The organism is Chitinophaga sp. GbtcB8 (genome assembly GCF_019091455.1).
GTDB lineage: Bacteria > Bacteroidota > Bacteroidia > Chitinophagales > Chitinophagaceae > Chitinophaga.
On sequence record NZ_JAGXJN010000030.1, the window covers coordinates 1 to 57,671 of the forward strand.

The following is a 57,671-nucleotide window of genomic DNA, read 5'->3' on the forward strand; positions in this document are numbered from 1 at the left end:
CAGGAACAGGAATACCACCAAACCCACCTGTATGAAGGGTTCGACCAGGGTATGAATTACTTTTTCAATAGAGGCATCCAGGAATTTGGATACATCATAGCTGATCTCATAATCCATTCCCTTGGGAAAGGAGCTGGCTTTGATCTCTTTCAGCTTGGCCTTCACATCCTTGATCACCTGGCTGGCATTACTTCCGTACGATTGCTTTAACACAATTGCTGCTGAAGATCTGCCATTCAGGTTGGAATAAATATCGTACATGGAGCTTCCGAACTCTACGCTCGCCACATCTTTCAGGCGAAGGATCTCACCATCCGGGCTGGATCTTAAGATCACATTTTCATATCCTTCCTTGGTGCTGAAACGGCCGGGATATTTCAATACATATTCAAAGGTCTGGGATCTTTTACCGGAGCTTTCACCTGTTTTACCGGGAGAGGCTTCCAGGCTTTGCTCGTCCAGCGCTTTCATCACCTCATCCGCTGATATCTTGTAGGCCAGCATACGGTCGGGTTTCAGCCAGATCCTCATGGCATATTCCCGGTTACCGAGAATATCTGCAAATCCAACACCATCCACCCTCTTCAGCTCTGATAATATGTTGATGTCTGCGAAATTGAAAAGGAATTTCTGATCCATGTTTGGATCGGTGCTGTAAAGGTTCACGTACATGAGCATGTTAGATTCCTCACGGGTGATCTTTACACCTTCACGTACTACCAGCGGTGGCAGCTTATTCACTACAGATGCCACCCTGTTCTGCACATTTAACGAAGCCTGGTTAGGATCGGTACCCAGGTTAAATACTACCTGTATAGAAGCCTCCCCATCATTACCTGCATCAGAGGCTATGTATTTCATGCCCGGAACGCCGTTGATGGCCCTTTCCAGGGGAATGATCACAGATTTGATCATTAGTTCACCATTTGCCCCGGGATATTCTGCCGTGACATTCACCTTTGGCGGTGATATGGAAGGAAATTGTGTTACTGGTAAATTGGTAATGGCCAGTACCCCCAGGAAAACGATTATAAGCGAAATAACTATCGACAGAACCGGCCTTTGTATAAACTTATTGAACATTGAACTACGCTATTAGATAATGAACTACTATTCCGCTTTTAACCGCAGGTGGGAAATAACTTCCCCTGGCGCCTGGTATTCAAAGTTGATCTTATCATCATCTTTTACCTTCTGCACACCTTCGAGCAGTATCTTGTCAGTTTCAGAAATGCCACTTTCAATTACAAACAGGTCCGGCATGCGGCCGGTGATGGCAATATTCTTTGATCTTACCACATGGTTTTTGTCTACCACAAAAACATACATCTTATCCTGAATTTCGTAAGTGGCTTTCTGCGGAATAACCAATGCATTTCTCAGCGGTACTGTCATCAGCACCTTACCTGTTTCACCATGTTTTAACAGCTTGTCGGGATTCGGGAATTTTGCCCTGAAGGCAATATTTCCTGTTTCATGATCAAACTCGCTCTCAATGGTTTCCACATCCCCTTTATAGGGCAGGGGACTGTTATTGGCCAGCAGCAGGCTTACCTTGTTGTTACCGCGGCCTTTGGCGTTTGTTTCGTAGTCCAGGTATTCCGGCTCAGATACATTAAAGTAGGCGAACATCTGGCTGTTATCTGAAAGGCTGGTCATTAATTCGCCTTCATCCACCAGGCTTCCCAATTTCAATGGGATGCGGTCAATGACCCCGTCAAACGGCGCCCGGATCTCAGTGGCCGACACATGGAACCTTGCAAGTGACATTTCTGCCTTTGCCTGATCCAGCTTGGCCTGGGCCACTGCCTGCTCATTTTTTGAGACTACATTTTTATCGGCCAGGGTTTTTGTATTCTGTAATTCTATTTCTGCAGCTTTGGCTTCCGCTTCAGCTTTCAGCAATTCAGCTTCATACATTTTCGGCATGATCCTGAACAACAGCTGACCGGCTTTTACAGACTGGCCTTCATCAACATAAATGTTTTGCAGGAAGCCCTTTTCCAGTGCCCTGATCTCGATGTTCCTGACAGACTTTATCTGCGAAACATATTCCTTGGTAAAGGAGGTATCCACCCTTAAAGGACTGGTAACGATATACTTGCTGGCTTCTTCTTTTTCTTCGCTTTTAGCAGAGGTGCAGCTTGTTTGGTACAGCATGGCAGCTATGCCTGCGAGCATGACAATTTTCTTCATGATTGTAATGGATTGAACGGTTGGTGCTTAAGTCAGAGGATCCCTCTGAATATGAGAAGGCATCAGCTGTGAGGGTTAGACCTAAATTGGCATACAGGGGAAGTAATAGACATTCCACCGGGTTTCATGATCATACCTTTGATAACTGATGGTGTGTTAATGATCAGATCCTTAAAGTTCTTTGGGTAATGTATTTACAGGATAAATGGCTGTAAAAAACAGGACGGTCTTTAAAGCCGCCGTAGAAATGATTTAAGCCGGGTGAGCCGGAGGGTATTAAATAACACCTGGTTAACAATTTATATTTCCTGGCAAAGTAATTATTTGCATCCTCATCTTCTACATTGTCACTGATCAGGAATTCTTCTTCTTCATTTGGGTGAATATCCTGGATAAAGGTGTAGGCCTGATCTGTATTTATGGGAGCATTTACCTGCTGTTTTTTTTCACTATCCTGTGCCTGGGAGTAGCACATGGTGCGGTGCAGGGTACCGGTAGTATGAAAATAATCATACCCCAGCGACATCAGGCTACACAGATATATGAAAAAAATAAATACTCTCATTTGGGGCTCAAAATTAATAAAACTTTGAGAAGCCCTTATTAAAAATTGATTAAATTTTGATGGTTTGGCGGGTAAAATGAATATAAATGAATTTTAATGTAATTTTAACAGAAGTTGTTTGGTTGGTAAAAAATGGGGGGAAGGTTCCGGGTTGGCGGGTAACTTCCGGTTAGTGTAAAGATCCCTATTCCGGATCTATCTGCGCCTGAAAGGGTGGGTGATCCGCCACCACCAGGTTCGTTTACGCGTTTCTTCTTTGACTGATGTAGCCTCCAGTGGACTAACAATGGAAACTGTCCCTGTTATTACTACCAACCCGGTTTTAGTCCCGTATCCTATCACTGCTATCTCCGGCAGATCGATGTTTGACTGTTTAAGCTCAATGGTTGTTGACAAAAGCTGCTGATCCATATCAAATGGAACCACCCTTGAGGTGTAACCGATATAGCTGATATTAACAGTAAGTATCTGCTGCTTAAGCCTGGCGGGAATCTTCAGATCAAATTTGCCTTCCCCATCGGTGATGGCGCCGGATCCTTCTACGCCCTTATGTTTTAATGAGATGGTAACACCGGCTAATCCTTTACCGGTAAGCGAATCAATGATCTGCCCTTTAAAAACAGCGGTAGCCCTGCTTTTAGTGGGAACTACTTTAGTGGGTATGGATTGAACTGTAGCATCCGCCGGGGTTTGCGCCTTACTGCCTTCCGGTACCAGGGCCGCTATTAAAGACGCGAATACTGCTGCAGGAAAAAAGGAGCGTTTCGGTGGTAACGGCTCATGCAGGCTGCGGTTGAGTTGTGCAGATTGAAAACGCCCGCAAAGGTTTTTATTGCGGCTACTGATAACCGCAAGTATTTCTTTGTCAGTCATTAATGAAAAATCTATCACTTCATGCTGACAACGGGTACAAAACCGGCCGCCTTCGGCAGGCGTCATATCACTCCAGGCTTGTGTACAGATCCGGGATGCTGACCTGAAACTTATCTTTTGACATTGTATATAAATATAATAAATATTCCAACAGGGTGCTCCCGGTATCTTCTTACCTTTAATGGCTAACATAACGCCACAGTGAAAAAAGTAATCCTTGTAACAGGCGCTTCTTCCGGTATTGGCCTGGCCTGTGCTAACGCACTGCAGGAGAAAGGCCATATTGTTTATGGATCCACCCGGAACCTGCAACGTATGAAAACGGTACCCTTCAGGCCCATTGAGCTGGATGTAACGGATGATACTTCCGTACGTGCTGCTGTGGAACAGATCCTGAAGGCGGAAGGCCGGATAGATGTGCTGGTTAACAATGCCGGCAATTGTGTTGTAGGGCCGGCTTATGCCATGCCTGTTGAAATGGCGCAAAAACAATTCGAGGTGAATTTTTTCGGGATTGTTCGTATGTGCAACACCATATTACCGGGCATGATCGAAAATAAAAAAGGGTTAATTGTAAATATGGGCTCCCTGGCCGGCCTTATGGGGCTCCCTTACCAGAGCATGTATGTGGCTTCCAAATACGCGCTGGAAGGTTATACGCAAAGCTTACGGATGGAATTACGGAGCACAGGTGTTAAAGTGGTGATCCTTAATCCCGGTGATTTTAATACGCCCATCACGCAAAACCGTGAGAAGGCTCCTTTTACAATGCAACATCCCGCTTTAGAAAAAGCTTACTATGCTGTTATTGCAAATATTGAAAAGAATGAAGGCACTGCCGCGTCCCCGGCTGCTATTGGCGCCAGGCTTTGTAAAATTGTAGCTGCTAAACATCCTGCTTACCGTTATCTTATAGGCCCAACCGGGCAAACCATTGTTCCCATGCTTAAGCAAATATTACCGGGACGGTGGTTTGATAAATTGATGAATGATTATTACGGGGTAGAGTAAGATCCCTATGGCAGCAACAGCACCGCTATCCGCTTCAAAAGTTCCAAAGGCTACATACAGCTCATGTCCTTCTATTACCCGTTCCAGATCCTGTGTGTGGTAAAAGCAATACCCGCGGGTGGTAATGCCTTCTGCTTTTAATTCGCTGTAAATATGGCCGCAATCACTTTCACCATCCTGCCGGGTATAACCGGCATTGTGCAGGGCAATAATGCCGGAGCTGTTCCATGTATCTGCCATTTAGCGCAAAGTAAAAATCGCAAATTTCCGGGTCAAATTCAAAGCGCTACAGATCAGGATATTGTTATGTCTGCTTAAAAATATTGGATCAGTCTTATGCCGGGTGTTACCCCTTTAAAGAAATCATTAAAATAGAGCACCGGTTCCAGCTTTGTTTTGCCTTCAAACAGTGATAAGCGGCCTGCACCCAGCCGGAAGGTATTTTTCTCAATATAATCGCCCTCCCGGTGGATGAGATAACTCAGCGAAAAGGCCATCTGCACCTTAGGTTCCTCGCCTGATTCCCTGATAAGCCTTTTTCCGTACGTCACCGTTAAAAAATCATTACGGTAAGTTGCCAGCTTTCCATCGCTATTCCTGCCAAAGAAAAAATTAGGCTCCCAGTACACTCCAAGCTCATGCCTTACAGCTGTATTGCGGAAAATGGAGCTCATTATCACAGCTCCCCCCAGGGTAAAACCGGGTACAAAATAATTCTTATAGTTCTGGATATTTGCTGCTACATTCAGCTCCAGCTGGTCACCCCCTGGAGATAAATATCCCCGGTTCTGCTTAGCAGAGATCAGATAATCTTTTGTAAGATGCATCCGTCCATCTTCTCCTCTCTTCCAGTCAGTATTATACTTCGTTCCAAGGGTATGCAGCTTATCATTCAAACGGCCATCTGCATAGGTACCCAGCTCATTCCAGTTATTCACAAAAAAGCTCAGCCGGTAGGGATGCCCGTTATTTACCCTACCCAAAAGATGTATGGTATCCTGCTCAAGCTTTAAAGCAGCCACCTCTCCCTGTTGAATAAGGTAGCTGCTGCTGTTAGACTGGCCTTTGTAAATGCGGATCTTCTTTGCCTTTGCATCTATTACATAGTCGATCCGCTTATAGCACAGCTCATCAGACAACGAATCCTTTAATGGCGAAAGGTCCTGCAGGAACATCCTTACCAGGGAATCCACGTTCCCAATCTGTTCCAGGTCATCAATATTTACCAGCTCTACCTGCATTTTATTGCCCTTATTCAGCTCAATCCAGAAGCGCCGGGTTATTTTATTTGCAGGCAGCTCAAAGGTCTTATCCTCATTGGTTACGGCTTTTTTCTCCTGCGCACATACCACTCCCGTGATGCTGCTGATCAGCATCCATAAACAAATCGTTTTTTTCATTTAGCTAATTTTTTGGAGAGAGATGAATGTTAAGTGTACTATTTGCAATTGTTTGATCACCTAAACCTGCCGGGCTATTAACCCTTATGGTAAACGGCTTATACTCCGGGTATACTACTTCCCTAACCGTTGCCTCACCCAGCTCGTTAATATGTACTACCCGCATTTTCTTTGGTGCAGTGGCTGCGGGAACAGCCGCCAGCATGGTATCGGTTATTTGTAAGGTATCTTTCTTTAAAGTGGCGGCAATGCTGGTGGGGTTAACCGGATGAACAAGGGCCGGCAATATTGCTGCAACCTCCTGCTGTGCTGCAACCGGTTTATTCATTTCCTTCATCACATTAACAGGAGCTTCCTTTTTTGAAATAACTAAAGTTGCAGGTGTATCCAAATGGCGGTAAGTTACGGCAGGCGCAATGTGTACCCCGGTATACTTTTGTTTATGTACCAGCAAGGCCGGTATTAAGCAGGCGGCCAGTACACAAGCCGCTGCAGCCCAATACCACAAGGCTTTGTTGCTGCGTTGTTTGGATTGTATGCGGGTATGCAGCCTGTCCCACGCGGCGTTCTTATCCAGGCCTGCTTCGCCTGCTGCATGGTCTAAGCCATCCAGCCTGCTTACCCAATCCTTATTGTGTGCTTCGTTTGACATACGTAATGTTTTTTTGCAGCAACATTTTCTGTAACAATGATCTTGCTTTGCTTAGCTGCGATTTGGAAGTACCTTCAGAAATACCAAGCAGGGAAGCAATCTCCCCATGATTCATACCTTCAATAACATGCAGGTTAAAAACGGTGCGGTACCCTGCCGGCAGCTGCACGATCAGGTTAAAAATATCTGTGGCTGATAAATTATTCAATGCTTCCTCTTCCAGCGGGATGGTTTCTGCTACGGTTTCCGACACAATTACAAAGGCCTGTTTCTTCCGCAGGAACATCAGGCATTCATTGATCATGATGCGCTTCAGCCAGGTGTATAAAGCGGCTTCGCCCTGGTAATTAAAAGCAGGCAAGCCTTTAAAGAATTTGTAAAAGCCATCCAGCAGCAGCTCTTCCGCATCCTCCGGGTTCTTCACATACCGGCGGCAAACCATTAACATTTTGTCCGCCAGCTGATCAAAAATGCATTTCTGAGCAGCGGCGCTGCCTTGTTTTGCTTCCTTGATGAGTACCGGTAGATCCATTCCTTTTGGTAAAGTGGTTATACAAGTATAAATGCAGATTATAAACAAAGGGTTGCCTGCTCAAAATAAAATTTCTACCAGCGGGGTATAGTTATTAAGGTCAGGCAAAGAAGCCTATCTCTATCACGGTTTCATTGGCTTCTATACAAAACGGCAGCGCCTCCAGGCCAGGTACAAAATTAAATACCCGCTCTTCTGTCATGGGTAACAACATCATTTTTTTATCCGCAGTAATACGCACGCTTCCCTCCTGTTTATGGATCTCCGCAGTATGCGCTAATTTAATTTCATAGTTTTCTGACGATGGGGAAATAACCGGCACTATTATCTTTACCGGTCTTCCTTCTTTTGCATTATGCTTAAAATGCAGGGTTACTTTGTCTTTGCTGAACCGGTAGATCACTTCACAATTCACGCCGCCTGCTGCAGGCTGCTGCTGATCTTTATTTACCAGCTTAGAGCGGGTATGTATAACGATGGTATCCTGCTCCTGTGTAGTTTTCATGCTTGCAGTAAGGTCGTGGATGTTCAGGTAAGCAGCCCCGCCTTCCTGTAATTCAATACGTGGCGTTAAAGGCATGGATAAAGGATCCTTATTCACCTGCATATTACCTGCTTCATACAGCTGGTACTCATTCATGCTGGCAGTGAAGATCAACCCGGCTTTTTCATGCCACAGCATGGTAAGTGCGCCGCCGGAAGCATGCCCGCCTTTAAAATCTTTATAGTTGCGGTCATAGGCTGTAACAGTAGCCCTGAACGCACCGTGGGAGATGAGGGTGGTTTGTATATCGCTGAAAAAACGGCTGCCGTATGCCTGCTCCCGCGGCAGGATTACCTTTGCAAAAGTAACCGGTGGTTTTGGCACGCCATGATCCAGTATAGTTACCAGTGCTTTAATATGGCAAAAGGTGTGGTGCAGGCTGGCGCTTACACCATGGCTCAGGTAATGCGGGCCGCCGTACAAAACACCATCATGCGTATTGGCTTTTAACAGCTGTGTATTCAGCAATGCTACTTTGTAAAAGGCCGGATTGCGGTTAGCCATCAGCGCATAGGCCGGCTGGCAGCCATCGGAGGTACGGCTGCCCCAATAGGTCCATTTGTAATTGCGGGTGCCCCAGCTGTTATCCCAGCCACCATCCGGTAACATGAACTGCATGTGCGTTTCCAGGGCGCGGCTTACCACATCCAGCACTTCATTATCTTTTGTGAGCAGCCCATACAGCACCAGCGAGGGCAGGGATTCTTCCACATTATATCCTAAGTCTACCGACAAACATCCTTTAGCGCTGCGCTTATAATAAGGCCCGCCTTCGCCGGTAAGGAAACCATCTTTTGCAGTTATAAACCGCAAAACTTTATGCGCCAGCTCGCGGCCACGGCGGCTGAAACGGGGCTCGTCCAGTATTTCACCTAACAGGGATAAACCATAGGTGGCAGAGATAGGATAATTAATATTACCGTAGTCAATGTTAAAGGTCTTGTAGATGAAATCACCGCTCTTTTTCAAACGGGCGGTTAATTCATTTTTGAAATTATTATCCAGCAAAGTACCGTGCTGCTTTAAGGCTTCGCCCAGGGCGATGGCGGAAAATACAGTGGTGCCTTTCCAGGCGCCTTTTACCGGTTCATTTAACCAGGAGCCATCCTCCTGGCTCACGGTACTTTCCATCCAGCGGTACAGGAGTATGGCTGCATCTGCATAATCGCTGTTATTGGTTACATGGGCCAGGTGCAGAAAGGGATAGATGGTATCGCCCATGCGGCCATGCACCGCATTTTCCGGCGGATAGATGATGGTGCCATAATTTTTATCGGCCTTGTCTTTTACCTGCATATTCAGCAGCGTGCTGCCCCAGGTATCCGTAAGCTGCCGGCAAAGCACAGATAGCTCATCTTCATTCATAGATGAAGGCAGCGCCCAGGCTAAACTATTACCTGCATACAATGCGCCTAATAAACCTGTGCCTTGTTTTAAAAAATGTCTGCGGGATAACAATGTGAAATTTATTTAATGATAACAGCTATGAAAAAACGCCCATGAATTAATTCATGAGCGTTTGTATGGTGTAAGTATTTTACTCTACTCCTTTCACACGCATCTGCAGCGTGTAAATAGCTTCTGATGCGGTGATGAATAATGTTTTCCGGTCTTTGCCGCCAAAACAAACGTTGCCTGTCCAGTGGGCGGGGATGGGAATGTTGCCCAGCTTTTTCCCGGTGTTATCATAGATGGTTACGCCCTGTCCTGTAATGTATAAATTCCCTTCACTATCCAGCGTCATACCATCAGAGCCCTGGGATACAAATAACTGTTTAGCTGTTAAAGAGCCATCCGGGTTAATGTTGTACCTATAAGTTTTGCCTGCTTCAAGATCTGCTACGTATAAATATTTGCCGTCCGGCGTGCCTACAATACCATTAGGTTTCACAAGGCCGTCAGCTGCCACCACAGCGGCTTTCTTTCCTTTAGGCAAATAATATACTTTCTGTTCTTTTATGTCCGGTGTTTTGCGGGTCCAGTAATCGCGGGGGTAAAAAGGATCGGTGAAGTAGATACCGCCTTTGGGATCGATCCACAGGTCGTTGGGGCCGTTCAACATTTTTCCTTCATAATCGCTGAGCAGCACGGTTACTTTTTTAGATGGGCTAATAGACCACAGCTCATCTTTTTCATCTGCACAGGAAATGATGTTGCCTTTTTTATCAATGTACAATCCATTGGAGCGGCCTGTTTTGTCCATGAACAAAGACAGCTTTCCATTTACATCATACTTCCAGATCTTATCATTCGGCTGATCGGTAAAATAAATGTCGCCTTGTTTATTTACCGCGGGGCCTTCGGTAAAAGCAAATTGTTTTGCTATTTCCTTTACAGTGGCGCCGGGCGCCACCACCGGTATATCCTGGGCTAAAGTGGAACTGCCCGCAGCTAACAATAATAATAGCAGGGCATAATAACGTGTAACCATGCCCTAAGTTAGCTAAAAAGTACAAAAATGTTATTTCAGCGGAATGTTGGGCATTTTATAATTCAGGGCATTGGTGGTGCCGCAGGTAATATCAATAGTAACACCGGTAATGGAGCCGGCCAGGTCGGAGGCCAGGAATACGGCGGTATTGGCAATATCCGCCATTGGAGGTAACTTTTTAAGCATGGTGTCTGCCCTCATTTTTACTAAAAATTCCGGCGCTGCCGGTGAGCTGGCAATGGCTTCTGCGCGGCCGCCTGCCGTGCGATCTCCTCTGCCGGCTGCTGTACATTTTCCAGGTGCAGGCCGGTTATTTACCCAGCGCTTCCCGCACAGCCGGGGCTATTTTTTTCCCAAACAGCTCAATGGCATGTAATACTTTATCATGCGTAATGTAACCTTTTACCAGCTGCGCCAGGAAACGGGTATTATTGAACAGCTGATGCTGGTACAACAGCTTCTCAATGATCTCCTGCACACTGCCTACAAACAAGGGGCCTTCCGGCATACGCAGGTATTCAAATTGCTCCCGTGTAAGGGGCGGCCAGCCGCGCTCTTTACCCACGCGGTTCATGAGCACCTGGTAAGATGGGAAAAACTCATCTGCCGCCTGGTCTGAGCTGTCGGCCACATAAAACTGGGAATTGATGGCCAGCGGCAGCTGTGCTGGATCATGGCCTGCGGTTTGGGCCGACTGCCGGTATAAATTGATCAATTGTACATACTGGCTGGGGCGGCCTCCCAGAATGGCCAGCGTTAAAGGCAAATTGAGCTTACCTGCCCGTACTGCAGATGCCGGTGTACCGCCTATGGCCAGCCAAATGGGCAAAGCTGCCTGGTAGGGCCTTGGATAAACACCGCGGTTGCTGACAGGCGCCCGGAACTTTCCTTTCCAGGTGAGAGTTTCATGCTGGTTGATCTGTAACAGCATGTTCAGCTTTTCCTCAAACAAAGCATCGTAATCTGCCAGGTTGTAACCGAACAGGGGATAGGATTCTGTGAAGGAGCCACGGCCGGCCAGGATCTCCACCCGTCCGCCGGATAACAGGTCAACGGTGGCAAACTGCTGAAAAGTACGTACGGGATCAGCGGAGCTGAGCACAATAACGGAGCTGGTTAAACGAATATTCTTTGTAACAGCGGCAATAGCCCCCAGCACTACTTCCGGGGCGGATATAACAAAATCAGGCCGGTGATGCTCTCCTACTGCAAACACATCCAGCCCAACAGCATCGGCCAGCTTGGCTTCTTCAATAATTTCCTGCATACGCAGGAAGGATTGAGCTGCATTACCTGTTACGCCTTCCGGCTGTACTTCTCCAAATGTGCTGATCCCCAGTTCCATAAAGTAAACGGTTTTTTATCCGCCTACAATTTAAGGCAATACAGCGAGATACCGGCACTCCACGGCGGCGTAGCAAACGCGGCGCGGGGCTGCGTCATTAGGCTTGTTCCCACTCAGAATACCGGGTTTCTTCCGGCACATCTGTGCTGCTTTCAAAATTCAGGGCATACCCATCCGGATCATACAGGTTAATGACCCACATATTATTTCCTACAAACGGCTCTGTAGTGCTGATACCATTGGCAATAAACTCGTGGTACAGGGCCAGCGCATCTTCACAAATAAAACAGATGGATACGCCCACACCTACTTTGCCTTCGGGCGTCCAGGCATCAGGCCCTTCCGCATGGTACTCCTGTAACATGATTGCGGCGCCTTCCCGCTGTACGCAGCACCATTCTATTTTTCCGCGGGGCTCCCATCTGGCAATGATCTCAAAGCCAAGGCCCTCTACATAAAAGCGGATGGAGGCCTCCATATCTGCTACTGCAAAAAAGGGAACGGCCTGCTGAATATTTTTGGGTGGTAGATATTCCTGCATTGTTTAAAACATTTGGGAGTTATACCATTTTTGATGTTGCATGGCAGGTTAAATCTTTTTGAATGGTTAATAAGGCTGCAGGTCTAAGAACAGGCTAATGGGCTTAACTGAAAATCGTATTATCACTGTTAATTTACTAAATAGGCCGGCCATTTCAATGCATCCGGCCATAAAAAGAGCGCATCATCAAAAAAATTAATCTGGAACCGCTTTCCCCATTTTTATCATGACCGGGGATACTACTATAAAAAAGCCCCCCGGAGCTATTCCGGGAGGCTTGCAGGTTCCTGCGCCAACAGGTTACTATGGTATTTTTACAAACCGTTTTGTGATCTTTTGCGTTTTTTGAGTGAATAGCAATGTATACACGCCCGGAGGTAAAGCAGCAATGTTCACTGTACGCGCAGCCGCATTGGTGCGCATTACAATGTTACCACTGCTGTTCAGGATGTATATTATACCGCCCGACAGATCATATTTAGATTGTAGCTTCAGCTCACTCACGGCGGGGTTCGGATATACTTCCAGGGTGATGGCCTCCGTGGCAGGCAACAGCTTTTGCCCGTTATTGGGGTTACTAATGGACAAGGCCGGCGTGCTGCCGCTACGGGCCAATGCGTTGGCAGGTACCTGTTCCAGCTGCCATTGGGCGCTTTGCCAAACAGGATACATCATACCATGCTGCGCATAACCTTTCAGGTTCTCTATATGAATATAATCGTTTGAGGGACCTGCATTGCGGATACGTACGTAACCATCGCCGGTGTTTTCCATGGCCCAGCGGGAGCTGAGCGTACCGGCGCTGCGGGTGCTAACTTCCACATAATCCAGCGCATGCTCAATGTTTATATACTCGCCGGTAGCGCGGTTCTTAATTTCCACATATCCGCCGCTTACATTTTCCAGCGACCACTGGTAGCTGTTATCTGTGGCTGCAGGGGAAGCAGCGTAATTTGCCTGCGCGCCGCCATCATTCAGATAAGTGTTCTGCCAGCGGTTCTTAATACGGTAATAAATAGTGCTGCCCTGCGTAACAGTTACCGCGCAGGTGGCTGTTTTTCCCTGGTCGGCCGTAGTAACGGTAATTACCGTTGAACCTACAGCTACTGCGGTTACCAGCCCTGCTGCATTAACGGTAGCAATGCTGGTATTGCCTGAGCTCCAGCTTACATTGGTATTGGAGGCGTTGGCCGGCAGTACGCTGGCTACCAGCTGCTGCGTAGCGCCTGTGCTAATGCTTGCAGTGGCAGGTGATACGCTTACACCCGTTACCGGTACATTGGTAGCACTACAGTTTGTTAAATATACGGTGCCGAATACACGCGGATCCTGGAAGGCCGTGGTGGTAGTGGCAAAGGTTGCCAGCTGCGCATCGCGGGTGCCGCCATTATCATCATTATCCAGCTGCACATCCAGGCCAATGGGTTTGCCCAGGGCCGCGGTGGTGCCAATGGTGCTCCAGGGAATGGCTGCTTCCACATTGTAGCCGGTAGCAGTCGCATACTGGCTAAAAGTAATGCCCGTGGTGCGGGTTACAGAATTGCCACCTACATGCAGGGTGTTGTCATTGTAACGGAAGCCCAGCTGAAAATCATTAGCGCCGTCGTAAGTGGCGGTTTTGCTGTTATCGCCATCAATAAAAATTTCCACCACATCATCTTCCCACCAGCTGCCACCGGAATCATTGATCTTAGCGGCATCATTTACCTGCACCAATATATACAGGTTGGTGTTATCGTACATGGCGCGCCACTGCCCGCCGTAACCAGCCGGTACACCGCCCAGCACCACATTGCCAATACTCTTAACAGGTGCTGCAGACCAGGCGCCGTCAATGGTTTGATCAATAACCGGTGCGGTACCTGTAACCCGCGCAACGGTAGGTGCAGTACAGGGTGGCAGGTCATTATCCGTAATGGTGATCAGGGCGGTGGTATCATTACCTAACTGGTAACCGGTACCTGTTTTGAGTGTTAAGCGCAAGGTTTCCGGTCCTTCAAAACTATTATCATCCACGGGCGTAATGGTAATAGTTTGCGCCAGTGTGGTGGGTGATAACGTTACCGATCCTGTTAAAGCCGGACTGGCCGTGTAATCAGCAGCAGCAGCCGTACCGCTGATAATATAATTTACCGTTACTGTTTGGGTGATGGCGGAGGCGCTGATGCGGAAAGTACCGGTATTATTGCCTTCCCCGGCATCTGCATCTGTAGCCGTAATATTTACAGCAGGCGTTACCGTTACCTTGCGGGTAGCGGTAAAATTGCCGCTTTGTGTAGTTACCGTAATGGTTGCAGCGCCCAAACCTACGGCTGTTACCTTACCATTGGCATCCACCGTTACAGCGGCTGTGTTGGAGGAGGTCCAGCTGAGATTTTTATTGGTAGCATCTACCGGTATAATATTCGCCTTCAGCTGAAAGCTGCTGCCGGTAGCTATGGTAGTATCTGTAGCCGTCACCAGCACTACACCGGTTACGGGAATATTTACATCCCGTATAATGAGCTTAAAATTTGTATTGCGGTTCAGGGAAGTGCCGGATTCCGCGTTCCTTACGGTAAGATTGTTGAACACCGCAGAATCTGAATTGGCCTGCGCATAAATACCAAAACCGCCGTAAACATCAGAAGGCACATCGCGCACCACAGGATCCAAACCAGTGCCGTCTATCAGCGTGTTATTGAAAATAAGGTGATGATAATTATTGCCATATAGCTGCACTGCATCGCGCTGCGAGTTCAGGATGTTGGTGTTATCAAACTGTATGTTAAATACACCGGTTTGCGCATAGAGCTCAATGGCGCCTCTTTTCTGGTTCCAGAGATCGTTGCTGGTGCCGCAGCCGATGATGGTATTTTCCGCTACCTTAATTACATCACCGGGATACTTAAAAGTAAAACCGGCAAAGTCGTTGGTGAAACGGATACCAGAGCCGCCTACCCCATCTTTAATGAGGTTGTGATTTATATCGTGCCCCGTGCCGCCGAAAATAGCAATGCTGCCGGCCCGCCAGTTATTTTCAATGGTGTTGTTACGGAAAGTATTGTTCACGCCCATCACGTTGTTAGACGCATCTGTGGAAGGCCATACGGCCAAACCATCATCGCCGTTATTCCGCACGCTGGACTGCTCCACCGTGGAGTTGGAGGTGCCCTGTGAAAAGTTTACACCATCTGCATAGTTGTTGCGGATACGGCATTTGGAGATCATCATGTTAGTGGTTACATCTATCGGGTACGGAGGATCGTAACCCCCGATCCAGAACCCGCATTCAAAATGCTCCACCCAAATGTCGTGTACATAGGAGCCGGCGCCATAGGTGCCCATAAAACCTTTGTACACCTTATACATTTGCCCCAGCGGGTTAGGCTCGCCGCCATATACCAGGCGGGCATTGTTGGCCGTGTTCATGGAGAAGTTGGAGATCTCCACATGGCTGGCCCTTGCCAGGATACCGCCGGAGAACTGTACGTTGGTGGAGAAGTAAACATAGGTATGCCAGATGCCTGCGCCCTGGATCTTAATGTTGCTTACATTCAGCAGCAGCTTGTTGCTGAGTATAAAACGTCCGGCAGGGATGTACACATTTTTTCCCTGGCTGGATGCGGCGGCTATACATTGGGTAAAGGCGGCAAAATCATCCGCATTATCCGTACCATTTGCGCCGTAATCCGTTACAGACAGGTAGTTGGCCGGCAAGGTCAGGGCGGTGGGTACTGCTTCCAGCTCCACAAAATCTACTCCGTAGGTAATACCATCATTGTTATCTTTTTTGATGGTCACCTTATCGCCTGCCTGAATAGCTGCATCCAGGCGAAAGTGCACCTCATCAAAACGCATCAGGATCTTGGTGCTGCCGCCGGAAGGTGTTTGCTGTGGATCTGCTGCGGGAAAATACTGGTAGGCCCAATAAGATGAAAGGGCAATATCGCGCACCTTCACATCATTTACATACAGGCCCAGTGTGCCGGAAGTGCCGGTACCGGTGCTGTTATCCGGCATGGTAAAGCGCAGGTTAAAACCCTGTGCCGGTGCGGATAAGGTCCATTCCACATAGGCCCCGTTGCTACCCAGGCTTACATACTTTTGGTCTGATGCTTCAGCAGCAATATCCGTTTGTATAAACTGGGGAGAGGATTGTAAGCTGGCGCCGCCGCCACGGGCACCGCTTTCTGCTTCATAGCGCTGGTAGGGTAACAGGTTAGCGCCGCGGGGCAGTCCGTCACTTTGTGCGTATACGGGTAATTGGCTCATGCATACGTACAGAACAAGGGCCAGTACCGCCCGGAAAACCCCGGGCGGGCATAGAGTTGTTTTCATAATACGTGGGTTTGGGTTTAAGAATAGTAGTTAAAATTTAATGGGTTGTATTACATAGGCTGAATGGCTATTGCAGCCCCTCCTCCGGCTGCCAGCAGAATGGTTAATACAGTATTTGCATCTACAACAGACGTTTTGATCTGGTAGGCTTCGGGGTTCTTTTTCCAGTCTGCATCCGGCGCATCCGCATATACGGTGGCGCGGTACTTTTTGCCCTTATCCAGGAACTGCAGTGGTATGGCGGCTTTACGGCTGTTCTCATCCGTAATGGCGCCTACATACCAGTTGGGCTTTCCTTTTTCCTTACGGGCAATGGTAATATAGTCGCCCGGTTCTGCGGCTATAATGCGGGTATCATCCCAGTCAACCGGCACTGCTTTTATAAAGTTGAATGCATCTGCATGCGCGGCATAATTTTCCGGCAGGTCTGCCACCATTTGCACCGGGCTGTAAATGGTTACATACAATGCCAGCTGTTTAGCCAGCGTGGTATGCACCTGCCTGTCCGGCACATTGGGTGCATAACCTTTTAATTTAAAGATGCCTGGTGTATAATCCATAGGCCCGCCCATTAAACGGGTAAAGGGCAGTATGGTTTCATGCTCCGGCGCATTTCCGTTGCTGAAGGCATTGTACTCATTGCCCCTGCCGGCTTCACAGGCCAGCCAGTTGGGATAGGTACGCTGCAAACCGGTTGGGCGGGGCGGTTCATGCGCATCTATCATAATGTGGTATTGCATGCCCTTCTGTGCTACACGCTCATAATGGTTCACCATCCATTGCCCGTCATGGTGTTCCCCGCGGGGAATGATCTTACCTACATAACCGGTTTTCACAGCCGGGTAACCATAGGCCTGCATAAAGCGGAAAGCTGTGTCCAGCTGCCTTTCATAATTGGTGGCTGAGCCGGAGGTTTCATTGTGCATGATCATTTGCACGCCTTTAGCAGCAGCATAATCTTCAATCTCCTTTACATTAAAATCAGGGTAGGGTGTTACAAAATCAAACACATTTTCTTTCCAGTTGCCACACCAGTCTTCCCAGCCGGTGTTCCAGCCTTCTACCAATACACCTTTAATATTATTGGCGGCAGCAAAGTCAATGTACTTTTTTACGTTGGCGGTGTTAGCGCCATGGCGGCCATTTGGCACCAGGTCGTCCTTACCTCTTTCAGAGGCGGCATCCGCATAGCTCCAGGTGCTTTTACCGGTTTGCATTTCCCACCACACACCAACAAATTTCATAGGGCGGATCCAGGAAAGGTCTGTGGCAGCTGGTGGCTCATTCAGGTTCAGTATGAGTTTAGAGGCCAGTACATCTGCTGCTTTATCACTTACGATAATGGTGCGCCAGGGCGTTTTACAGGGTGCATGCAGGTAAGCTTTATTACCTACTGCATCCGGCACCAGGCTGGATATGAGCTGATGCGCTGCGCCATTTACATGCAGCTGCATAGCAGGGTAATTGATCAATGCGGCTTCATGAATGTTTACGTACAGGTTATCCGCTGTTTTCATCATCAGCGGCGTTTGCACGGCATAGGGGTCCGGCACGGTGCGTACTGCAATATCTGTAGCGCTTTGCACCTGCTGCGTATTATTAACCTGGCTGAGCTTGGAGGTCGTGTAAGCGTATTCGTTACTATCATAATCACCGGGGATCCAGAAAGTAGTGGGATCATTGGTGAGATTAAATTCCGTTAGCTCATCCTTCACCACAAAATATTTAAGGCCGGGCTGTTGTGGAAATTCATAACGAAAACCCATCCCATCTTCAAACACACGGAACACAAGATCCAGCAAATAACCCGGCGCCTGCTGCTGCTTTAAATGTACCGTCAGCTGCTCATAGTGATTGCGGATGCTGCTTACCTCCCCCCATACCGGCTGCCAGCTTTCATTTACCGATCTCTTTTCCGTACCGGTGATGGTAAATCCTTTGTAGAACAAGCTATCCTGCTCCAATACAAAACCCTGCCGGGAGGCGGCTACCACAGGGCGGCCATTATACGCCAATGCATATACGGGACGGCCGTCCCCATCCAAAGAAAAGGACAGCCGTACTTTATTCATCTCCACCTGCAAGGTGTTAGGTTCCTGTGCCGCGGCACTTTGCAGCATCCATAAACCGGAGAAAATAAAAAACAATCTTTTAAATAACATACATCCGTTTTGATGATTAATTAGTAACCTGCACTTTGTTTCATGCTGCTGTTTGTGTTGATCTCATTGGCGGGAATAGGCCATACATAAGATTTGGCATCGCTCCACTTAATGTTGCCACCAGCCATAGAAGTAGCGTAATAAGCGGCTTCCCCGCTGCCAATGCGCCAGCGGCATACATCAAACCACCAGTGGCCTTCATCAAACAGCTCTGCCCATCTTTCATAGCGCAGGGGATTATTAGCCAGGTTGGCATCTGCTGCGGAGGTTTTATCAGTAAGGGTTTTATAATCCACGGGAGAGGCGCCAGTTACCGGGTAACCGTAGGCCCTTCTTTTTACCTTATTAATGTATTCCAGGGCTGTAACATTATCGCCGGTATTGGCGCTGGCTTCTGCATACAGCAGGTATACATCTGCTAAGCGCAGCAGGTAATAGTTAGCTGCGTCTGCAGCGGCCTGCCGGTTAAAGATGAGGTTATCGTAGGTTACAAATTTGCGCATGCTCCAGCCATTGTACACGGTTTTAAATTCCTCTTTCATGGCAATGTAACGGCATACCGGGCGCCAGGTAGCACCGTCGTTACTGGCAGAATCTACCCAGGGCTGCAGCGCAGCTACATACAGGCGCGGGTCTACCGTTTTATTGGCCCGTGCCGCCAGGGATTGCTGTTTGTAGGCAGGATCTATTACCTCTTTGGGATTCAGGTAGGTAGCGGGTTTACCGGCATCAAAAGCAGGGTTATTGACAAGCTTATAGGTGCCCTGGTTAAAACCAAAACGCTGCAGGTTCTTTTCATGAAAAAACTCATTACAGTATCCCAACCCAATACCGTTCTTTTCCGTTCCATCGTTCCCCAGTATGCAGGGCGACCATATTAAACCCTGGCTGGTAGTAAGGTTATTATTAAAACTAAAAATGCCATAACCGCCTAAAGAGTTACGGTCCACATTAATTTCAAAAATGGATTCTTCGTTAAACTCATTGGCATCAATACCGTTAAATGCATCTTTGTATTTGCTGAAAGGCATCAGGGATTTACCGCTGTTGGTAATTACATCCAGCAATATAGGTTTGGCGGCAGCCCAGTTCTGGTTAAACACATAGGCCTTACCCAGCAAGGCTTTGGCCGCCCATTCCGTAGCACGGCCGGTATTGGCCCCGGTCCATTGGGTGCCTTTTAATAGGGTGGCGGCTTGCTGCAGCTCAGTGGTAATAAAGTCCCATACTTCTTTGGTGCTGTTGCGCGGCACCTGCGTAGCGCTCAGCGAGGATGCCATGGTAGTGATCAGGGGCACGCCCATTTTATCGCCACCCGCGCCGCTGGCACTGATATAACTTTCACCGAAAAAACATTCCAGGTAAAAGTAGTAGAGCGCCCGCATGAAACGCGCTTCGCCCCGCATCTGGTCTATCTCCGTTTTTTCAGCGGCTGAGGAATATTGCTGCTCATAAAAATCAGCACGGTCTAAAAAGATGTTGGCGTTCTTAACACCGCGGTACAGCCCTATCCACAGATCATTGGCGTAGCTGTTGCTGGTGCTCATGTTATTCAATGTAAGCTCTGTCCAGGAAGCATCGCCGGGGTAAGCCAGGTCCGTAACATGCTCACTGCCCGCAAAATCCTTACACAGCAAATTAAAGCCATGCAGCTCTGCTGAGCGCAGGTTGGCATATGCCGGCACCAGCACTGCAAAGAGGTTGGGCAGCGTGGTGGGGTAGTTTAAGCTGTTATACACATCTGTACGGGCTACTGTATCCGGATCTTTTTTACAACCGGTATAGAATAAGATAGTAAGGAATGCTAACGAAAATATTTTCTTGTACATAATTGTCAGTTTCTGGTGAAGCAAAAGCATTGTTTTAGAAAGCCAGGTCCAGGCCTACGGAATAAATACGGGCATGGGGGTACTGCCACACCGCATCAATACCACGGGCCGTTACAGAACCTGACAGCTCAGGATCAATGCCGGAATATTTGGTAATGGTGAACAGGTTGTTGGCCATTACATAAATGCGGGCAGTTTTTATGCTGATCCTTCTCAAAAGATCGTCTGCAAACGTGTACCCCAGCTGCAGGTTTTTCAGCTTCACATAATTGCCGCTTTCTACATAGTAGCTGCTGGATTTAGAGTAGTTGCCATTAGGATCGTTATTATCTATCCGTGGCTGATCCGTTACCTGGTTGCTGCCCAGGAAAGAGGCGTTAAATACTTTGGAAGTAGTGTTGCCATCTGCAAAAGGGAAAGAGGCATATGCTTTTACACCATTAAAAATATCTACACCGGCAGCGCCATTGAATAACATAGCCAGGTCAAAACCTTTCCAGTCCAGTCGAATGTTAGCGCCGTAAATGAACTTCGGGTTCGGGTTACCGATCACCGTGCGGTCCTTATCATTGATCACACCATTACCATCCACATCTGCAAATATCAGGTCGCCGGGGCGGGCGCGGTTGCCCTCCTGCTGCGGGTGTTTGCTGATCTCATCTTCCGTTTTATAAATACCTTCTACCTTGTAGCCGTAGAACTGTCCAAAACCCAGTCCTGCCCTGGTGATGGTAATGGGCTGGTTCACCATAATACCAAAGGAGGCATTACCGTAGTTGTTATTACCATCCAGTATGGGATTGTTATTAATATTATCCAGGTTCAGCACCTTGTTATTATTAAAGGCGCCGTTAGCGCTTACGCTGTAATGGAGATCGCCCACCTTGTCTTTATAGCCCAGCACTATTTCCAGGCCGCGGTTACGCACAGAGCCAATGTTGGTATAAAATGGCGTGGTAATACCGGAGCTTAAAGGAATGGGTAATCCGTACAGCATGTTCTTGGTGGTCTTGTTATACCACTCAATGGTGAAGAACATTTTACTGTCCAGCAGCTCAGCATCCAAACCTATGTTGCCTTCGTATACGCTTTCCCATTTTACATTGGGGTTGGAGAGGAAGGTAGGCGTTACTCCAATAAACGGAGCCCCGCCAGGGGTAAAGTTCTGCACATTCACCTGGTCGTAGGTGGAAAGGAATTTGTACGCGCCAATATTACTGTTACCCAGTAAACCATAACTGCCGCGCAGCTTTAGCTGGGATACTTTTGGCAGCAGGGAGCGGAAGAAAGGTTCTTCGCTGATGCGCCATCCTGCGGAGCCGGAAGGGAATGTACCATACTGGTTGCCGGTGCCAAATACCGTGAAGTTACCATCGCGGCGTATGGTGCCGGATAAATAATAACGGCTGTTGAAATTATAGTTCAAACGCGCAAAGGCGGATTTTATTAACCCGTTAGGATCATAGCTGCCATTCGCCGTGGCCTGTGAAGCAGAGGTTTGTATAAAGCTGAATGAGTTACCGCCTACTGAAGTTTGCGTGGCATACTGCGAGTTGTAAGTAGTTTTAAACTGCTCATATCCGATTACTGCATTCAATGCATGTTTACCAAAAGCATGGTCAAACGATAAGGTGTAGTTTGACATGATGGTGGGCTGGTTCACATTAAATTTCTGCAGCTGGTTAATGGTGGTTGCTACCTGACCAAAGTTATAGGCATCCTGGAAGTAGCTCTGGTTCTCATTATAATAGGTATAACCAAAAGTGGTTCTGAAAGAGAGGTACAGGGGCAGCTGCACTTCTGCAAACACATTGCCCTGTAAATTGAACTTGTTGTTCAGAATATGCGCTGTTTCTATCTGCCCTACCAGGTTAGGCCCGCCAAAACCAATGGGCGATTTGCCCCAGGGGCTTTTAGGATCTCGCGTATCATACACCGGCATAATAGGTATAGAGCGGAAGGGCGGGTTAATGGCGGTTACAATTTCTGGTTTGGTGCTGCGGCTCCATACATACAGCTGCTCGCCCAGCTTCACATATTTGCCCAGCTTAAAATCTGTATTCACACGGGCGCCGGATAAGTAAGAGGAATTGTTACGGTAAATACCGCTTTGGCCGTTGTAAAAAGCAGATACGTAATAATTCACACCGGGCGTGTTGCCGGATACGGAAAGGTTATAGTTTTCTTCTTTAGCATGGCCATACAGCTCCTTTACCCAATTGGTATTGGGCAGGGTATCTACATCTATACCGGACAGGTAGTTGGGATCCAGCGTGCGTTTCAGCTTTACAAAATCATTGCGGTCCAGCAGGTCCAGCGTCATGGGAGTGGTTACGCCATAACGGGCGGAGAAATTTATGGCAGGCTTAGCACCCTGTCCTTTTTTAGTGGTGATGATGATAACGCCGCCGGCAGCAGCAGAGCCGTAAATGGCGGCTGCGCTGGCATCCTTCAGCACATCTACAGAAGCAATGTCCTGCATATTAATATTATCCCCTGACTGGCGCACGCCGTCCACAATGTATAATGGCGGTGCATTATTCAGTGAGGATACACCCCGTATAATAATACTGGCGGTAGCATCCGGGGCGCCGGAGCTTTTAACTACTTCTACGCCTGCCATGCGGCCCTGTAAGGCTTCCTGTACATTGGTTACAGGCAGGCTTTTAATATCTTCTCCCCTGGCAGAGGCGATGGCGCCGGTAAGGTCTGCCCTTTTTTGTGTGCCATAACCCACTACTACCACTGCATTCAGCAGGGTGTTCTGTGGTTGCAGCCGGATGTTTAGCTCTTTGCCGGTAACAGGCTCCTCCCGGGTTTCATATCCTACATAGGAAATGAGCAGGGTGGTAACACCGGCCGGTACGAGGATGCTGAACTTACCTGCTGCCCCGGTGGAGGTGCCCTGTTTGCCGCCCTTTACGGCAACTGTGGCCCCGGTTAGCCCCGTTCCTGTTTCATCGGTAACGGTTCCGGTAATAAGCTTCTCCTGGGCATAGGTGTGATAACATTGTAAAAGCATGAGCAAACACAAAAGGAACGTGGATAGCGATCTTGTTTTTGTCATAAACGAACGTTTGGTTGTAATTAGGGATTGATTGATCTTAAAATGGCCGGGATAATTGTCCGTGGTTTTGAACTACAGTTTTTCGGCTGTGGCTTACGTGAAATGTTAGTACCAGTTTATTCCGGATCAAAGAAAGAGTGGTTGACGGGCGCCGTCAAATTATATGCGGGAAGTATAAGAAATACAGGGGAAATGCCGGGAGCAGCCGCCTTTAATGAATTGGTATTAAAGGCATTGCAATTACATTAATTAAATTAATATATGTTTATTTCAAAGGCAGGAACGGGGTTATTTCCGGGGGCTTACACTGCTTTTATTTCCATTACCCGTTTTTCAAATTCCTCATTGGGCACAATGGATTTGTTCTTGATCTTGGTTTTATAGGTGGTAATAGTGTTTACAGAATACTGCAGGATGTGCGCTATTTTTTCACTGTCATGGATACCCATGCGGATGAGGGCAAAGATCCGCAGATCGGTATTCAGCAGCTCCCCGTCCTTTAATAACAGCTGATCCTCTTCCCGGAACATACTATTAAATACGGTTACAAAGTTGGGGAACAGCTTTAAAAAGGCATGGTCAAAATTGCTGATCAGCTCTTCTTTTTCCTTGCGCAGGTTTATTTTGGCAATGAGGGTTTTAACATCTTCCAGCTTACGGTCCGCCACCTTTTGCTCCAGGGACTTTTTCAGCTTTTCTATTTTATCATAGAACTCTGCGTTAAAGTTAAAGAAGTAGCCAATGTACTTTTCCTTGATCTTATTGGCATCTTCCAGGCGGGCATTGGTTTCTGCCAGCTGCCGGTTTATTTCCAGCTCATTTACATGGGCGCGGGTAATGATCTTTTGCGCAGCTTTCAGCTTTTTTACCTGCTGCCATACAATTACCGCCAGCCCAATGATCAGTAACAGCAGCAGCGTTACTGTGGCAGCGTAGAACAGCAGCTTTCTTTTCTGGCTTTCTACCATGTTTAATTTCTGCGCTTCAATAAAAGGCAGTATGGTGCTTACCTGCACCTTGCGCTGCCGGGCGCCGTAAAACTCCGCATCTGCCACGGCCTGGTTAATACACAGGGAGGCGTTCTTTACATCACCCTTTTTATATAAGAGGCTGGCCAGGTTAAAGGCGGCTGAAGTTTCCTTGGTGGAAGATTGTATATCTGCAATTACCGCAGTGGCCAGCAGCTGTATGGCTTTATCCGTTTCCCCGTTGCGGATGTACAGGTCACTGAGGGTAGAGGTGGTTACCGCTACCTGGTGCTGTGTAAGGGAAGGATTGTTCAGCAGCTGCGTAAGCATTTCAGAGGCCCGCTCCTTATTACCGGCCTTTAGCTCCTTTAAGCCCCGGTAATAGCTGGCCTGGTAAGTATTGGCCGGTAACAGCGCCAGGGCAGAATCCATATACCGGCTGCCCTGTACATTATAAATAGGTGTATGGTACTGGTCATTATCAAAATCACCCAGGTCATAATAATAGCGGCCCAGCAATGCATAATATTCCGCCTTGCTGCTATCCGGCAGCCATTGAGTATGTACACCGGCCAAAGAATCATATGCTTCTTTATACATGCCGGATGATAACAGGGAAAATGCCAGCTTTATGCGTGCATACATAATACGCCCGGTATCCTTCAGCAGCAAAGCTGTTTCTCCTAATTTACGGGCATAGTGGTAAGAGGAATCGTATTGAAAAAGGCGGTACTCTTCATACAGCAGTGTATATACGTCAAATTGTTTGGAGAAGTCGCCCGGTGTTACCTGCATCAAAATTTTCTTCAGGCTGTCAATCTTATGCTGGCGCTGCGCATCATAAACCGGTACATTGTTAATAGCCTTGCTTAGCTGTGCCAGCTGCTGCGCCTGGCCATCCTGGCTATATCCATGGTAAGGTATTAATAACAATAAATAAAAGAGGATAGCGGAAAAACAGCGGCAAGTGGAATTGGGCAGCATATCAGTGAATTAATAGCGTGTCCCGACAAATATAGGGAAATAAAGAAAGAGGCCGCCTCCTATGGCAAAGACAGGAGGCGCCTCTTTCTAAAAGTTATATAAACACCTAGAATTGAAAATAAATAAATGCGCTGCTGCTTTCCTGGCTCAGTATCAGCAGAATAAGCATGGCCGACCATACGGTACCGGTTATCCACCAGGGCAGCTTATAAGCCGCATCAATCACTTTGGTATTGCGTAACACCCAGTGCAGGATGAGCATACCGGTAATTACCACCACAATTTTTGCAATGGCCAGGCTGGTAAGCAGGGGCATGGCACCCTGCGCCATACCCACCATGGCGCCCAGTATTTTACCTGCACCGGCAAAAGTAGTGGCGCGGAAAAATACCCAGGTAATATTGATCAGGAAAAAAGTGAGCAATGCGTAAAAAATACCGGGAAATGTTTTGGGTGCAGGCGCCTGCGGGTTGGGTACCAGCGGCTGTGCAATCAGCTTGTTCTTCTTTCTGTCCTCAAAAAATTTCTCTATCCACAGATACAGCCCATGCAAACCGCCCCAGGCCACAAAGGTCCAGCTGGCGCCATGCCACAGCCCACCCAGCAACATGGTGATCATGAGGTTAATATAGGTGCGGAACTTTCCTTTGCGGTTACCGCCCAAAGGAATGTATAAATAATCCCGTAACCAGGCCGACAGTGTAATGTGCCAGCGCCGCCAGAAATCAGAAAAACCAATGGCAGCATACGGTGTCTGGAAATTTTGCGGCAGGGTAAAGCCCAGGCTCAAAGCAGCTCCCATAGCGCAAATGGAGTAACCAGCAAAGTCAAAGAATATTTGCCCGGTAAAAGCCAGCACTCCCATCCAGGCATCCAGGCTGGTGAGCGCTTTGGTGGTATTAAACACTGCATCGGCCGACGTTGCCAGCATCCCATCTGCCAGCACCACTTTCATAAACAGGCCCAGTGATACCAGGAACATTCCATCCAGCAGCTGCTTACGTGTAGCCGTACGCGGTGTTTCAAACTGCGCGGCCAGCTGCGGCGGGCGTACAATAGGCCCGGCCACCAGGTGCGGAAAAAAGGTTACGAACAGGGAGAAGTCCAGCAAGGTAGGAATGGGCTTGCTCTCCTTTTTGTACATATCTATAGTATAACACAGCGTGGTAAATGTATAGAACGAGATTCCTGCCGGCAGAATAATATTGGGTTTGGGCGGATGGTAGCTGAAGCCTACTGCATTTACCAGGTCCACAAAATTCTCCATTAAAAAGCCACCGTACTTAAAAAAGCATAACATGCCCAGGTTGCCGATGAGGCTTATTACCAGCAGCACGCGCCGCTTATGAATATTGTTTTGCGTATATAACGCCTTTCCCACAAAGTAGTCCACTAATGTAGATAACCACAGCAGCAGGATGAAGGGAGGATTCCAGGCTGCGTAAAAAATATAGCTGGCAAGCAGCAGGTTAACTTTTTTTGTTTTCCAGCTAAAAGGCAGGTTGTGGAGCACAAGCACAATGACAAAAAAAACGATGAACGTGTATGAATTGAAAACCATGACAGGTGATTTGTTGCAGTGATGAGATTAATGTTTTACAAATGATGCCGGCAGCAGCGTAATCAACGCTTTTGTAAAGGCCCGTGCATCCTGGGGTTTAAGGTGCGACCACTCCGGGCATATAAAGTGGCGGGTGCTTTCATAATCCATGAAGTGAATACCCTGGCATTGGGTGCTGGCCAGTAAGGCATTCCATAATTTTTCCCGGGGAAAAGCTTTTTGCTCTATGTCCCAGAACATACCGGAGGAAGGCGTGCGTACAAATACTACCTGGCCGCCGCGTGCTCTTATTTTGTTCACTGCAATGGTTACAGATTGCAGTACTTCCGGTACCATGTTGGGCGGCGGGGGCGGCGCATGTGCAGCCATGTTCAGGAAACCGGCCCATATATTTTGTACCGCGTGCTGCTGTGCTGTATCGCGTACAAAACGGTCGTCCATATAGGTTTGACGGTCGGACTGCACCTTATAAAAGTCAGGCGGGAATGGTATATTATCCATTGATACTACGCCCGGGCGCGGGGGGATAGGCAGCCTGTTGAGCTGCGCATTCAGCGAAAGAAAACGTTTGTCCAGGAACACCAGCTGTGATTCCAGCACATGGTTCAGGTAATAACCTGCTTTTTGTGCAGGCGTTTCTAATTTGTAATAGCTCACATCCCCGGCTGGTTCCTTATTGTACTCCGGCATGCTGGAAAAGAACAGGGGTTCTGTTACATCTACTACCAGCCTGCCGTGAAAGGCCGGATCATCTGCCAGGTCCAGCAGCACCGGCACCGGCGAGTTACCTTCAATAGAAAGCTGCACAGCATCCCTGTCGGTCAGTTTTTTCCAGGTGGGAATATCCAGGTCATACTTGATCCTGGAAGAGCCAATAAATACGGTAGCTGCCTGCGGCGACTGGTACACCTGCGCCCTTTGCGCAGACCATTGCGGGGCTGCATCATCATAAGAAAGGGTGAACCCGCTTGCGCGCAAATAGATCTCCCAGCTGCTGATGACAATTACTACCAGGATGACCATGAACAGTGCTGGCCGTGCTAAATTCTTAGTTGTCATTTTCAAGCGTTAACTTTTAAAACATTTTGAAATGATGAATTTTATATCGCACTGTACACGTAAGTAAAATAGAATTGGTTGCCTTTTCTTTTGGAGCTTAACAGTAATTACGTAGAAATACGGGGTTACATCCGGGGCATACAATTAATCTATAATCCTCTACAGTAAAGCATTCCATTCCTTTTATTCATATAGATACCAGAGGCCAATGCTTTCTTGTGCGATCAAATATTGCGCTGCAAATGTACACGTAGTAATACGCGCAAAACCCCGTAGTAACCCGTATATTTGCAGATCAGCATTAACATATATGCGCCTCCATACTTACATACCAGGCATCCGTTTACAACCGTTCATTAAGAACTTCCTGATCATTGAAAGCGATCACGGAGTGGTAAATAAGATCTTGCCGGATACCGCGGTGGTAATGGCCTTCCGTTTCAGGGGCCAGGTACAGCATAGTATGAACAGCGGCAGCAGGGGCATTGCCCCGGCCACCTGTATCTCCGGCATGCGAAAAACCGCCCGGTTGATCAGCTATACTCCTAATACCGCCACACTGATCGTAACCTTCAGATCAGCCGGCGCAGCTGCTTTTTTTAAAACGCCTTTACACGAATTTTTTGAGCAAAGCATCCCGCTGGATGTCCTGGTAAGCCGGCAACAGCTGGATAACATCACTGAGCAATTAGCCGCTGCTGCCAGCCATGCGCAACGGATCCGCATTATAGAAAGCTGGTTATTATCAGCCGTACAAACATATGAGCCGGATCCCCGCATACAGGCCGCCGTGCAGCAGCTTACCCTGCAGAACATTAAGATCAGGGAGCTCTCCTACCAGCTAAACATTAGCCAGGATGCGCTGGAAAAACGTTTCCGCCAGCAGGTTGGCGCTACACCCAAACAATTTGCCAACATTGTGCGGTTAAGGAAACTCATTACCCAATACACTCCCAACCAAACATTAACAGCCCTTGCTTATGATGCCGGTTATTTTGACCAGGCACATTTTATCAAAGACTTCAAAGCCTTTACCGGTCAATCCCCGCAGGACTTTTTTAAATCACCTGCTTTCTGCTAGATCAATGATTTTTTACAATGCACCGGTTCAGCGGCGGGATAATTTTGCCTTGTAAAAAATAGCAAGATGAAAGAATATGTTTTGATCTTACACATGCGCACTACCCTGCAAACAGATGAAGAATTAAATAACCTGCGTAAAAAATGGGGCGCTGTTATTCCCACATGGAGGCAACAGGGCATTTATGTGAGCAGCAATATCCTGTTCCGGAAAGGCGCTGTATTATCCGGTATAGAACGTACTATTGAAACCGGCGCAATAGAGCGGGATGGTTTAATGGTAGGCGGTACTGTTAATATTATGGCAGCCAGCCTGGAAGCGGCCGTGGAGCTGGCCAAAGCGTGCCCGCCGCTTGACCTGGGCGGCAGAGTGGAAGTGCGGGAAATGCAGCCGCGGCCTGGCACAAACAATAACTAGCCGGCCCATGTTCTGAGTGTGCCGAAAAGTGTTGCAGGCATAAAAATAGAGAATGGCAGATCAACCGTAATGTCTTACTTTGAAATTTGATGAGTGGGGGAATAAGCTGTTATTTATACATTATTATTGCAAAATAAATCCCGATTTTCCCAACTTTCAAAAAACTTCAAATGAAATTTTCAGCCATCTTATGCCTTCTCATAATATTCGCTTGTGGATGTAATCACAACAACCTGCAGACGAAACTTTTAAGTGAACAAAAATTACTTAAGGATAGCGCCAATAATATAAATGAAAGAATGGCTGGCTGTACGTACAATGGCCAGAACGACAGCGCAAAGGCAGAAAAGTTGCAGCTTGGAGCCGTTCATGGCCGGTTGATTGCTATACAATCGTCAATTGACAGTCTTGCGAAGGTGAGATAATAGTATAAAATTTCAACCGGGACGCTACCGGCCAATCCTGCGGTTGCTATTGCTGATTTATTTTTTTATTTTTAGCAACAAGCTCCCGCCGTAGATACGGTTTAAACTGATACAGGATGGACCACTCCAGGAGAGATTTTTTAAAAACAGCCGGCTGCCTGACCATTGGATTTTCTTTTACCCAATTACCCTTTGCAGGCGCAGCCCTACCCTTGCGGGAGTTCCCCTTACAGGAACTACCCGGCAATCTTAAAGAATACTCGAACATAGATGCCTGGCTGGAAGTGCTGGCAAATGGCAGCGTGCGCGTATTTACCGGCAAGCTGGAACTGGGCCAGGGCATACGCACCGCAGTAGCGCAGGTAGCAGCAGAGGAGCTGGACCTGCCCATGGAAAAAGTAACTGTAGCCCTGGCAGAAACAGAAGTTACCCCCAATGAAAATTATACAGCAGGCAGCACCTCTATTGAAACCAGCGCCATGTCCGTACGGTATGCTGCGGCAGCTGCACGGGAACGTTTGCTGGAGCTGGCAGGCGCACAATTAAACTTACCGCCGGAGCAGCTGCGCCTTGATAACGGTAAAGCCTCTACGAAAAATGGCGACCGCTCCGCCACCTTTGCGCAAATACTGAACGGCAATAAGCTGAGCGGTGAAATAAAACCTACCGTTAAGCTAAAACCTAAAAAAGATTATACCACTTCCGGCACACCTGTGCACCGGGATGATGTGCCGCAAATAGTTAAAGGCGCACCTGTGTATGTGCAGGACCTGCATTTTCCCGGTATGGTACATGCGCGCATCGTGCGGCCCCCGGCCTATGATGCGCAGCTGCAGCAGTATAATGAGCAGGCAGTAAAAGCAAAAGTACCCGGCCTGCTGAAAGTAGTAGCCAACGGCAGCTTCCTGGGCGTAATAGCTACCCGCGAGTATGATACCGTACAGGCGCAACAGTTATTATCCCAGCACGCTGAATGGAGCAAAGGCACTCCTTTAGCCGGCAGCCATAATTTAGCGGAACACCTGGCTTCCCTGCCAGTAAGATCACAAACCGTGCGGGAGAAAGGGCAGGCAATAAACACCCCTACCCTGCAGGCCCGTTATTTTAAACCGTATATTATGCACGGCGCTACCGGGCCATCCTGCGCGGTGGCCTTGTATAATGAGCAGCAACAGCTGCAGGTATGGACACACAGCCAGGGCGTATATCCCTTGCGGGAAGCCCTGCAGCAGCTGTTACAGCTACCGGCAGAGCGTATTCATGTAAAAGGTGTTCCAGGCTCCGGCTGTTACGGGCATAACGGGGCCGATGATGTAGCGGCAGAAGCAGCGCTGCTGGCCATGGCATTACCGGGCAGGCCTATACGCCTGCAGTGGAGCCGGCAGGATGAACATGGCTGGGAGCCTTATGGCAGCGCCATGCTCATGGACCTGGCAGCTACGCTGGACGATAAAGGAAAAATCACACACTGGCAATATGGGCTGCGCTCAGACACCCACGGCGCCCGCCCCGGCGGCCAGGCAGCCAATTTATTGCCGGGCCGTTACATAACCAAACCTTTTAAACAGGAAGGCGGCGGTTATGCCGGTGGCGCTTTCCGTAATTCAGAACCGTATTATAACATTCCCAACCAGCACATTATAGCGCATGCCTTCCAGGGGCCGCTGCGCACCTCTTCCCTGCGCAGCCTGGGCGCTTTTGCCAATGTTTTTGCTATTGAATGTTTTATAGATGAGCTGGCGGAAAAAGCGCAGCAGGATGCCTTTGCCTTCCGGCTGGCACACCTGGACGATGAAAGGGCCATTGCAGTACTGCAAAAATTAAAGACCATGCTGCCACCTGCGCCTGCTGCCAGTGGAACAGCAGTGGGAATTGCATTTGCGCGGTATAAAAATTCCGGCGCCTACTGCGCAGTAGCTGCACAGGTGCACATTAAAACAGACTATAGCATACAGGTGCAAAAGATGTGGGCGGTAGTAGATGCCGGTGAGATCATTAACCCGGATGGCGTAAAGAACCAGACAGAAGGCGGCATGGTGCAGGCCTGCAGCTGGACCATACGCGAGCAGGTAACCTTTGATGAACAGCATGTAACCAGCAGGGACTGGATCTCTTATCCCATTCTCAGTTTTAAACAATCACCTGCAGTAGAAGTAGCGCTGATACCACACCCGGATGCGGAACCGCTGGGCGCAGGCGAAGCAGTACAGGGCCCTTCCGGCGCAGCTATTGCCAATGCCGTGTACCGTGCCAGCGGCAAGCGCATACGGCACCTGCCTATATTACCCGAGAAGCTGAAGGGTTAACGCCAACGGTTATACGGCCACTGCTTCCTTGTTGTATTTATTGCGGTATTCCATGGGTGAAAGACCGGTGACCTTACGGAAAATGGTGCGGAAAGCCTTTACATCTGCATATCCTACATCATACATTACTTCGTTAATATTCTTACGGCTGGTTTCAAAGCTTTTCTTTGCAGCCTCGATCTTTACCCGTTGTATATATTCTGAAACCGTATTGCTGGTGGCTTTCTTAAAGCGGCGCTCCAGGCTGCGGCGGCCCATAGCAAAGGCGCTGGCCAGCTGATCTACCGTGATCCTGTCCTGGAAGTTCTTTTCTATAAACTCCTGCGCATTTTTCACCGCTTCATCTTCATGGGTCTTTTGTCCCTGGAAAATAATAAAGGGCGATTGGCTGTGCCGGTCTATATCTATCATAAATGCTTTGGAGATAAAGATGGCGGTATCACGGTCGGTATATTTTTCGATCATGTACAGCAGCAGGTTCAGGTAAGAGTAAGCGCCGCCACTGGTATAAATACCATCTTCCTCTGTAATGATCTTGTTATCCACCAGGTCCACATCCGGGAACATCTGGCGGAACTCGTTGGCAAAACGCCAGTGTGTGGCGCAGCGTTTTCCGCTCATTAATCCAGTACTGGCCAGGAAAAAAGAGCCGATACAGAATGCGGCAATTTCGGCCCCACCTCGGTATTGCTCAATGATCCAGGGAATTAATTCCCTGTTATGCTCCATGCCTATTTTCTGATCGCCGTGCAGGGCGGGTATAATGATCAGGTCTGTTTTAGCAATGTCTGTTATCAATACATCCGGGTTAACGGTGTAGGTGCCGTTGCGCTGAGAGGTATCTTTTTCCAGGCCTACCAATTGTATATTAAATACAGGATCCTCTCCCCTGTATTCCTGGAAGTTGTTCACTTCCGACAGCACCTGGTGGGTACCTTCAATGTTACTTAAGCTGGTATGTCCGCGTGGAACAAGGATGGATACGTGTTTCATAACTAACAGTAAAAAAGTTGTAACGGTTTAGGCTTCTAATACAATGGCTTCTCTGTTATATTTATTCCGGTACTCAATAGGCGTTAGTCCTGTAATTTTCCGGAAAATGGTCCTGAATGCTTTTACATCGGCATAACCTACGTCGTACATTACTTCATTGATGTTCTTGCGGCTGGTCTCAAAGCTTTTTTTGGCAGCTTCTACCTTTACCCGCTGCATATATTCTACTACAGTATTGGATGTGGCCTTTTTGAACCGGCGTTCAAAGTTCCTTCGTCCAAGATATAACATACCCGCTAATTCATCGACAGTAATTTTATCTTGAAAATTTTGTTCTATAAACTCCTGCGCTTTTTTGATCAGCTCATCTTCATGTTCCTTCTGCCCTTTAAAAATTATAAAAGGCGACTGGCTTTGCCGTTCTATATCTATCTGGAATGCTTTGGAGCAAAATACCGCTACATCGCGCCCGGCATATTTGCCGATAAGATGTAGGATCAGGTTCAGGTAAGAAAAGGCGCCACCGCTGGTGTACAGGCCATTTTCGTCGGTAATGATCTTATCTTCCACCAGGTTCACTCCCGGGAACATTTGCCGGAAAGCATTGGCCGCCATCCAGTGCGTAGCGCAGCTCTTGCCCTGCAGCAAGCCGGTGGCGGCTAACAGAAATGCCCCTACACAAAGGCTGGCCACTTCGGCTCCTCTTTTATATTGCTGTACTATCCAGGGTATAAATGCTTTATTATTTTCCAGGTTCTTTTGCATATCGCCATCCAGCGCAGGAATGATCACCAGGTCTGTGCTGCCAACCTCTGATATAGGAGTTGCGCTTACCTGGTAAATGCCATTATATACCGGGGGTATGGTACCCTGCGATACCAGCTGCACTTTAAACCGGGGTGCGTTTCCCATGCTTTCTAAAAACGCATTTACTTCTGTAAATACCTGGCGCGGACCTTCAATGCTTCCTAATATAGCCCCTTCGGGAACAAGAATGGATATGTGTTTCATGTTATAAAATTAGACAGGCGCGCTGTCACAATCCGCCCGCATACGTGGCGTTTTTAGCCCCTGTTGGGATGGGCACTTGTCCTAAACAGGTATATCAGCGGGGTAGCTAACTACCTGCAATGCAGATATCCGATTGAAATTTAATGAATTGGGCTGGGGTTAGGTCCAGGAAATGTTTGAAGTCGTGTATCAGGTGGCTTTGGTCATAATACCCGCATTGGTAAATGATCTCAAACCAATCTACGGCGCCCCTGCGTTCAAAGAGCTGCAGCGCTAATGCAGCGGCCTGCTGAAAACGTTGGTACCGGCTCATTTCCTTAGCGCTGTAGCCTAAGTACTTTTTATAGTTCAGCTGTATGTTGCGTTCCGTTTGTCCTTTTTTACCGGCAATGGTTTTTACCGGACTTAATACATCCGTGGGGTTATTGTCAATGAGCGCTTCGGAAGCGGCCTCCCGCTGGCGCAAATACGCCCCGGCAAAATCCAGCACCTTTTCTACGCGCTGCTCCATTTGCGGCAGGGCTTTTAATGATTCCCACAGCTCAGCAAAACAATGTTTTTGCTGCAGCAATACATCCGGGTGCTGCAAATGATCGTGATACGGCTGTAATGCCGTACCAAAAAAACGGTAGAATGCATCCCATTTAAAATTAGCAACCAGCATTTCACTGCCGGCCGGCAGCTCATATTCAAAGGCTTTTTTCAACGGCCCTAATACTACGGTTTTGCCCATCGTTAGTATTTTATCATCTCCATCCGGGTATAACAGGATAGGGCCTCCGAAATTAAATACCAGGATGGTCTGGAAAGTGGGCAACAGCTTCTTACGCACCGGTACCTGCTGCTTATTCAACGCATAATAAAAAGGATCAAATACTTCGTCCCATTCCGGGGCTACCGGTATGCGCTCACTAATATAACCGTTTGCTGAAGCCGCATTTTCCATTGATCGCTAAAATACGCATATTAACGCTTTAGTGATCGGAGAGTATTACGGCCGGTCTTGCTGCCTGCTTACGCTGGCTGGCAAATAATAATAAGGGCAGCGCTACCAGGAAAACAGCGCCCACTACCAGGTAGGCATCACAAAAGCTTAACAGGCTGGATTGCTTTACCACCACGGCATTCAGCATACCCAGGCCCTGCTGCTGCGCCTCTGCTGCGGTAGCACCCCTGCTCATAAAATAGTGCGTGTAGCCGGAAAGACGTTGTACGGTTGCGGGATTGTATGCGGTAATGTTAGATACCAGGTCTGCCCGGTGCACGGCATTGCGCTGAGTTAAATAGGTATTAACCAGCGCCAGCCCAAAGGAGCCGCCCAGCTGCCGCATCATGTTATTTAAAGCTGCGCCCTGCGGCATATCCTTTGGCTGCAGGGAAGAAACTGCCAGCATGGTTAAGGGTACGGTTACAATGGCCAAACCAAGGGCCCGCCAGATCAGCGCTGTAGTTATGTCAAAACCACTTGCATCAAGGTCAAGCCGCGACATTTTCCAGCTAAACCAGCCAAAGAAAATAATGCCGGTGCCAATCAGGTACATGGGCGACAGGCCACGCTGCAGCAGCCGCGAGGAAACAATTAACCCACCTATAGCTATACAGGCCCCGGGCAATAATAACAGTCCGGTTTGCGAAGGCGTGAACCCTAACAGGCGCTGTGCAAATACCGGCGTTAAAAAAACAGAGCTGAACATACCTATGCCTGAAATAAAGGTAAGCACCGCTGCTATGCTCAGGTTGCGGCTTTTAAGCACACGCAGGTTCACCACGGGTTGCTTGGTCTTTAGCTCCCACCATACAAACAGGCACAATCCTACCATAGCCGTTACCGTTAGCCATACAATGTAGCGGGTTTCAAACCAGTCTTCTGTTTCTCCCCGTTCCAGTACTGTTTGCAAAGCGCTTACACCAACAGCCAGCAGGAAAATGCCCAGCCAGTCTATTTTACCGCCCGGTTGTTTAACAGCCGGCTCACCCAGCAATATGGAACACAATGAGGCTACTACAATGCCAATGGGCACATTAATATAAAAGATCCAGGGCCAGGAATAATACTCCGTAATGTAACCGCCTAATGTAGGGCCAATGGTGGGGCCAATGAATACCCCAATACCAAATAAGGCGCTGGCCACACTTTGCTTTTCTTTGGGGAACAGCTCAAATACAATGGCCTGCGATACAGACAACAGCGCGCCCCCGCCCATGCCCTGCAAAAAACGGAATGCTACCAGCATCCAGATACTGGTAGCCTGCCCGCACATGAAAGAGAAGAACGTGAAGGCAATCACCGAACCAATGTAATAATTACGCCGGCCCAGCAGGGTGCTGAGAAAAGTGGTAATGGGAATAATGATCACATTGGCAATGGCGTAGGAAGTTACCACCCAGGAAGTATCTTCCAGCGTAGCGCCCAGGTTACCGCTCATATGTGATAAGGCTACGTTTACAATAGAGGTATCTATGAGCTCCATCATAGCGGCGGTGATAACCGTTATGAGCAGGATGGTTCTTTTCATATTTTATACCGATCGGTATATTTTACAGTAAAAAAATATCATTAGAGATCGTTGATCAGTTTTTCAACTGACTGCATAATGGCATTGCGGTAATTGATCTTGCCGGTAACCTTGGTGATCATGATAGCACCCTCCAGCAAGGCTATAATAGTAAGCGCCGTTTGCTCCGGATCTGCGGTGCTGCTGAACTCCCTGTTATCTATCCCTTTTTTAATAAGCGCTGCTATGCGGCTTTTCCAGTGGGTAATGGCAGCGCTTACTTTTTCCTTTAAGGCAGGATGCGTATCATCTGCTTCTGTAGCGGTATTCAGCAGGGGGCAGCCGCCTTCGGGAAAGGGGTGTTTTAAAAAATCCTTGTACACATGCACATATACCAGCAGCTGGTCTTTCACCTTTTCGTATTTGCTCATCTCCCCGCGAATGATCTGCTCCACCTGGGCACGGTTATGCTCAAACGCGGCCAGCGCCACTTCATCTTTATTATCAAAGTTCCCGTAAATACTTCCTTTTGTTAAACCTGTGGCTTCCGTCATATCTGTTAACGAGGTACCGGCGTAGCCCTTCCTGTTGAAGATGGGCGCCGTTTTCTCAATAATAAAAGCCCTGGTTTTTTCTGCTTTGGACATAGTTGCCTTTCTTTAGTAGTACAAATTTATACCGAACGGTATTATTTTCAAAATATATTTTTCAGCCCTTCACCTTTACGTAGTCGTAATGCTTTTTAATGTGCTCATTTAAATATTTGCCTTTGGAGCCGGAGGTGCGCATGGCCTCATATTCTTCCGGCGGCACACCCAGGTAATCATACACCATCCCGGATACAAACACTACCCGGAGGGTGGCTTTATCAGCATTGTACTTCATGGTGGCAACAACGGTGGATGGCATATGCAACAGGATTGGTACCTGCTTATACCATCAAAAATGAGGCCTTTGCTGGGAGAGATAAGCGGAACACCAGGGCAACTATTGCTTACCCGCAGTTGTTTGCAGTAAATACCTTTATTGAAGACTTTGCTTGTTGACCTGCAGCCGCTGCAAAACCATGGGAGGGATATAGCCAGGGGTTAACAACACTAAAATAAATGGCAAATGCTGGCCGCTGTAACAACGGCCAGCATTCCAACATGAACACCAGGTAAATACTTCCTGAATGGGGTTAAACGACTACTCCTCCTCGTCCTCATCATCTTCATCGGCATCTTCATCCAGCCACTCCATGTAAGAATAATACCAATCCTCCAGCTGCTCCAGCAACTCCTGCTTTTTTTCCGGCTCATTATGGAAGAACTCATCTACATTATCCAGTTCTTCAACAATGTCAATGTAAGCGGTTTCTTCATCTTCTTCCACACGTTTGGCAAAGAACCTTGGCTTTTCTGTGTGAAAGATGTATTCGTTGTCTGGATCTGTAATAGGATCGTCGGCGATCATAAACTTGGGTAACTGTGCCATCATTTTTTATTTAGTACTCAAAAGTACTCGATTATTGGATTACCAACAATGCAATTCTGTGCCGTTTTTTATGTATCAGTTACCCCCGGTTTATACTGTTCCCTGCGGGCTGTACCGGCGTGCTTTGCAGTAAGCGCCGGAGCATGTTACGCCTTTGCTACTATATAACTCAGTACACAATCACCCTCCGGGGCCTGGGGCGTACTACCACGTATGCAGGTGGCGGCACGGGCCTTACCACCAGCACCGGGGTTACCAGAGGCCGTGGGCGTGTTACCACCACCCTTACCGGCGGTGGCGGCGGGCAATAAACCGGTACGCCCACATTTACCCGCACATGTACCTGCGCGTGGGTGGTTCTTGCTATACTACATAACAATACAATTGTTATAAAAGCAGTGATTTTTTGCATAGCCTTATTTTTTTGCATGGTCAATAACCAGGTAATAATAATCATCGCTGTAACAACTGTAGTAATAAGCGCAACTGCTTATTACCAGTAAGGCTGCCAGGGTAATAATTATGACCAGGTAGTGTAATTTTCTTTTCATACACTAATTTGACGCCTTTCAGATCGCGAAGAAAAACATCTGCCGCTCAAACGGAAAAATTGCGGGGTGAACTGACCAGCAAAAAAGGTGATACAATTATTGCTGTTTGGCTACCATGCCCTGGTCCGGCACCCACTTATCATACTCCATGTACGCCGCTACTTTTTTAGCCATTTCATCACCGCGTAATTTCGCTACCAGGTGCAGAGCGCCGTCAATACCGGCGGAGATGCCGGCAGTGGTGATCACCCGGCCATTGTCCACATAACGCACGTTGGACAATACCTTGGCCCCTGGCACCGCTGCCTGCAGGCCTTCTATACTTTCATGAAAAGTGGTAACGGTTAGCCCATCCAGCAAACCAGCCTTGCCCAGGATAAAAGCGCCGGTGCATACGGAAAAATAGTGCTGTACATTGGTTTGCCTTTTTAGCCAGTTAATTACATCCGGATCATTAGCCGCTTTGCCTGCATTACCTCCAAAGAAAGCTATAATATCTGCGGCCGGTGCATTTGTAATATCGTAGTCCGGCGTTATCCTCAATACGCCTTGTGCAAACAGCTGGTTCTTGTCCTTTGAAACAATGAACACCTCAAAACCCGCGTAGTTAAACACTTCCAGCGGCCCTGCAAAGTCCAGCACCTCTACCCCGTTCTGCAGGTAAAAAGCCACTTTTAAACGGTCTTTTTTTGCCAGGCGTTCATGTTCTTCTTTGGTTTGTTTAACCAGCTCCATATTACAATGGGTACATTTACCGGGTGCATTAAAAGCAATTTCATCACAGGGATTATTGCAGGGCAAACAATAATAAGTATCCTGTGCATGGGCGGTAAAGCCTATAAATAACAGGCAGGCTGTAACATACAGTGAAAAGGTATTCATGAGAGGTTGTTTTATGGGCTAAGGTAAAACGGGGTGCTTTTTTTATACGGCCAAGGGCACGCAGTTTCAGGCCATTTTTTCCAGCCGACGGGGTAATGCGGTTTCGTATTTCTTTAGGAGAAAACGCAGCTGGTTCGTGCTTTTTAAGCCACAGGCGCGGGCGGTGGCCTGCACGGTATGCCCTTCACCTATCATATGGGCGGCCCGCTCCACGCGCAGCTTATCAACATACTGTCCAATGGTAATACCGGTGGTTCTTTTAAACAGGCGTGTGAGGTTACGTGCGCTCATATGCACATTGCCCGCTACTTCCTCAATATTCAGGTTTTGATCCAGGCCCTGCGCCAGCCGGTCCTGCACTTCATGGATCCGGTTTTCCAGGTGGTTGCGGTATTGCATAAAAATGCTGATCTGCGGATCACCGGCTGTTCTGCGGGTAAACACCACTACTTCACGGGCTACCTGTGCCGCCAGTACGGAACCCCATAGCTGCTCTATCATATACAGCGCCAGATCAATACCAGAGGCTACACCAGCGCTGGTAAAAATGGAGCCGGATTCCACGAACAAACAATTATCACGCACCTGCAGGTCCGGGTATTTTTGCTGTAAACGGTCAATGTACTTCCAGTGGGTAGTACAGGCCCTGCCTTCCAGCAAACCGGCTGCTGCCAGTAAAAAAGCGCCGGTGCATACAGAGCAGATGGTTACTCCTTTTGCATGCTGCTCCCGCAGCCATTGTCCAAAGGCAGCTGTGGAGCGCAGGAATTTCTCATCCAATAAAATAGCAGCCTCCAAACCGGGGATAAAAATGATATCCCTGGGGCGCAGTGTTATGGAATTATAATCTACCAGGTCAGAAAAATGCAGGGCGCAGCTGCTTTCAATGCGGGTATCTTTTGGATCAATGGCCGCAAAGTATGATCTCACCTGCACACCATAATCACCGGCTTCATAAAACAGGTGGGCGGGGCCGGCAATGTCCAGCAAATGTACTTTGGGAGGAATGATGAATACAGCTTGGAGATCCTTCATAGAGCTAAGGTAAAAAAAGTCCATGGTCCATGGTCCATTGCATATTTCGGAGGGATTGTTTAACGTGAATGGACCATCTACCATGGACTAAAAACTAAAACGAGTATCTCAATCCCACCTGCATCTGCCAGCGGGAAGGCAGGTCGGGGCTGGAAGTAAATGTTGAGCGCATAGAAGGATCAAACTGGTAGGTAGGCGCATTGTTGTTATAGGCAACAGACAATGGCTGGAAGTACCCGGAAGTAGTTGCGTACTTCACTACGCCCCAGCTGCTGTTGATCAGGTTGCCAAGGTTCACAAAGTCAATGCTTAGCTGAATGGTCTGGTTCCTTTTGGCGCCTTTGATAATAAAGTCCTGCAGTATGCGCAGATCCAGCTGGTTGAGCCAGGGGTTTTCACCGGCATATTTTTCTGTGTACTGTCCCTGCCGTTTGCGCAGGTATTTATCCTGGCTAATGAACTGTTTAAAGGCAGCGCGCTGCGTGGCAGCATCCTGTACTACGCCATTTACATCTGTGAGCGGTGTAAAAGGCATTATATCAATTTCCGCATTGGTAGGCACATACAGCAGATCGTTGGTGGCAGTACCATCGTTATTAATATCACCGCCATACACATAGGCAAAACGGTTGCCGGAGTTCAGGGAACCAAATAAGGATACCGTGGTGGCCAGCTTTTTATTTTTTGCGTAGCTCCATTTCTTAGAAGCAGCGGCTATAATACGGTGCGTATTGCCATACAGGGAGGTAGACAATATTGCGGCGTTTGCGTTGTTCAGGATGGGGTTACGGTCAAATGCATCGCTGGATATTTCTGCGGAAATAGAGCTGGCATCCTTTGCGATCAGGTAGTTATAACCTGCCATCAGGTACAAGCCATTCTGAAAATATTGCTGCGCCTGGAAACTGGCGTTAAACTGGTAACCTACGCTGGTATTGGTAAACACATAGGCGTTGGCGGGGCCCTGGTCGGCAGGCAGGTAGATCTTACGCGTATCGCTGGTGCCGGAATTGAGGGTGCCGGTAGGGGTGCCCAGCTTATAGTTACGCACCATCATACCATTTACGTCCTTGGTATATGCCAGGTCTACGGTGAACACGGTACCAAATGGAATGCGTATATCCGTGCCCAGGTTAGAGCGCCATACCTGCGGCCATTTAAAGTCACGGGCCGTTACGTTAAAGAAGGTGCTGTCCGGGTTACCGATCTGGTTGCCCACCCATACAAATGGAAAGCGGCCGGTAAACAAGCCAGATCCGCCACGTATCTGCAGGGTTTTATTGCCCATCACATCCCAGTTAAAACCTACGCGGGGCGAGAAGAGCGGCTTGCTGCTGGGGAAGCGGGTATTATCTATTTCCTTGCCTACCCCGTTGGTAAGCCGGCGGCCGTTTTCATCAAATAATATCATGTTTTTATTGTTCGCCACTGTGGGCTCGCCTTCAGTAAAGGTGCCGGCAAAAGTACCGTCCGGATTTACGTTGGGTGAACGGTAGCTGGCATTAAAATAAAACGGCACATCTATTCTTACGCCATAGGTTACACGAAAACGTTCTGATACCTGCCACTCATCCTGCAGGTAACCGGATAATTGCCCTACAGTTAAATAATACCAGGTCCATTCACCGGCGGCTGCACGGTTGCGGGCATAGTTCACATCCACATCCAGCGGGTAAGCGCCAAATACTACATTGCCACCCCTGGGTACTTCTGTAATAAAGGTATTAATGTCTATATCCCCGAACAAAGCAGGGCCGTAACCGGTAAGGTTAAAGGAGTTGCCGAATTTGTAGGATTCAAATGAAGCACCTGCTGTAAGCGTGTGCTTGTTCATGAATATGTTGAAGTCATTGGTAACCTGGCAGGCATCCTGGTTCAGGCGGCTGTTGATGCAAAACGGTTCATGCCCGGCAATAATATAACGTACGCCATTCTTGGAAATGTTCACCACAGGGAAGGGTGCTGAGAATGGATTACGCTTATCCCTGAACAGCGAGTACACTACTCTTAATTTGTTGGCGTAGCTGCTGCCAAAGGTGGATTTTAATTCCGCACCAAAAGAGTGCAGCTGGTTCACTATTTCATACCCTGAATTGCGGAACTGTAAGGTAGTATAGTCTGGTCCGCGGCGGCCAATGGCGCTGGGGTGCGCAGGTTTGTCCTTGCTGGCCTGCAGCCCGTTATAGGTGAATGAGAGGCGGTGGTTCTGGCTGATATTCCAGTCGGCCTTAAACAGCCATTTATAACTTTTCTGGTCCAGTGTAAAGTTCTGGTAAGGACCGGTATCGTAATTAAAACGGGTTTTCAGAATGCTGCTTACCTGCATCAGGTCTGATTCCAGTACGCGGGAGGTATTAGGCAGGCCCACATTGCTGCTGTTCTGTGCTACATAACTGCTGGCCTGATCGCTACGCTGTTCTGTTTCAAAGTTCACGAAGTAGAACAGCTTATCCTTTATAATGGGACCGCCCAGCGAAAAGCCGGCCTGCAGCTGTTTCAGGTCAGGCACCACCTGTTTGTTCTTATCTACTTTAGAGCCGGTCAGGGATTGGTTGCGGTAAAAACCATATACGGTACCGGAAATGTTGTTGTCGCCTGATTTGGTTACGGTGTTCACACCGGCGCCGGTAAAGCCCGCCTGTGTTACATCGTAGGGTGCAATATTCACCTGGATCTGGTCAATAGCATCCAGGGAAATGGGCGTTGCATTGGTTTGCCCGCCAGGTGTAGGAGCATCCAGCCCAAAAGGATTGTTGAACACCGCACCGTCCAATGAAAAGTTATTATACTGCCCGTTACGCCCTGCAAAGGATAAACCGTTGTAGGTAAAGGAGGCAGAGGGGGTTAAACGCAGGTAATCATCTGCGGAGCGGGAAATGGTAGGCAGCGCGCGGATGGTGCGGCTATTGATGTTCATGGACGCGCCGGTCTTTTTATTGTCAAACACGGTGGACTGCCCGGTGATCACTACATTCTTCAGCTCCACGGCTTTTTCCTGCAGCTGTATTTCTACTGCGTTGTTCAGGCCCAGCTCCAGGTACACATTATCCGTTATATTTTCCTGGTAGCCCATAAAGGTTACGGTTACCGTATAAGGCCCGCCTACCCGCAGGTTGGGAACGGTAAAACGCCCGTCTGACCTGGTTTGCAGCCCCTGTTTAATGCCGGCATTAACAAAGGCTACCTGCACGGTGGCGCCGGGCAGGGGTGTGCCTTTGGGGTCTTTTACAATACCGCTCAGGGTGGCAGTAGTTACCTGGGAAAATACTTGTGTGACGCTTAATAAAAGCAAGGAAAGGCCCAGCAACAGATAGTACGTGTGCTTTTTAATTCTTAGCATAGCGATTGATTTTCGGTTGATACAAACGACAATAAGGCTGCAGGTACAGCCTGTTTTAAGATTCCGGTAAAATTTGATTCGATTCGCTACAAGGGGTTACAGTACAGGTATGTGCTTTAATAAAAGATTTTTACTGTAACCGGTTGGGATTACCCGCTTCCTTCAGCCCCTCCCAATGTGCTACACTAAGGGTCTGTGATTTTGATTGATTGATTCCGAATTTAAGGAAAATAGCTTAAACGCCTACCGCTTTTTTCTCCTTGGCGCGGGCGCGTATCTTATGACGGTGCTGTGTACCCCATTCACGCAGGGATTCTATTACATTACGCAGGGTAGCGCTATAGGGTGTTAACTCATATTCAACGGATACCGGCATGGTATTATATACATGGCGGCGTATAAATTCATTGAGCTCCAGGTGCTTTAATTCATGCGACAACACCTTGGCGGAAATGCCTTTCACTGCTTTCTGTAGTTCGCCAAAACGTTTATTACCTTCTCCCAGCGCAATAATAATAGGCAGCTTCCACTTACCGTTCAACACATACAATGCATCCTGCACGGCGCTTAATGCACCCCGGCATTCTTCTGTTTGCTCTTTGGTAGCAAATTGTCCTTCAGGTCCTAACATAAAGCCTGTATTTTTAAGTTACCCTTTGGTAAGCACTAACCTTATGGTAAGTACTAACCACTGGTAAGCAAATATACGTATTTTTGATGTTGTAACATCTATTTTACAAAACTCTCGTAATAAAGCAAATATGCAAGTTGAAATATGGTCAGATGTGATGTGCCCATTCTGTTACATTGGTAAACGCCGGTTTGAGCATGCCCTGGCGCAGTTTGAGCACAAGGAAGATGTAACAGTGGTCTGGAAAAGTTTCCAGCTGGATCCTACCCTGCCGGCCAGCGGTACCGGCGGCATTCACGAATACCTGGCAGAGCGTAAGGGTTTTACCCTGGATCACGCCAAACAAATGAATGACCAGGTAACAGCCATGGCTGCAGATGCCGGGCTGCAATACAATTTTGATAAAGCAGTAGTAGCCAACTCCTTTGACGCACACCGCTTTTCGCACCTGGCAGCGCAACATGGTTTAGGCGATGCGGCTGAAGAAAGCCTGTTCAAAGCTTACTTTACAGAAGGTAAGAACATCGCCGACCACGAGGTGCTGGCACAGCTGGGCGCTAATATTGGCCTGGATGCAGCTGCCGTAAAAACCACCCTGGCAGGCAATGCGTTTGCCGATGCGGTACGTACGGATGTAGAAGAAGCTGCAGCGCTGGGCGCGCGGGGTGTACCCTTTTTTGTGATAGACCGTAAGTATGCCGTATCCGGCGCACAGCCGGAAGCTACCTTCCTCAGCGCATTACAGCGGTCATTTTCCGAGCAGGAACCTGGCAGCAGCAATACGTGTGATATAGATGGGAACTGCTAAGAATTATTAATTAGCCGGCTGGCCAACCATCATAATTTTTCCAATAAATAAATAGTTGGGCTGATACTTCGCGGTATCGCCCAGCTCTGAGGGAATGACTATTTTGGTTTTGTTGATGGGTGCCGGGTCCAGCTTAAATACAACGGTGTGCATGCCATCCGGCAGGGGATCCAGGAAATAGAAGTTGCGCCGGAACCAGCTGCCATGGCGGTCAAAGCGCAGCTTGCGGATGGTTTGCTTCCCATCAACAGTTATTAACGCCCCTGCGGATGAAGGTCCTATCATATCCTGTATACCAATCATACTGCCTTTAAAGCGGATCGTTAAACTATCCTTCGGGTTATCTGTATACATCAGATCCGGCAAAGCAGTAAGCCAGCCTTTTATTTCCGGCATATTAGCCGCACTTTTCCAGCCGCCGGTATGTGCAAACTCTTTAGGTGAATACACACCGGTTTGCGAAAAATTACCGGCAAATAACGGCGCCGGCAACACGCTTTTGGCTGATGCATTTAATGATTTCATTTCCTCAAATGCCTTGCGGATAGTATTGGTATAGATCTGGTGGCCGGCATCGCCGGGGTGTATGCCATCGTATGTAAATACGGTTTTGCCGCCGTAGTCCGTTCCTTTTTGCCCGTGAAACACCAGGGTGCTCTTTTCCAGCTGATCTATCACATCTACCGCCAGGTTAATGGAAGGCAGGCCGTAATGCGCTGCAATGTTTTCCGAAAACCGCATAGAAGCTACCAGCTTACCCTGCTGCAGCTGTTTTATCATGGGCTCTGAAATGGTGTACAGGAAACAGATATCGGTTTGTGCATTGTGCTGTTTGATCTGGCGTACAATGCCCTCCATGGCATTACTGATCTTCACGGAATCTGTACCGTCATTCACCGCAAATTCTACAAACACCAGGTCCGGGTTATAACGCAGCACATCCTCCTGCAGGCGGAACACGCCCAGGTCAGAGCCCGTGCCGCCTACACCCGCATTAATGGTTTTAAGCGGCGTGCGCGGGTATAACTCCTTAAACAATTGCTCTGTTTGCACCCGGTAACCTTTGGCGCCGGTAATGCTGCCGCCCAGGTAAGCTATTACCACGGGATCGCCGCTTTGCATTTTTTGGAAAAAGTGCGGCAATCCCTGCCGGGCATGTAAGGCAGTTAATTTACCGGACGATTGTTTACCGGACCAGCCGGTAAAAAAGGCGAGTATACAAAACAGCAGCACCCTGGTCATTGGCAATAATTATGTGAGTTTATGGAACAATTACGCCGTGTGCGTTCAAAGGTTGTGCCAGCATCCAGTTTCCCTGCTGAATAGCTATCAGGTATGACTTGGTACGGTATACAGAAGGGCGTACCGCTTTTTTGGGATGGTTAGCCAGCCAGTCCTGCCGGGCCTTTGTGTAGGCAGTAACCCAGGCTTTTTCATCGCCGCCGTTGGCGGGTGTTTTTTCAGGGAAACGGGCGCGTACCACCGCAGGCACACCGCCGGAGTGGATATAACTATCATAAATAACCAGCATGCTCAAAGGCAGGGTAAAACCTTCTGCATTAAAAAAGTGGGTGGCGGGCACATAATACAGGATCTCAAAGGTAGCATCCTGCGCATCGTGCATAATGGGATCCTGCTGTGCGCTTACTTTTAACAGGCGTTTAAATTCATCGTCATTCACCAGGGATTGTTTGCCGATCTTGGGCAGGTAAGGCGTAAAGTTTGCGGCAAATTTGCCACCTGCATTTACATAACGCTCTATAATATTCTTCAGGTTTCCCTGCTCTGTAGCCTGGCTGCGGCCATAGGTGATCTGTTTTACACCACCCTTACCATCTGCCAGTAAGGTTACCTGGTCATATTTACCTTCCGGCGTACCGGTTTCCATTACATTCACTATCTGAATGATCTTTTTTTTCTGTGCGTCAGTGATCATAATAAAGAGGGGGTTTAAAGGGGTTCAACGTTTTTTATACGGAGTATAATATTAACGAATAAATCCTGAATTTTAACCCCCCTCCGGTTATCAGACAGTTATACTTCTACCGGTACTTCTACAAAGGCGGGCGCAGGCTGCTGCCTGGGTTTTGCCTGTATCATGCGGTTCACAAAATACATGAGCACTATGGTGATCAGGGTAGCTGCCATGGCCACCATACCCAGGCGGTTATAATGTAATAAAGCGCCGGAAGCAGTTTGCGTAACCAACAGCCCTGCTACTGCAGAACCAATACCACCGGATATTTGCTGCACAGAGGAGTTGATGCTCATGAACGCACCCCGGTCCTGCGGCGCCGGTATGGCTGTGATCAGCGCAGATGCAGCCACCATACGCGATGAAACCCCCAGGAACATGAAGATGTTTATGCCTATTACCGCAATAAAAGGTGTAAGACCCAGGTTGGTGTAAATAGCAATGGTGATAAACGTAAGCATAGAGCCAGCTGCAAACACTTTGTACTTGCCGATCTTATCACTTAGCTTACCGGTAAGCGGACCAAAGATCATGGAAAATACGCCGGTAATACCATAGACCCAGGGCAGCAGGTCCAGGCCTATACCCAGGTTATGTGTAGTAAAGGCGCTGGCAAAAGGCATGAGCATAAAACCACCGGTAGCCAATAAGGTAGTAGCTGAAAAGGCCAGCAGGTAGCGGCTTTGCGAAAGCGTTTTAATAAGATGGAAGAACGGGTTCACATCCATACGGTTGTTCAGATGCGCGGTTACAGGCTGCATGTATATGGCTATGGCAATACCCAGCAGCGTAGCAAAAACAGTGAGCATCCAGAACGGTGCGTGCCAGCCAAAATGGTTAGCCAGCACCAGGCCTACCGGTATGCCCAGCACCTGGCTTACGGCAAACGACATTTGCACAAAACCCATTACACGGCCCCGCACCTCCATTTTAAACAGGTCGGTAATAATGGCAAAACTTACAGAGCTGATAACACCGCCGAATAAACCAGTTACCACACGGGCTACAAGCAGGAAGGTGTAAGTAGGCGCTATACCGCATAAGAATGTGCCGATGATAAAACCGACATAAAAGAACAACAGCAATTTTTTACGGTCAAACTTATCTGCAAATCCGGCTGCCAGCAGGCCGGAGGCTCCGGCGCTGAAAGCGTAGGCAGATACTACCAGCCCAAACTGGGAGGTATTGATGTGTAATTTATCCAACAGAATAACCCCTAGCGGGGAAAGTACCATGAAATCCAGCACCACCGTGAATTGCAGCAAGGCAAGCACCGTGATAATAAATACCTGGTAAGAGGAAAAAGTGGCTTTGGCGGAAGGAGTGGTTGTTGTCATAAAACAGCTTTAATAAATAGTTAATCCGGTAATTCTTCACAATGGTATCCTGCCTGCTGTACCAGGTCAATGATCTGCTGCGCCTGCAGGTGCAGGGATTCTATACGCAGCACTTTATCAACATCGCCCCGGTCTACATTCCAGTTCAGGATGGCGGATGTACGGTTCAGCAACGGTGCTATCAGCAGCAGGTCTTTCTTAAAGCGGATATTGGTTTTAAATACCCATACCTGCACGCGCTTTTCGCTTTTGATGATGGTTAGCATACTTGATAATTTAAATGAGCGCTCACTTAGTTAAGGTGAGCAAAAAAAGCGCCTTATGGCTTTAAGGCTTTTAATACCAGTTGTAAGGTTTGCATCATGATCTCATCCGTCATGGCAAACTTTTGATTGACGTAGCTTTCGCCCTGCGTATGGAATTTTATCAGCTGGTATAATGGCGCATAGGCCACGGCCCAGAATATCTCGAAAGGCAGCTCTTTCAGCTCCTTTCTTTGAATGGCATTAGTTACAAAATGACCCATTACTTTACCAAAGTTCACCTTCATGCTATTCTGTATCTCTTCATAATAATGCGAGTAACGGATCTGCTCTATAAAGGCCACAGATACCGGGTTCTGAATAAAGTAATGAGCCCGGTTCATCCATTGCTTTTTCAGCCCTTCTGCAAAAGAGGCCTCCGGATCAAAATCCGCCAGGCTATGGGCCATCATCTCATGCGCCACGCTGCAGCCCAGCTGCATGATCAGGTCGTCCCGGTCTTTATAATAAATATAAATAGTGGCGGGCGACACGCCGGCTGCTTTTGCCAGCTTGTTCACGCCAAAGCCATCCAGTCCCTTTTTAACGATCATTTCTATTGCCTTTTCCCGGATGGCCTTTTCTTTATTTTCATCTCTTGTCCGCATTGGGCACAAAGATAAGTGAGCGAACGCTCATTTAAAAATTAAATCGGTAAAAGCGGGGGAAAATACCGGTGAACAGCCGGGGACCAATCCGAAGACTATAAGGATCAATCTCTTAATAAAAACCGGCTCCGCCTGAAGCTACGGCCAATATTTCGGCAGTAACTTCAGGCGAAGCCTGGTTTGTCCTTGTTTCCCTATAAATCCTAGTTGAAGACTATTGTTGCGCTACCAGGGTAGCCAGGTTCAGGATAGGCCATACACCGGGTTGGGGTACGCTTACTCCTTTGGTATTTCCTTTGGTCATGGCATCCGGACCAAAGTAGTATACCGGCCAGCCTTTGTATGACAGCTGCACACGGTTAAATACATGCACGGTATCAAAATCTGTTTTGGCAAGGCTGGAAGGTATGCCCTTAATTATGCTTACTTCGTAAACAGGCCAGGTAGGATTGTTAGAGAAATCCGCTTTGGTGTAATTGTTCTTTTTGAATTTATCAGGCGTAAAAGCGTACAGTGTTCTGCCATAATCATCTGTCAGGAACTGTGTTACAGCCTTACCCGGAACATAGGTACCGGTGTATTCCACCCCATCATTACCTACCAGCTGTTTGTTGGCTAACATTACGGTATAGTCAGGTTTGGCTACATACCATACTTTGTTAAAATTCTCTCCTTTTGTATCACCTGCAGCAGCGTCGCTGGCATAGTAGTACAAAGGCCAGCCTTTATAGGTGGTTTGTTTGGCGCCGTCTCCGCGGGTGATAGTTGCAAAATCTGCTGCGTGCAGGCTGGTATCGCCCAGGGTAGGATTAGCGCTGTAAAACACCGGCCATACTGCTAAGCAGCCACCCGTACAGGCAGAGGTGCCCGGCGTTGCATCCATAGAAAAGAAGTACAGCGTTTTTCCTGATTTATCTGTTATTACTTTACCAAGGGTAGCGTTATTGGTGATCTGTATATCCGCTTTGGGGGTATTGTCCGGTGGATTGTTATCATCTTTACTACATGCAACTATTGCACTCATAGCAGCAGCTAATACAAAAAAGGTTGTTGTCTTGAATCTCATAAAATGTTTAATTGTGTAATGGATAATCGGTAAACGAATTAAAGTTTGAAGTGCACTCAGGATATTAATACGGCAACTTGCAGATAAGGTTGCTTAGACGATAAAATTTTTTGATGGGTGCCTGGAAATGGGCCTTATTACTGCATCCATACATAAACCACGCGCGCGTTATATATAGTGCGGAATAGATGCAGGGGTTACTATCTGATAAAATAGTAAGGAATTAAATAGTAAGGAAACCGAACTAATTAGCAGTTAGCTGTTGGAATGTGCGGAGAGTATAGTGCAAAAAAAACGGCCGGTACACCCGGCCGCTTATCAGCAAATTAAATAGTAAGGACATTAAAGCAAAACACCAATCAGCTAACGGCTAAAAGCTAATAGCTAGAACGCAGCTGCCTGCTCCGCCACGGGCGTGGTCGCTTCCTCATCTTCCGGCGGGCGGCGGTGCCACCAGGAAGCCAGCAGGGAGCCGGTAATATTCATCACCGGGCCAAAGATGGCCGGCGCCAGGCCAACGGTTGCAATACGGCCCATTTCTTTTGCAATGGCCGATGCCAGGCCGCCGTTCTGCATACCTACCTCTATGGCAATGGTACGGCAGTCCTGCTCTTTCATACGTATTAAACGGCAAAACCAGTAACCCAGCGTATAACCGGAAAGGTTATGCACCAAACCTGCTATTACCAACAAAGGGCCTACTGTTAACAAACTCTCACGGCCATGCGCTGTAATGATCACAATAATAAATGCAATAGCTGCCATGGAAAGCTTGGGCATCAGCTTATCCAGCCAGCCTATTTTTCCACTCAGGAAATGATTAAAGATCAAACCGCCGGCTACAGGGATCAATACCATTTTGGCAATATCCCACATCATTTTCTGTACGCTTATTTCAATATAATTACCAGCCAGCCATTGCATGAGCAAAGGCGTTATAAACGGCGCCAGCAGCGTAGATACAGCGGTAAGCGTAACAGATAATGCCAGGTTGGCCTTAGCCAGGTAAGAGATCACGTTAGAGGCCATACCGCAGGGTGCAGAACCAATCAGGATAACACCGGCGGCTATTTCCGGCGGAAAGTGCAGCGTGGTGGCCAGCAGTAAACCTACCAGCGGCATAATGGTAAAATGGCAGGTAATACCTACAAACACACCGGCCGGCATTTTTACCACACCATAAAAATCGCGCAGGCTCATAGAAGTACCCATACCAAACATAATGATCTGTATAAGTGGTGTTATAAGTTTGGAAAGATCGTATCCCTGCGGATTAATAAAAGGCTGCGGGTAATAAAGCGCTGCTGTAACAGCAGCAAAGATCATCAGCGTGTATACGTAACCTTTAGTATCCGCCTGCCGGTTGCATAATAAGCCCAGCACCATCCAGAAGGCTATCATAAACGGCCCTGCTTCATCCATCTCCCCCATGGTAAATAACACCACATTGGTAACCAGCAGCAGGAAAGCAGTGATGCCAAGGAACAGGCCGGGTTTGTTTGTGAATAACATTTTGTATCAGTTTAAAAGCTTACCAGGTTCTTCCCTGCAAATATTGATCAAGCGTGGTGCGGTTCAGCTGTATAGGACCCGGGTGCTGCTGCAGCCATAACAGGAATTCTTCTTTTATTTTATCCGTCCACTGGTTATCAATTTCACCGGGGGTATACTTGCCGGACTTTAACATGGCATGGCCAAATTCATCTTTCATGCCAATAAAAATGGCGGTGTTGATCACCTTTTCCGCCATATGGGCGGGTATGAATAAAATACCCTCACGCTGCGCCAGCACCAGGTCGCCGGGCAAAACAACGGCCTTGCCTATACGAATAGGTGTGTTCAATCCCATCAGCACCTCGTTCTTCAAATAGGAAGGATCCCAGTCGCGCACAAAAGCATTAAAGCCTGGAATGTCCGCCAGGCCTTCAATATCGCGGGCAGCTCCATCAAACACTACTCCGTTGCCGGTGCGGGCAAAAATGGCATTGCCCAGGTTATCCCCTATCAAAGTACCTTCTGCGATCTTGCCAAAACCATCGGCCACATACACATCGCCTTTGGTAAGCTGCTGAATGGGCCAGGAATTGGTATTGCCTTTAAACCCTTTGTTATGGCCCCTGTCCAGGATGCTCTTTTCCACATCCGGGCGGGAGGGCATAAACTGGGCGGTTACCGCCCTGCCTATAATGGGCGTATCCGGGTGCAGTATTTTCCAGCTGCCTTCAAACTGGCAGTGGTAACCGTCATTATCCAGTATGGTCCATGCTTCTTCAATACCAATATGCCTGGCTTTCTCCACCAGGCTATCGGGTATTTTCGGCCGCCCATCGGGAAAACGTTCACCCTTCCAGGCGGCCGTGAGAAAGATGAGCTCTTCTTTGGATATGGTTTGTGCGTGTATAGCAGCCGGCAAATAAACCAGCAATGCCAGTAATAATGTTAACGGGTATACTATTTTATATTTCATCCTTTATCGGTTTCAGTGGAATTAATTTTCAGCGCCGCTGGCATGCTCATCTACTGCTACGGTAGTGGTGTTTGCCTGGTAAGGCACACTGGCCAGTCCATTCAGGTCATACACAATCCTGCCGGCCCGCATGGTCAGCTCACATTCCAGCTTCTGGTTCCCGTCCATACGGGAGCCGCTGGCATCAATAAAACCAAACTTACCTTTCATCACCTGCAGAATGGCAATATCTGCCACCGCTCCTTTGGAGAGGTTGCCCAATTCCTCATGCTGAATAGTCTTAGCCGGCTCCCAGGTAGATGCTTTGATAACGCTGCTTACATCCATACCCATGTTCAGGAACTTGGACATCACGTTCAGCATATCCTTCATACCGGCATTCATGCTGGTGGCATGAATATCTGTGCTGATGGTGGAGGGATAAAAACCTGCTTTCAGGGCCGGTATGGCCTGTGAAAAGGAAAAGCTGGAACCGCCGTGGCCCACATCAAAAACAATCCCTTTTTTACGGGCGGCAAGGGCAAAAGGCTGCAGCTGCCCCTGGTCATTTACAATAGCCATACGGCTTCTTAATTTGGCATAGGCATGTGTAAAAATATCGCCGGGCCGCAGGTGTGTCATAAACAAAGAGTCCAGCGACAACGCGGGGCGCTGTTCGCCAAAATCTATCATCACCGGTACCCCGGCCATTTTACCGGCTTCCACGGCCCGGTCTACCGGCGTCCATTCTGCACCTACATAGTGCGCTACTTTAATGCCTACCACATACTGTTTATTGTGAAGGATAGTTAACGCCGTCATCTTGGCGTCCATATCGGCCGTATTCTGCTCATACACGCCGCCGCGCATACCTTCTCCCACAATGTTCAGGAAAGCAAGCACCCGCGTTTGCGAGTGCTGTATGGTTTGTGTTCTGAATTTTTCAAAGCTGCGCCAGCCGGAGCTGCCTGCATCCACCACAGTGGTAACGCCGCAGCGGAAAGTAAAACCATCCGGCGCCAGGGCCGTATAACCGTTACAGAGATAATGGTTCTCCTCTGTGCCTGCAAAGTTGTGGGAGTGTATGTCTATTAATCCGGGCGTTACATACATCCCTTCCGCATGGATCACCTTCCTGGCCTGCGCTGTATCAATATCAGCGGCTAGGGCTGCAATGGTATCCGCCGTGATGGCAACATCCATAATACGGTCAATATTATTCTTTGGATCGATGACGTGGCCCCCTTTTATCAGCAGGCTGTATTTTTGTGCATGGGTTACCTGCGCCCGGCATAATACCAGGCATATGATCAGCAGGCTTCCGTTCCTGATCATCCGTTTCATAAGCGTATGTTTTATGAAATTAAGCTCCCTGTGACAGTACTTCCTTCAGCCTTGCTGCTACTATCTTTTCCTGTCCGGGTACCAGCATCCAGGTGGTAATGCTGATAGCGTATTTATTTCCCGGCTGGCCGTCTGCTACTTCTATAGATGGATTGCCTTTGCGCAGCCTATCTCGCAGGTCTGCGGCGGTTACCGGTATCTTTTTCTCATCCCAGGATACGTGTAAGGTAGGAATGTGATTGGCCACTGCCGGTACTTTCACCTCTGTTACCACACCGGGTACGGATTTGGCGGCATTGCCCACCAGCGCTATCTGCTCCTCCCACATCTTCCATTCTTTGGCGTGGTCTTTTGCCAGGTAGTATTCCAGCGCTACCATCATACCCAGGATCTCTTCTTTATTGATCTTCATACCACGGCCCACGGTATTACCACGGGGCGCCATACTTAAGCGGGCGGGTTTAATATATTTTTCAGCGCCTAATAACAAACCGGCGCTTTGCGGGCCGCGAATGCCTTTACCACCTGAAAAACAAACCATGTCATACCCCATTTTGGTAAACCGCCACAGGTTCTCAACCGGTGGTACATCGGCCGCACAATCTATCATAGCCGGCAGGTTATGCGCTTTGGCTATTTGTATAAATTCCTCTACCTGTACCTTACCGTCAAAGTTGTTAGCATTTACAAAAAAGAGCATCGCGGTCTGGTCATTGATGGCCTTTTCCAGCTCTTCCCGGGTATCTACCTGCAACACTTTTACGCCGGTATTTTTTAATGCATGGGCGTAGGGAATATCGTGCGCTTTCAGCATGATCACTTCTGTTTTCATGCCGGTGCCTTCCAGGTGCGGAATAGCTGCTGCTTTTTTTTCATCCGGGCCGGTTAATACGCCGGTTAAACCCAGGGTGATGGCGGAAAAGGCGCCGGAGGTAACCACGGCATATTCACTGTGCACCAGGGATGCAATGCGTTTGCCCACCTTGTCCTGCAGGTCATCCAGCATCACAAAGTCTTTGGAGGCATATTGTATGGCGGCCAGCACTTCCGGCAGCATCAAAGAGCCGGTCATGGCGGTATAAGTGCCGGCAGCATTTATAAAGGTGCGTACCCCCAGCTCTTTGAAATAATCTTTAGCGGGTGCGGTGCTGGTCACGTCCAGGAAGGGTAATGCTTTGGCGGTACCTGCCAGTCCACCCAATAGGGGGACGGCAGAAAGATTTCGTATTAATTTTCTGCGCGTAATCATAAAAGGATTTTGAAAAAAGGAAAAAAGAGAAGTATATAGAAGCAGGAGGCAGGATGCATTCCGTATGAATTCCAGGCACTCAAAATGCGGGCATCTTACTTTTTACATCCTGCTTCCTTCTTCGTTATTGTGCTGCTATGCAATCCATCTCTACCAGCGAATCTCCCGGCACGCCGCCATACACGGCAACGGTTGTACGTACCGGCGGGTTAGCGCCAAAACGGCCGCGGAACACCTCGTTCATGGCTTTATAATCGTTCAGGTCGTGCAGGAACACACTTACCTTTAATACTTTGTCCATAGAAGTGCCGGCCTTTTTCAGCTGGGCTTCCATTTCTTTGAGTACATGGTCCGTATGCGCTTTAATATCGCCTTCAAAGTGGGCGCCTATGCCGGCCAGGAATACCAGCCCGTTATGTTTGGTAACGCTGGAGAACAAGGGTATTTCCTGGTCGTACACCACGCCATTTACTATTTTCTCTGTATTGCTGCGGGTAACGGTGCCGGCTGCTTTGGCTACGGCATTTAAACCGGCTATGCCTGCCACGGAAGCAAAAAGTTTCTTGAGTACGTTTCTTCTTTCGTTTATCATATCTATATGGATTTTTGAGGTGAGCTCCTATTTATCCCACCATACGCGGGTAGTAAAATTATTGGCGCCCTGGCGCTGCACGGCTGTCAGGAAATTGGCGCTGTTCACACTTTCTTCAGAAGGCGGGTAAATAAGGCGGCGCGGTATAACACCGCCGGTATTATTACCTGGTACATTCACGGGTGTTAACACCGGGTAACCGGTACGGCGCCAGTTAGACCATACTTCCTGCTCATCCAGGAACAGGGCTATCCACATTTGTGTATGGATCTGGTTCATCTTCTGCTCCAGGGCAGCGCCGCTGTTGAAAGGATGCGCTGCTATATAGGCAGCTATCTTTTCTGTGCTGATAACGCCACCCGCGCCAAACAGGCTCCAGTTGGTCATTCCAGAGGTAATGCCGGCTGCATAGGCAGCAGCAGCGTCGCCGGAGTACCAGCCGCGGGAAGCAGCTTCTGCCAGCAACAGGTTCACCTCTGCAGCGCTCATTACAATGTAAGGTGCAGACTTTTGTAAAATAGTGGCCGGGTTAGGTTCTGAGTACAGGTAAAATGAATCCGGCTTGCCCAGGATGCCATTGGGCATACCTCTTTGTATGGCCACACTGGTATCTGCCTTCTTATTCACATATACAATAGATAATACCGGCAGGCGCGGGTCATTATTGGTACGCATGAAATCAATAAAGGTCCTGGCATATTTACCGCCTTCTGTATTCAGGTTACCATCAGCAGCGGCAAAGTTATTGGCCAGCATATCAAAGGAAGCCGGGTTCTGGTTGTAGTTCTGCGGGCCATCTGCATACTTCATATATGCCCGGTCAGCATCGGTAGTGATCACACCACCGGCTATGGCTTTCTGCACCCAGGTTTGGGCCATGGCAGCATCTCTTTTGGTTAATCGCATGCCTAAACGCAGCATTAAAGAGTAACCGAGTTTTTTCCACCTTCCCACATTGCCGTTGTAAATGAAATCACCGGCGCCAAAGGTAGCGCTGCCTTCTACCATGGCGGCAGTGGCTTCATCCAGCTCTTTCAGCATGTCTGCATAAATAGCAGACTGCTGATCATATACGGGTGTAAAATCATTGTCGGTATATCCCTTTACTGCGGCGGAGTAGGGTACATCGCCAAACAGATCTGTCATGCGGTGCAGAATATATACGCGCCAGATGCGGGAAATAGACAGCTTGTTCACATTAGCAGCGGCATCCTCACTCAGCGTGTTGATCACCGTTGCAATTTCATTTACTGCACCGGGA

At 48.2% G+C, this 57,671-nt stretch carries 50 protein-coding genes (1 of these 50 running past the window's edge); 5 read left to right on the plus strand and 45 right to left on the minus strand.

Annotated features, from left to right (window positions below; translation table 11 throughout):
• The 4 genes from KVT36_RS22515 to KVT36_RS22530 all read right to left on the minus strand — a co-directional run.
• The coding region (locus tag KVT36_RS22515; protein WP_217605703.1) for an efflux RND transporter permease subunit at positions 1 to 1,083 on the minus strand (1,083 nt) is incomplete at its 3' end.
• Positions 1,084 to 1,110: 27 nt separating this feature from the next.
• Positions 1,111 to 2,196 carry an efflux RND transporter periplasmic adaptor subunit gene (locus tag KVT36_RS22520; RefSeq protein WP_217605704.1) on the minus strand — a complete coding sequence of 362 codons (1,086 nt, stop codon included), beginning with the start codon at positions 2,194 to 2,196 and terminating at the stop codon, positions 1,111 to 1,113.
• Between the two features lie 163 nt (positions 2,197 to 2,359).
• Entirely contained in the window at positions 2,360 to 2,761 is a 402-nt protein-coding gene (locus KVT36_RS22525; RefSeq protein WP_217605705.1) for a hypothetical protein, read from the minus strand.
• 195 nt (positions 2,762 to 2,956) lie between these two features.
• On the minus strand, positions 2,957 to 3,700 hold the full coding sequence (locus KVT36_RS22530; RefSeq protein WP_217605706.1) for a carboxypeptidase-like regulatory domain-containing protein: 744 nt from the start codon (positions 3,698 to 3,700) through the stop codon (positions 2,957 to 2,959).
• Positions 3,701 to 3,835: 135 nt separating this feature from the next.
• On the opposite strand from KVT36_RS22530, the gene KVT36_RS22535 reads away from it, so the two are divergent.
• The gene (locus KVT36_RS22535) at positions 3,836 to 4,645 is read left to right on the plus strand and encodes an SDR family oxidoreductase (protein ID WP_217605707.1); all 810 of its coding nucleotides are present in this window, start codon (positions 3,836 to 3,838) and stop codon (positions 4,643 to 4,645) included.
• Here the strand turns inward: KVT36_RS22535 and KVT36_RS22540 are convergent.
• From KVT36_RS22540 to KVT36_RS22615, 16 genes are all read right to left on the minus strand, one after another.
• Positions 4,592 to 4,885, minus strand: coding sequence for a hypothetical protein (locus tag KVT36_RS22540; RefSeq protein WP_217605708.1), 294 nt, complete (start codon positions 4,883 to 4,885; stop codon positions 4,592 to 4,594). The genes KVT36_RS22535 and KVT36_RS22540 overlap by 54 nt on opposite strands.
• A 74-nt stretch (positions 4,886 to 4,959) precedes the next feature.
• Positions 4,960 to 6,045: a hypothetical protein gene (locus KVT36_RS22545; protein ID WP_217605709.1), complete on the minus strand. Its 1,086-nt coding sequence runs from the start codon at positions 6,043 to 6,045 to the stop codon at positions 4,960 to 4,962.
• Positions 6,046 to 6,049: 4 nt separating this feature from the next.
• Positions 6,050 to 6,697 (minus strand): hypothetical protein, encoded by a 648-nt coding sequence (locus KVT36_RS22550; RefSeq protein ID WP_217605710.1) that lies wholly within the window; start codon positions 6,695 to 6,697, stop codon positions 6,050 to 6,052.
• The gene (locus KVT36_RS22555; protein WP_217605711.1) at positions 6,675 to 7,229 is read right to left on the minus strand and encodes an RNA polymerase sigma factor; all 555 of its coding nucleotides are present in this window, start codon (positions 7,227 to 7,229) and stop codon (positions 6,675 to 6,677) included. The genes KVT36_RS22550 and KVT36_RS22555 overlap by 23 nt, the downstream gene beginning before the upstream one ends.
• A 100-nt stretch (positions 7,230 to 7,329) precedes the next feature.
• Complete coding sequence (locus tag KVT36_RS22560; protein ID WP_217605712.1) at positions 7,330 to 9,231, minus strand: hypothetical protein; 1,902 nt, start codon at positions 9,229 to 9,231, stop codon at positions 7,330 to 7,332.
• 79 nt (positions 9,232 to 9,310) lie between these two features.
• Positions 9,311 to 10,204, minus strand: a complete 894-nt coding sequence (locus KVT36_RS22565) for an SMP-30/gluconolactonase/LRE family protein (RefSeq protein WP_217605713.1) — start codon at positions 10,202 to 10,204, stop codon at positions 9,311 to 9,313.
• Between the two features lie 30 nt (positions 10,205 to 10,234).
• Positions 10,235 to 10,540, minus strand: a complete 306-nt coding sequence (locus KVT36_RS33025; RefSeq protein ID WP_256449978.1) for an SDR family oxidoreductase — start codon at positions 10,538 to 10,540, stop codon at positions 10,235 to 10,237.
• On the minus strand, positions 10,515 to 11,549 hold the full coding sequence (locus KVT36_RS22575) for an LLM class flavin-dependent oxidoreductase (RefSeq protein WP_217605715.1): 1,035 nt from the start codon (positions 11,547 to 11,549) through the stop codon (positions 10,515 to 10,517). Before KVT36_RS22575 ends, KVT36_RS33025 begins: the two co-directional genes overlap by 26 nt.
• Positions 11,550 to 11,646: 97 nt before the next feature.
• Positions 11,647 to 12,090, minus strand: coding sequence for a glyoxalase/bleomycin resistance/extradiol dioxygenase family protein (locus tag KVT36_RS22580; protein ID WP_217605716.1), 444 nt, complete (start codon positions 12,088 to 12,090; stop codon positions 11,647 to 11,649).
• 303 nt (positions 12,091 to 12,393) lie between these two features.
• Complete coding sequence (locus tag KVT36_RS22585) at positions 12,394 to 16,410, minus strand: sugar-binding protein (protein ID WP_217605717.1); 4,017 nt, start codon at positions 16,408 to 16,410, stop codon at positions 12,394 to 12,396.
• A 50-nt stretch (positions 16,411 to 16,460) separates the two neighbouring features.
• Positions 16,461 to 18,572 carry a glycoside hydrolase family 97 protein gene (locus KVT36_RS22590; protein ID WP_254640150.1) on the minus strand — a complete coding sequence of 704 codons (2,112 nt, stop codon included), beginning with the start codon at positions 18,570 to 18,572 and terminating at the stop codon, positions 16,461 to 16,463.
• Positions 18,573 to 18,592: 20 nt separating this feature from the next.
• Positions 18,593 to 20,401 carry a RagB/SusD family nutrient uptake outer membrane protein gene (locus KVT36_RS22595; protein ID WP_217605718.1) on the minus strand — a complete coding sequence of 603 codons (1,809 nt, stop codon included), beginning with the start codon at positions 20,399 to 20,401 and terminating at the stop codon, positions 18,593 to 18,595.
• A gap of 34 nt (positions 20,402 to 20,435) precedes the next feature.
• The gene (locus KVT36_RS22600) at positions 20,436 to 23,468 is read right to left on the minus strand and encodes a TonB-dependent receptor (protein WP_217605719.1); all 3,033 of its coding nucleotides are present in this window, start codon (positions 23,466 to 23,468) and stop codon (positions 20,436 to 20,438) included.
• 302 nt (positions 23,469 to 23,770) lie between these two features.
• Entirely contained in the window at positions 23,771 to 25,420 is a 1,650-nt protein-coding gene (locus KVT36_RS22605) for a DUF6377 domain-containing protein (RefSeq protein ID WP_217605720.1), read from the minus strand.
• Positions 25,421 to 25,526: 106 nt separating this feature from the next.
• Complete coding sequence (locus tag KVT36_RS22610) at positions 25,527 to 26,981, minus strand: MBOAT family protein (protein ID WP_217605721.1); 1,455 nt, start codon at positions 26,979 to 26,981, stop codon at positions 25,527 to 25,529.
• 27 nt (positions 26,982 to 27,008) lie between these two features.
• Positions 27,009 to 28,040, minus strand: a complete 1,032-nt coding sequence (locus KVT36_RS22615; RefSeq protein ID WP_217605722.1) for a hypothetical protein — start codon at positions 28,038 to 28,040, stop codon at positions 27,009 to 27,011.
• A gap of 310 nt (positions 28,041 to 28,350) precedes the next feature.
• Between KVT36_RS22615 and KVT36_RS22620 the strand changes: the two genes are divergently transcribed.
• The 3 genes from KVT36_RS22620 (at position 28,351) to KVT36_RS22630 (ending at position 32,269) form a co-directional block, all read left to right on the plus strand.
• Positions 28,351 to 29,121 (plus strand): helix-turn-helix domain-containing protein, encoded by a 771-nt coding sequence (locus KVT36_RS22620; protein WP_217605723.1) that lies wholly within the window; start codon positions 28,351 to 28,353, stop codon positions 29,119 to 29,121.
• Positions 29,122 to 29,187: 66 nt separating this feature from the next.
• A complete protein-coding gene (locus KVT36_RS22625; RefSeq protein ID WP_217605724.1) occupies positions 29,188 to 29,538 on the plus strand; it encodes a hypothetical protein in 351 nt (116 codons plus the stop codon).
• Positions 29,539 to 30,079: 541 nt separating this feature from the next.
• Positions 30,080 to 32,269: a molybdopterin cofactor-binding domain-containing protein gene (locus KVT36_RS22630; protein WP_217605725.1), complete on the plus strand. Its 2,190-nt coding sequence runs from the start codon at positions 30,080 to 30,082 to the stop codon at positions 32,267 to 32,269.
• Positions 32,270 to 32,278: 9 nt separating this feature from the next.
• Here the strand turns inward: KVT36_RS22630 and KVT36_RS22635 are convergent, their stop codons facing one another.
• From KVT36_RS22635 to KVT36_RS22690, 13 genes are all read right to left on the minus strand, one after another.
• Positions 32,279 to 33,262 (minus strand): GlxA family transcriptional regulator, encoded by a 984-nt coding sequence (locus tag KVT36_RS22635; RefSeq protein ID WP_217605726.1) that lies wholly within the window; start codon positions 33,260 to 33,262, stop codon positions 32,279 to 32,281.
• Positions 33,263 to 33,289: 27 nt separating this feature from the next.
• Positions 33,290 to 34,273: a GlxA family transcriptional regulator gene (locus KVT36_RS22640; RefSeq protein WP_217605727.1), complete on the minus strand. Its 984-nt coding sequence runs from the start codon at positions 34,271 to 34,273 to the stop codon at positions 33,290 to 33,292.
• A gap of 106 nt (positions 34,274 to 34,379) precedes the next feature.
• On the minus strand, positions 34,380 to 35,219 hold the full coding sequence (locus KVT36_RS22645; protein ID WP_217605728.1) for a helix-turn-helix domain-containing protein: 840 nt from the start codon (positions 35,217 to 35,219) through the stop codon (positions 34,380 to 34,382).
• A 28-nt stretch (positions 35,220 to 35,247) separates the two neighbouring features.
• A complete protein-coding gene (locus KVT36_RS22650) occupies positions 35,248 to 36,789 on the minus strand; it encodes a DHA2 family efflux MFS transporter permease subunit (RefSeq protein WP_217605729.1) in 1,542 nt (513 codons plus the stop codon).
• Positions 36,790 to 36,830: 41 nt separating this feature from the next.
• Positions 36,831 to 37,415 carry a TetR/AcrR family transcriptional regulator gene (locus KVT36_RS22655; protein WP_217605730.1) on the minus strand — a complete coding sequence of 195 codons (585 nt, stop codon included), beginning with the start codon at positions 37,413 to 37,415 and terminating at the stop codon, positions 36,831 to 36,833.
• A gap of 61 nt (positions 37,416 to 37,476) precedes the next feature.
• Positions 37,477 to 37,677 carry a KTSC domain-containing protein gene (locus KVT36_RS22660; RefSeq protein ID WP_217605731.1) on the minus strand — a complete coding sequence of 67 codons (201 nt, stop codon included), beginning with the start codon at positions 37,675 to 37,677 and terminating at the stop codon, positions 37,477 to 37,479.
• Between the two features lie 279 nt (positions 37,678 to 37,956).
• The gene (locus tag KVT36_RS22665) at positions 37,957 to 38,247 is read right to left on the minus strand and encodes a hypothetical protein (RefSeq protein ID WP_217605732.1); all 291 of its coding nucleotides are present in this window, start codon (positions 38,245 to 38,247) and stop codon (positions 37,957 to 37,959) included.
• Positions 38,248 to 38,413: 166 nt separating this feature from the next.
• Positions 38,414 to 38,656: a hypothetical protein gene (locus tag KVT36_RS22670; protein WP_217605733.1), complete on the minus strand. Its 243-nt coding sequence runs from the start codon at positions 38,654 to 38,656 to the stop codon at positions 38,414 to 38,416.
• A gap of 4 nt (positions 38,657 to 38,660) precedes the next feature.
• On the minus strand, positions 38,661 to 38,795 hold the full coding sequence (locus KVT36_RS33030; protein ID WP_256449977.1) for a hypothetical protein: 135 nt from the start codon (positions 38,793 to 38,795) through the stop codon (positions 38,661 to 38,663).
• A 96-nt stretch (positions 38,796 to 38,891) separates the two neighbouring features.
• Positions 38,892 to 39,677, minus strand: coding sequence for a DJ-1/PfpI family protein (locus KVT36_RS22675; protein WP_217605734.1), 786 nt, complete (start codon positions 39,675 to 39,677; stop codon positions 38,892 to 38,894).
• Between the two features lie 66 nt (positions 39,678 to 39,743).
• A complete protein-coding gene (locus tag KVT36_RS22680) occupies positions 39,744 to 40,712 on the minus strand; it encodes a GlxA family transcriptional regulator (protein ID WP_217605735.1) in 969 nt (322 codons plus the stop codon).
• Between the two features lie 94 nt (positions 40,713 to 40,806).
• Positions 40,807 to 44,052 carry a TonB-dependent receptor gene (locus KVT36_RS22685; RefSeq protein ID WP_217605736.1) on the minus strand — a complete coding sequence of 1,082 codons (3,246 nt, stop codon included), beginning with the start codon at positions 44,050 to 44,052 and terminating at the stop codon, positions 40,807 to 40,809.
• Positions 44,053 to 44,287: 235 nt separating this feature from the next.
• Entirely contained in the window at positions 44,288 to 44,683 is a 396-nt protein-coding gene (locus KVT36_RS22690; RefSeq protein WP_217605737.1) for a helix-turn-helix domain-containing protein, read from the minus strand.
• Between the two features lie 130 nt (positions 44,684 to 44,813).
• On the opposite strand from KVT36_RS22690, the gene KVT36_RS22695 reads away from it, so the two are divergent.
• Positions 44,814 to 45,491, plus strand: coding sequence for a DsbA family oxidoreductase (locus KVT36_RS22695; protein WP_217605738.1), 678 nt, complete (start codon positions 44,814 to 44,816; stop codon positions 45,489 to 45,491).
• Positions 45,492 to 45,497: 6 nt separating this feature from the next.
• On the opposite strand, the gene KVT36_RS22700 is transcribed toward KVT36_RS22695, so the two are convergent.
• From KVT36_RS22700 to KVT36_RS22755, 12 genes are all read right to left on the minus strand, one after another.
• Complete coding sequence (locus KVT36_RS22700; RefSeq protein ID WP_217605739.1) at positions 45,498 to 46,733, minus strand: SGNH/GDSL hydrolase family protein; 1,236 nt, start codon at positions 46,731 to 46,733, stop codon at positions 45,498 to 45,500.
• Between the two features lie 19 nt (positions 46,734 to 46,752).
• Positions 46,753 to 47,427, minus strand: a complete 675-nt coding sequence (locus KVT36_RS22705) for a chitosanase (RefSeq protein ID WP_217605740.1) — start codon at positions 47,425 to 47,427, stop codon at positions 46,753 to 46,755.
• Positions 47,428 to 47,525: 98 nt separating this feature from the next.
• Positions 47,526 to 48,803: an MFS transporter gene (locus tag KVT36_RS22710; RefSeq protein WP_217605741.1), complete on the minus strand. Its 1,278-nt coding sequence runs from the start codon at positions 48,801 to 48,803 to the stop codon at positions 47,526 to 47,528.
• Between the two features lie 20 nt (positions 48,804 to 48,823).
• Positions 48,824 to 49,069 (minus strand): hypothetical protein, encoded by a 246-nt coding sequence (locus tag KVT36_RS22715; RefSeq protein WP_089907917.1) that lies wholly within the window; start codon positions 49,067 to 49,069, stop codon positions 48,824 to 48,826.
• Between the two features lie 53 nt (positions 49,070 to 49,122).
• Positions 49,123 to 49,713 (minus strand): TetR/AcrR family transcriptional regulator, encoded by a 591-nt coding sequence (locus KVT36_RS22720; protein WP_217605742.1) that lies wholly within the window; start codon positions 49,711 to 49,713, stop codon positions 49,123 to 49,125.
• Positions 49,714 to 49,927: 214 nt separating this feature from the next.
• On the minus strand, positions 49,928 to 50,779 hold the full coding sequence (locus KVT36_RS22725; protein ID WP_217605743.1) for a hypothetical protein: 852 nt from the start codon (positions 50,777 to 50,779) through the stop codon (positions 49,928 to 49,930).
• Between the two features lie 384 nt (positions 50,780 to 51,163).
• Entirely contained in the window at positions 51,164 to 52,291 is a 1,128-nt protein-coding gene (locus KVT36_RS22730) for a bile acid:sodium symporter family protein (RefSeq protein ID WP_254640151.1), read from the minus strand.
• A 19-nt stretch (positions 52,292 to 52,310) separates the two neighbouring features.
• On the minus strand, positions 52,311 to 53,246 hold the full coding sequence (locus tag KVT36_RS22735; RefSeq protein WP_217605744.1) for an RraA family protein: 936 nt from the start codon (positions 53,244 to 53,246) through the stop codon (positions 52,311 to 52,313).
• A gap of 21 nt (positions 53,247 to 53,267) precedes the next feature.
• Positions 53,268 to 54,569 carry an amidohydrolase/deacetylase family metallohydrolase gene (locus KVT36_RS22740; protein ID WP_254640152.1) on the minus strand — a complete coding sequence of 434 codons (1,302 nt, stop codon included), beginning with the start codon at positions 54,567 to 54,569 and terminating at the stop codon, positions 53,268 to 53,270.
• Positions 54,570 to 54,588: 19 nt separating this feature from the next.
• On the minus strand, positions 54,589 to 55,818 hold the full coding sequence (locus KVT36_RS22745) for an aminotransferase class V-fold PLP-dependent enzyme (RefSeq protein ID WP_254640153.1): 1,230 nt from the start codon (positions 55,816 to 55,818) through the stop codon (positions 54,589 to 54,591).
• Positions 55,819 to 55,942: 124 nt separating this feature from the next.
• Positions 55,943 to 56,410: a RidA family protein gene (locus KVT36_RS22750; RefSeq protein WP_217605745.1), complete on the minus strand. Its 468-nt coding sequence runs from the start codon at positions 56,408 to 56,410 to the stop codon at positions 55,943 to 55,945.
• A gap of 27 nt (positions 56,411 to 56,437) precedes the next feature.
• A protein-coding gene (locus KVT36_RS22755; RefSeq protein WP_217605746.1) for a SusD/RagB family nutrient-binding outer membrane lipoprotein crosses the window boundary here: on the minus strand, positions 56,438 to 57,671 show its 3' portion. The gene runs 323 nt beyond the window's last position; only the last 1,234 of its 1,557 coding nucleotides appear in the window; the start codon falls outside the window, past its right edge; its stop codon occupies positions 56,438 to 56,440.

What these genes read in the sequence shown, in the direction of transcription:
- KVT36_RS22710 (WP_217605741.1), bottom strand. Translation starts at nt 48,803, where the DNA reads ATGACAACAACCACTCCTTCCGCCAAAGCCACTTTTTCCTCTTACCAG.
- KVT36_RS22690 (WP_217605737.1), bottom strand. Translation starts at nt 44,683, where the DNA reads ATGTTAGGACCTGAAGGACAATTTGCTACCAAAGAGCAAACAGAAGAA.
- KVT36_RS22645 (WP_217605728.1), bottom strand. Translation starts at nt 35,219, where the DNA reads ATGGAAAATGCGGCTTCAGCAAACGGTTATATTAGTGAGCGCATACCG.
- KVT36_RS22630 (WP_217605725.1), top strand. Translation starts at nt 30,080, where the DNA reads ATGGACCACTCCAGGAGAGATTTTTTAAAAACAGCCGGCTGCCTGACC.
- KVT36_RS22575 (WP_217605715.1), bottom strand. Translation starts at nt 11,549, where the DNA reads ATGGAACTGGGGATCAGCACATTTGGAGAAGTACAGCCGGAAGGCGTA.
- KVT36_RS22585 (WP_217605717.1), bottom strand. Translation starts at nt 16,410, where the DNA reads ATGAAAACAACTCTATGCCCGCCCGGGGTTTTCCGGGCGGTACTGGCC.
- KVT36_RS22555 (WP_217605711.1), bottom strand. Translation starts at nt 7,229, where the DNA reads ATGGATCTACCGGTACTCATCAAGGAAGCAAAACAAGGCAGCGCCGCT.
- KVT36_RS22525 (WP_217605705.1), bottom strand. Translation starts at nt 2,761, where the DNA reads ATGAGAGTATTTATTTTTTTCATATATCTGTGTAGCCTGATGTCGCTG.
- KVT36_RS22545 (WP_217605709.1), bottom strand. Translation starts at nt 6,045, where the DNA reads ATGAAAAAAACGATTTGTTTATGGATGCTGATCAGCAGCATCACGGGA.
- KVT36_RS22715 (WP_089907917.1), bottom strand. Translation starts at nt 49,069, where the DNA reads ATGCTAACCATCATCAAAAGCGAAAAGCGCGTGCAGGTATGGGTATTT.
- KVT36_RS22740 (WP_254640152.1), bottom strand. Translation starts at nt 54,569, where the DNA reads ATGAAACGGATGATCAGGAACGGAAGCCTGCTGATCATATGCCTGGTA.
- KVT36_RS22530 (WP_217605706.1), bottom strand. Translation starts at nt 3,700, where the DNA reads ATGACGCCTGCCGAAGGCGGCCGGTTTTGTACCCGTTGTCAGCATGAA.
- KVT36_RS22615 (WP_217605722.1), bottom strand. Translation starts at nt 28,040, where the DNA reads ATGACAACTAAGAATTTAGCACGGCCAGCACTGTTCATGGTCATCCTG.
- KVT36_RS22580 (WP_217605716.1), bottom strand. Translation starts at nt 12,090, where the DNA reads ATGCAGGAATATCTACCACCCAAAAATATTCAGCAGGCCGTTCCCTTT.
- KVT36_RS22540 (WP_217605708.1), bottom strand. Translation starts at nt 4,885, where the DNA reads ATGGCAGATACATGGAACAGCTCCGGCATTATTGCCCTGCACAATGCC.
- KVT36_RS22550 (WP_217605710.1), bottom strand. Translation starts at nt 6,697, where the DNA reads ATGTCAAACGAAGCACACAATAAGGATTGGGTAAGCAGGCTGGATGGC.
- KVT36_RS22595 (WP_217605718.1), bottom strand. Translation starts at nt 20,401, where the DNA reads ATGTACAAGAAAATATTTTCGTTAGCATTCCTTACTATCTTATTCTAT.
- KVT36_RS22640 (WP_217605727.1), bottom strand. Translation starts at nt 34,273, where the DNA reads ATGAAACACATATCCATTCTTGTTCCCGAAGGGGCTATATTAGGAAGC.
- KVT36_RS22680 (WP_217605735.1), bottom strand. Translation starts at nt 40,712, where the DNA reads ATGAAGGATCTCCAAGCTGTATTCATCATTCCTCCCAAAGTACATTTG.
- KVT36_RS22685 (WP_217605736.1), bottom strand. Translation starts at nt 44,052, where the DNA reads ATGCTAAGAATTAAAAAGCACACGTACTATCTGTTGCTGGGCCTTTCC.
- KVT36_RS22675 (WP_217605734.1), bottom strand. Translation starts at nt 39,677, where the DNA reads ATGAATACCTTTTCACTGTATGTTACAGCCTGCCTGTTATTTATAGGC.
- KVT36_RS22670 (WP_217605733.1), bottom strand. Translation starts at nt 38,656, where the DNA reads ATGCAAAAAATCACTGCTTTTATAACAATTGTATTGTTATGTAGTATA.
- KVT36_RS22750 (WP_217605745.1), bottom strand. Translation starts at nt 56,410, where the DNA reads ATGATAAACGAAAGAAGAAACGTACTCAAGAAACTTTTTGCTTCCGTG.
- KVT36_RS22735 (WP_217605744.1), bottom strand. Translation starts at nt 53,246, where the DNA reads ATGAAATATAAAATAGTATACCCGTTAACATTATTACTGGCATTGCTG.
- KVT36_RS22520 (WP_217605704.1), bottom strand. Translation starts at nt 2,196, where the DNA reads ATGAAGAAAATTGTCATGCTCGCAGGCATAGCTGCCATGCTGTACCAA.
- KVT36_RS22635 (WP_217605726.1), bottom strand. Translation starts at nt 33,262, where the DNA reads ATGAAACACGTATCCATCCTTGTTCCACGCGGACATACCAGCTTAAGT.
- KVT36_RS22665 (WP_217605732.1), bottom strand. Translation starts at nt 38,247, where the DNA reads ATGATGGCACAGTTACCCAAGTTTATGATCGCCGACGATCCTATTACA.
- KVT36_RS22600 (WP_217605719.1), bottom strand. Translation starts at nt 23,468, where the DNA reads ATGACAAAAACAAGATCGCTATCCACGTTCCTTTTGTGTTTGCTCATG.
- KVT36_RS22565 (WP_217605713.1), bottom strand. Translation starts at nt 10,204, where the DNA reads ATGGTTACACGTTATTATGCCCTGCTATTATTATTGTTAGCTGCGGGC.
- KVT36_RS22610 (WP_217605721.1), bottom strand. Translation starts at nt 26,981, where the DNA reads ATGGTTTTCAATTCATACACGTTCATCGTTTTTTTTGTCATTGTGCTT.
- KVT36_RS22655 (WP_217605730.1), bottom strand. Translation starts at nt 37,415, where the DNA reads ATGTCCAAAGCAGAAAAAACCAGGGCTTTTATTATTGAGAAAACGGCG.
- KVT36_RS22620 (WP_217605723.1), top strand. Translation starts at nt 28,351, where the DNA reads ATGCGCCTCCATACTTACATACCAGGCATCCGTTTACAACCGTTCATT.
- KVT36_RS22605 (WP_217605720.1), bottom strand. Translation starts at nt 25,420, where the DNA reads ATGCTGCCCAATTCCACTTGCCGCTGTTTTTCCGCTATCCTCTTTTAT.
- KVT36_RS22650 (WP_217605729.1), bottom strand. Translation starts at nt 36,789, where the DNA reads ATGAAAAGAACCATCCTGCTCATAACGGTTATCACCGCCGCTATGATG.
- KVT36_RS22695 (WP_217605738.1), top strand. Translation starts at nt 44,814, where the DNA reads ATGCAAGTTGAAATATGGTCAGATGTGATGTGCCCATTCTGTTACATT.
- KVT36_RS22720 (WP_217605742.1), bottom strand. Translation starts at nt 49,713, where the DNA reads ATGCGGACAAGAGATGAAAATAAAGAAAAGGCCATCCGGGAAAAGGCA.
- KVT36_RS33030 (WP_256449977.1), bottom strand. Translation starts at nt 38,795, where the DNA reads ATGAAAAGAAAATTACACTACCTGGTCATAATTATTACCCTGGCAGCC.
- KVT36_RS22660 (WP_217605731.1), bottom strand. Translation starts at nt 37,677, where the DNA reads ATGCCATCCACCGTTGTTGCCACCATGAAGTACAATGCTGATAAAGCC.
- KVT36_RS22700 (WP_217605739.1), bottom strand. Translation starts at nt 46,733, where the DNA reads ATGACCAGGGTGCTGCTGTTTTGTATACTCGCCTTTTTTACCGGCTGG.
- KVT36_RS22730 (WP_254640151.1), bottom strand. Translation starts at nt 52,291, where the DNA reads ATGTTATTCACAAACAAACCCGGCCTGTTCCTTGGCATCACTGCTTTC.
- KVT36_RS22590 (WP_254640150.1), bottom strand. Translation starts at nt 18,572, where the DNA reads ATGTTATTTAAAAGATTGTTTTTTATTTTCTCCGGTTTATGGATGCTG.
- KVT36_RS22745 (WP_254640153.1), bottom strand. Translation starts at nt 55,818, where the DNA reads ATGATTACGCGCAGAAAATTAATACGAAATCTTTCTGCCGTCCCCCTA.
- KVT36_RS22725 (WP_217605743.1), bottom strand. Translation starts at nt 50,779, where the DNA reads ATGAGATTCAAGACAACAACCTTTTTTGTATTAGCTGCTGCTATGAGT.
- KVT36_RS22625 (WP_217605724.1), top strand. Translation starts at nt 29,188, where the DNA reads ATGAAAGAATATGTTTTGATCTTACACATGCGCACTACCCTGCAAACA.
- KVT36_RS22705 (WP_217605740.1), bottom strand. Translation starts at nt 47,427, where the DNA reads ATGATCACTGACGCACAGAAAAAAAAGATCATTCAGATAGTGAATGTA.